General features: G+C 63.8%; 51 protein-coding genes and 1 pseudogene (2 of these 52 running past the window's edge). 26 read left to right on the top strand and 26 right to left on the bottom strand.

Going from position 1 to position 56262, the window contains the following annotated elements; all coding sequences use genetic code 11:
• A protein-coding gene (locus AC3FNH_RS14815) for a catalase (protein WP_488720561.1) crosses the window boundary here: on the top strand, nucleotides 1-270 show its 3' end. 1161 nt of this gene lie to the left of the window's left edge; only the last 270 of its 1431 coding nucleotides appear in the window; its start codon lies beyond the left edge, outside the window; the stop codon is at nucleotides 268-270.
• Nucleotides 271-628: 358 nt separating this feature from the next.
• Nucleotides 629-1021, top strand: coding sequence for a hypothetical protein (locus tag AC3FNH_RS14810; RefSeq protein ID WP_488720560.1), 393 nt, complete (start codon nucleotides 629-631; stop codon nucleotides 1019-1021).
• A 234-nt stretch (nucleotides 1022-1255) separates the two neighbouring features.
• Here the strand turns inward: AC3FNH_RS14810 and AC3FNH_RS14805 are convergent, their stop codons facing one another.
• Nucleotides 1256-3070: a LysR substrate-binding domain-containing protein gene (locus AC3FNH_RS14805; RefSeq protein WP_488720559.1), complete on the bottom strand. Its 1815-nt coding sequence runs from the start codon at nucleotides 3068-3070 to the stop codon at nucleotides 1256-1258.
• A 237-nt stretch (nucleotides 3071-3307) separates the two neighbouring features.
• Here AC3FNH_RS14805 and AC3FNH_RS14800 point away from each other — a divergent pair, with 237 nt between their 5' ends.
• The 3 genes from AC3FNH_RS14800 to AC3FNH_RS14790 all read left to right on the top strand — a co-directional run bounded on the left by AC3FNH_RS14800 (nucleotide 3308) and on the right by AC3FNH_RS14790 (nucleotide 5782).
• On the top strand, nucleotides 3308-4855 hold the full coding sequence (locus AC3FNH_RS14800) for a winged helix-turn-helix domain-containing tetratricopeptide repeat protein (RefSeq protein ID WP_488720558.1): 1548 nt from the start codon (nucleotides 3308-3310) through the stop codon (nucleotides 4853-4855).
• Nucleotides 4856-4857: 2 nt separating this feature from the next.
• The gene (locus AC3FNH_RS14795) at nucleotides 4858-5046 is read left to right on the top strand and encodes a hypothetical protein (protein ID WP_488720557.1); all 189 of its coding nucleotides are present in this window, start codon (nucleotides 4858-4860) and stop codon (nucleotides 5044-5046) included.
• A gap of 304 nt (nucleotides 5047-5350) precedes the next feature.
• On the top strand, nucleotides 5351-5782 hold the full coding sequence (locus AC3FNH_RS14790) for an immunity protein Imm33 domain-containing protein (protein WP_488720556.1): 432 nt from the start codon (nucleotides 5351-5353) through the stop codon (nucleotides 5780-5782).
• Between the two features lie 718 nt (nucleotides 5783-6500).
• Here AC3FNH_RS14790 and AC3FNH_RS14785 read toward each other — a convergent pair.
• Entirely contained in the window at nucleotides 6501-7397 is an 897-nt protein-coding gene (locus AC3FNH_RS14785) for an AraC family transcriptional regulator (protein ID WP_488720555.1), read from the bottom strand.
• A gap of 100 nt (nucleotides 7398-7497) precedes the next feature.
• Between AC3FNH_RS14785 and AC3FNH_RS14780 the strand changes: the two genes are divergently transcribed.
• On the top strand, nucleotides 7498-8241 hold the full coding sequence (locus AC3FNH_RS14780) for an SDR family oxidoreductase (RefSeq protein WP_488720554.1): 744 nt from the start codon (nucleotides 7498-7500) through the stop codon (nucleotides 8239-8241).
• 43 nt (nucleotides 8242-8284) lie between these two features.
• Nucleotides 8285-8497, top strand: coding sequence for a hypothetical protein (locus tag AC3FNH_RS14775; RefSeq protein WP_276102082.1), 213 nt, complete (start codon nucleotides 8285-8287; stop codon nucleotides 8495-8497).
• On the opposite strand, the gene AC3FNH_RS14770 is transcribed toward AC3FNH_RS14775, so the two are convergent.
• A complete protein-coding gene (locus tag AC3FNH_RS14770) occupies nucleotides 8443-8658 on the bottom strand; it encodes a transposase (protein ID WP_488720553.1) in 216 nt (71 codons plus the stop codon). The genes AC3FNH_RS14775 and AC3FNH_RS14770 overlap by 55 nt on opposite strands.
• A gap of 59 nt (nucleotides 8659-8717) precedes the next feature.
• Nucleotides 8718-9380 carry a TetR/AcrR family transcriptional regulator gene (locus AC3FNH_RS14765; protein WP_276102081.1) on the bottom strand — a complete coding sequence of 221 codons (663 nt, stop codon included), beginning with the start codon at nucleotides 9378-9380 and terminating at the stop codon, nucleotides 8718-8720.
• Between the two features lie 143 nt (nucleotides 9381-9523).
• Between AC3FNH_RS14765 and AC3FNH_RS14760 the strand changes: the two genes are divergently transcribed.
• Genes AC3FNH_RS14760 through AC3FNH_RS14745 form a run of 4 tightly spaced genes read left to right on the top strand, consistent with a single transcriptional unit; the run spans nucleotide 9524 to nucleotide 14089 of the window.
• Nucleotides 9524-10426 (top strand): alpha/beta fold hydrolase, encoded by a 903-nt coding sequence (locus AC3FNH_RS14760; RefSeq protein ID WP_488720552.1) that lies wholly within the window; start codon nucleotides 9524-9526, stop codon nucleotides 10424-10426.
• A complete protein-coding gene (locus tag AC3FNH_RS14755) occupies nucleotides 10423-11433 on the top strand; it encodes a VOC family protein (RefSeq protein WP_276102079.1) in 1011 nt (336 codons plus the stop codon). Before AC3FNH_RS14760 ends, AC3FNH_RS14755 begins: the two co-directional genes overlap by 4 nt.
• On the top strand, nucleotides 11430-13310 hold the full coding sequence (mhpA, locus tag AC3FNH_RS14750) for a bifunctional 3-(3-hydroxy-phenyl)propionate/3-hydroxycinnamic acid hydroxylase MhpA (RefSeq protein WP_488720551.1): 1881 nt from the start codon (nucleotides 11430-11432) through the stop codon (nucleotides 13308-13310). Before AC3FNH_RS14755 ends, mhpA begins: the two co-directional genes overlap by 4 nt.
• Nucleotides 13310-14089 (top strand): 2-keto-4-pentenoate hydratase, encoded by a 780-nt coding sequence (locus tag AC3FNH_RS14745; protein WP_276102077.1) that lies wholly within the window; start codon nucleotides 13310-13312, stop codon nucleotides 14087-14089. Before mhpA ends, AC3FNH_RS14745 begins: the two co-directional genes overlap by 1 nt.
• A gap of 262 nt (nucleotides 14090-14351) precedes the next feature.
• Here the strand turns inward: AC3FNH_RS14745 and AC3FNH_RS14740 are convergent, their stop codons facing one another.
• The 6 genes from AC3FNH_RS14740 to AC3FNH_RS14715 all read right to left on the bottom strand — a co-directional run bounded on the left by AC3FNH_RS14740 (nucleotide 14352) and on the right by AC3FNH_RS14715 (nucleotide 22233).
• A complete protein-coding gene (locus tag AC3FNH_RS14740; RefSeq protein ID WP_488720550.1) occupies nucleotides 14352-15440 on the bottom strand; it encodes a porin in 1089 nt (362 codons plus the stop codon).
• Nucleotides 15441-15497: 57 nt separating this feature from the next.
• The gene (locus tag AC3FNH_RS14735; protein ID WP_488720549.1) at nucleotides 15498-16475 is read right to left on the bottom strand and encodes a PDR/VanB family oxidoreductase; all 978 of its coding nucleotides are present in this window, start codon (nucleotides 16473-16475) and stop codon (nucleotides 15498-15500) included.
• Nucleotides 16476-16505: 30 nt separating this feature from the next.
• Nucleotides 16506-17954, bottom strand: a complete 1449-nt coding sequence (locus tag AC3FNH_RS14730; RefSeq protein WP_488720548.1) for an NAD-dependent succinate-semialdehyde dehydrogenase — start codon at nucleotides 17952-17954, stop codon at nucleotides 16506-16508.
• A 30-nt stretch (nucleotides 17955-17984) separates the two neighbouring features.
• Nucleotides 17985-19121 carry an aromatic ring-hydroxylating oxygenase subunit alpha gene (locus AC3FNH_RS14725; protein ID WP_488720547.1) on the bottom strand — a complete coding sequence of 379 codons (1137 nt, stop codon included), beginning with the start codon at nucleotides 19119-19121 and terminating at the stop codon, nucleotides 17985-17987.
• Between the two features lie 150 nt (nucleotides 19122-19271).
• Nucleotides 19272-20879 carry a BCCT family transporter gene (locus tag AC3FNH_RS14720; RefSeq protein ID WP_488720546.1) on the bottom strand — a complete coding sequence of 536 codons (1608 nt, stop codon included), beginning with the start codon at nucleotides 20877-20879 and terminating at the stop codon, nucleotides 19272-19274.
• 268 nt (nucleotides 20880-21147) lie between these two features.
• Nucleotides 21148-22233 (bottom strand): tartrate dehydrogenase, encoded by a 1086-nt coding sequence (locus AC3FNH_RS14715; protein ID WP_488720545.1) that lies wholly within the window; start codon nucleotides 22231-22233, stop codon nucleotides 21148-21150.
• A 101-nt stretch (nucleotides 22234-22334) separates the two neighbouring features.
• Between AC3FNH_RS14715 and AC3FNH_RS14710 the strand changes: the two genes are divergently transcribed.
• From AC3FNH_RS14710 to AC3FNH_RS14695, 4 genes are all read left to right on the top strand, one after another.
• A complete protein-coding gene (locus AC3FNH_RS14710; RefSeq protein ID WP_276102070.1) occupies nucleotides 22335-23249 on the top strand; it encodes a LysR substrate-binding domain-containing protein in 915 nt (304 codons plus the stop codon).
• Complete coding sequence (locus AC3FNH_RS14705; RefSeq protein ID WP_276102069.1) at nucleotides 23246-24232, top strand: PAS domain-containing protein; 987 nt, start codon at nucleotides 23246-23248, stop codon at nucleotides 24230-24232. The genes AC3FNH_RS14710 and AC3FNH_RS14705 overlap by 4 nt, the downstream gene beginning before the upstream one ends.
• Nucleotides 24229-24501: a helix-turn-helix transcriptional regulator gene (locus AC3FNH_RS14700; RefSeq protein ID WP_488720602.1), complete on the top strand. Its 273-nt coding sequence runs from the start codon at nucleotides 24229-24231 to the stop codon at nucleotides 24499-24501. Before AC3FNH_RS14705 ends, AC3FNH_RS14700 begins: the two co-directional genes overlap by 4 nt.
• Before the next feature lie 278 nt (nucleotides 24502-24779).
• The gene (locus tag AC3FNH_RS14695) at nucleotides 24780-26171 is read left to right on the top strand and encodes a hypothetical protein (protein ID WP_276102067.1); all 1392 of its coding nucleotides are present in this window, start codon (nucleotides 24780-24782) and stop codon (nucleotides 26169-26171) included.
• 28 nt (nucleotides 26172-26199) lie between these two features.
• Here AC3FNH_RS14695 and AC3FNH_RS14690 read toward each other — a convergent pair whose 3' ends face one another.
• The 7 genes from AC3FNH_RS14690 to AC3FNH_RS14660 form a co-directional block, all read right to left on the bottom strand.
• Complete coding sequence (locus tag AC3FNH_RS14690; RefSeq protein WP_276102066.1) at nucleotides 26200-27108, bottom strand: carbohydrate kinase family protein; 909 nt, start codon at nucleotides 27106-27108, stop codon at nucleotides 26200-26202.
• Between the two features lie 88 nt (nucleotides 27109-27196).
• Complete coding sequence (gene pgi / locus AC3FNH_RS14685; RefSeq protein ID WP_488720544.1) at nucleotides 27197-28828, bottom strand: glucose-6-phosphate isomerase; 1632 nt, start codon at nucleotides 28826-28828, stop codon at nucleotides 27197-27199.
• A gap of 47 nt (nucleotides 28829-28875) precedes the next feature.
• Nucleotides 28876-30357 carry a glucose-6-phosphate dehydrogenase gene (gene zwf, locus AC3FNH_RS14680; RefSeq protein WP_488720601.1) on the bottom strand — a complete coding sequence of 494 codons (1482 nt, stop codon included), beginning with the start codon at nucleotides 30355-30357 and terminating at the stop codon, nucleotides 28876-28878.
• Between the two features lie 45 nt (nucleotides 30358-30402).
• A complete protein-coding gene (locus AC3FNH_RS14675) occupies nucleotides 30403-31353 on the bottom strand; it encodes an ABC transporter substrate-binding protein (RefSeq protein WP_488720600.1) in 951 nt (316 codons plus the stop codon).
• 37 nt (nucleotides 31354-31390) lie between these two features.
• Nucleotides 31391-32413, bottom strand: coding sequence for an ABC transporter permease subunit (locus AC3FNH_RS14670; RefSeq protein WP_488720543.1), 1023 nt, complete (start codon nucleotides 32411-32413; stop codon nucleotides 31391-31393).
• Nucleotides 32414-32481: 68 nt separating this feature from the next.
• A complete protein-coding gene (locus AC3FNH_RS14665; RefSeq protein WP_276102063.1) occupies nucleotides 32482-34056 on the bottom strand; it encodes a sugar ABC transporter ATP-binding protein in 1575 nt (524 codons plus the stop codon).
• Nucleotides 34043-35305, bottom strand: a complete 1263-nt coding sequence (locus tag AC3FNH_RS14660) for an ROK family protein (protein WP_488720542.1) — start codon at nucleotides 35303-35305, stop codon at nucleotides 34043-34045. Before AC3FNH_RS14660 ends, AC3FNH_RS14665 begins: the two co-directional genes overlap by 14 nt.
• Nucleotides 35306-35945: 640 nt before the next feature.
• Between AC3FNH_RS14660 and AC3FNH_RS14655 the strand changes: the two genes are divergently transcribed.
• Nucleotides 35946-36320, top strand: coding sequence for a PHA-granule associated protein 4 (locus AC3FNH_RS14655; RefSeq protein ID WP_276102061.1), 375 nt, complete (start codon nucleotides 35946-35948; stop codon nucleotides 36318-36320).
• A gap of 164 nt (nucleotides 36321-36484) precedes the next feature.
• Nucleotides 36485-36688: a cold-shock protein gene (locus AC3FNH_RS14650; RefSeq protein WP_276102060.1), complete on the top strand. Its 204-nt coding sequence runs from the start codon at nucleotides 36485-36487 to the stop codon at nucleotides 36686-36688.
• Nucleotides 36689-36832: 144 nt separating this feature from the next.
• Here the strand turns inward: AC3FNH_RS14650 and AC3FNH_RS14645 are convergent, their stop codons facing one another.
• From AC3FNH_RS14645 to AC3FNH_RS14635, 3 genes are all read right to left on the bottom strand, one after another.
• Nucleotides 36833-38569 (bottom strand): bifunctional protein-serine/threonine kinase/phosphatase, encoded by a 1737-nt coding sequence (locus tag AC3FNH_RS14645; protein WP_276102059.1) that lies wholly within the window; start codon nucleotides 38567-38569, stop codon nucleotides 36833-36835.
• Between the two features lie 22 nt (nucleotides 38570-38591).
• On the bottom strand, nucleotides 38592-39404 hold the full coding sequence (locus tag AC3FNH_RS14640) for a formate/nitrite transporter family protein (protein ID WP_276102058.1): 813 nt from the start codon (nucleotides 39402-39404) through the stop codon (nucleotides 38592-38594).
• A gap of 131 nt (nucleotides 39405-39535) precedes the next feature.
• Nucleotides 39536-39775, bottom strand: coding sequence for a hypothetical protein (locus AC3FNH_RS14635; protein WP_276102057.1), 240 nt, complete (start codon nucleotides 39773-39775; stop codon nucleotides 39536-39538).
• Nucleotides 39776-40033: 258 nt separating this feature from the next.
• Here AC3FNH_RS14635 and AC3FNH_RS14630 point away from each other — a divergent pair, with 258 nt between their 5' ends.
• From AC3FNH_RS14630 to AC3FNH_RS14620, 3 genes are all read left to right on the top strand, one after another.
• Nucleotides 40034-40234, top strand: a complete 201-nt coding sequence (locus tag AC3FNH_RS14630) for a hypothetical protein (protein WP_276102056.1) — start codon at nucleotides 40034-40036, stop codon at nucleotides 40232-40234.
• Nucleotides 40235-40571: 337 nt separating this feature from the next.
• Nucleotides 40572-41999 carry an aspartate ammonia-lyase gene (aspA, locus tag AC3FNH_RS14625; RefSeq protein ID WP_276102055.1) on the top strand — a complete coding sequence of 476 codons (1428 nt, stop codon included), beginning with the start codon at nucleotides 40572-40574 and terminating at the stop codon, nucleotides 41997-41999.
• A gap of 433 nt (nucleotides 42000-42432) precedes the next feature.
• On the top strand, nucleotides 42433-43977 hold the full coding sequence (locus AC3FNH_RS14620; protein WP_488720541.1) for a methyl-accepting chemotaxis protein: 1545 nt from the start codon (nucleotides 42433-42435) through the stop codon (nucleotides 43975-43977).
• A 14-nt stretch (nucleotides 43978-43991) separates the two neighbouring features.
• On the opposite strand, the gene AC3FNH_RS14615 is transcribed toward AC3FNH_RS14620, so the two are convergent.
• Nucleotides 43992-44534, bottom strand: a complete 543-nt coding sequence (locus AC3FNH_RS14615) for an RBBP9/YdeN family alpha/beta hydrolase (RefSeq protein ID WP_488720540.1) — start codon at nucleotides 44532-44534, stop codon at nucleotides 43992-43994.
• A 271-nt stretch (nucleotides 44535-44805) separates the two neighbouring features.
• On the opposite strand from AC3FNH_RS14615, the gene AC3FNH_RS14610 reads away from it, so the two are divergent.
• Nucleotides 44806-47742 (top strand): chemotaxis protein CheB, encoded by a 2937-nt coding sequence (locus AC3FNH_RS14610; RefSeq protein ID WP_488720539.1) that lies wholly within the window; start codon nucleotides 44806-44808, stop codon nucleotides 47740-47742.
• 29 nt (nucleotides 47743-47771) lie between these two features.
• Here the strand turns inward: AC3FNH_RS14610 and AC3FNH_RS14605 are convergent.
• Nucleotides 47772-47927: pseudogene (locus tag AC3FNH_RS14605) on the bottom strand (helix-turn-helix domain-containing protein); the annotation flags it as partial.
• A 15-nt stretch (nucleotides 47928-47942) separates the two neighbouring features.
• Between AC3FNH_RS14605 and AC3FNH_RS14600 the strand changes: the two are divergent.
• The 3 genes from AC3FNH_RS14600 (at nucleotide 47943) to AC3FNH_RS14590 (ending at nucleotide 50005) form a co-directional block, all read left to right on the top strand.
• Entirely contained in the window at nucleotides 47943-48056 is a 114-nt protein-coding gene (locus AC3FNH_RS14600) for a hypothetical protein (RefSeq protein WP_488720538.1), read from the top strand.
• A gap of 359 nt (nucleotides 48057-48415) precedes the next feature.
• The gene (locus tag AC3FNH_RS14595) at nucleotides 48416-48868 is read left to right on the top strand and encodes a pyridoxamine 5'-phosphate oxidase family protein (protein ID WP_346348631.1); all 453 of its coding nucleotides are present in this window, start codon (nucleotides 48416-48418) and stop codon (nucleotides 48866-48868) included.
• Between the two features lie 69 nt (nucleotides 48869-48937).
• On the top strand, nucleotides 48938-50005 hold the full coding sequence (locus AC3FNH_RS14590) for a medium chain dehydrogenase/reductase family protein (protein ID WP_488720537.1): 1068 nt from the start codon (nucleotides 48938-48940) through the stop codon (nucleotides 50003-50005).
• Nucleotides 50006-50050: 45 nt separating this feature from the next.
• On the opposite strand, the gene AC3FNH_RS14585 is transcribed toward AC3FNH_RS14590, so the two are convergent.
• Nucleotides 50051-50737, bottom strand: coding sequence for a PIG-L deacetylase family protein (locus tag AC3FNH_RS14585; RefSeq protein WP_488720536.1), 687 nt, complete (start codon nucleotides 50735-50737; stop codon nucleotides 50051-50053).
• A 241-nt stretch (nucleotides 50738-50978) separates the two neighbouring features.
• Between AC3FNH_RS14585 and AC3FNH_RS14580 the strand changes: the two genes are divergently transcribed.
• Nucleotides 50979-51455: a GDP-mannose mannosyl hydrolase gene (locus AC3FNH_RS14580; protein WP_276102048.1), complete on the top strand. Its 477-nt coding sequence runs from the start codon at nucleotides 50979-50981 to the stop codon at nucleotides 51453-51455.
• A 229-nt stretch (nucleotides 51456-51684) separates the two neighbouring features.
• Here the strand turns inward: AC3FNH_RS14580 and galU are convergent, their stop codons facing one another.
• Nucleotides 51685-52650, bottom strand: a complete 966-nt coding sequence (gene galU / locus AC3FNH_RS14575; protein WP_488720535.1) for a UTP--glucose-1-phosphate uridylyltransferase GalU — start codon at nucleotides 52648-52650, stop codon at nucleotides 51685-51687.
• A 304-nt stretch (nucleotides 52651-52954) separates the two neighbouring features.
• Between galU and AC3FNH_RS14570 the strand changes: the two genes are divergently transcribed.
• Nucleotides 52955-55366 (top strand): hypothetical protein, encoded by a 2412-nt coding sequence (locus tag AC3FNH_RS14570; RefSeq protein WP_488720534.1) that lies wholly within the window; start codon nucleotides 52955-52957, stop codon nucleotides 55364-55366.
• A gap of 164 nt (nucleotides 55367-55530) precedes the next feature.
• Here AC3FNH_RS14570 and AC3FNH_RS14565 read toward each other — a convergent pair whose 3' ends face one another.
• Nucleotides 55531-56001, bottom strand: a complete 471-nt coding sequence (locus tag AC3FNH_RS14565) for a transposase (RefSeq protein WP_488720533.1) — start codon at nucleotides 55999-56001, stop codon at nucleotides 55531-55533.
• A 23-nt stretch (nucleotides 56002-56024) separates the two neighbouring features.
• Nucleotides 56025-56262: the end of an acyltransferase family protein gene (locus tag AC3FNH_RS14560; RefSeq protein WP_488720532.1), read on the bottom strand. The gene runs 929 nt beyond the window's last position; the window shows 238 of its 1167 coding nt (coding positions 930-1167); its start codon lies off the right edge, out of view; it ends in the stop codon at nucleotides 56025-56027.

Here is a 56262-nt window from a genome sequence, read left to right as displayed (position 1 = left end):
TGGGCCGACAGCCCGCGGCTGGCGGAGCCGCCGCTGGCGCTCTCGGGTGCAGCCGCGCACTGGGACCATCGCGCGGACGAGGACTACTACTCGCAGCCGGGGGCACTGTTCCGACTGATGTCGCCCGAGCAGAAACTGCAGCTCTTCGACAACACGGCGCGCTCGCTCGGCGGCGCGAGCGAGGAGGTGCAGCAGCGGCATATCCGAAATTGCACGATGGCCGATCGCGCCTATGGCGCAGGGGTTGCCGAGGCGCTGAAGAACCGGTAGTCAGGCGCCGGGCACGTTGGTGCAGCAAATTGCCCAAGGCGCCCATGAAAGGCGAGGCAGAGTGCGTATGTTTATGCGCATCGATGAAGAGGTTCACTTGAAAAACGCTGATCACAATGCGTTGGACTGTCCTCCCTTGGCGCGGTGCACACCGCATTCGCCCTCGGGGCCGATGTCCGCGGCTATGCAATGCTCCCGCGCTTCGGCCAACTTACCAAGCTCTTACTGCAATTTTCCAACTGACATATTGTCACGTGCCGAACGTTATCTTGATCCGCGCCACTGTCGCAGTGGCCGAACTCCAATACGTCTAAAGCGCTCGCCGTCCGTTGGACGCACCCGGCGCAAGGAGGCTTTCATGAGTGCCCCGTTCGTTGTCCGCTGCATCGTTTCCGCTCCCAGCGACGAATGCCTGTCCGACGTCGCTGCGCTTTGCCGTTCGCTATGGGCGAGCCTGCTCAATCCGTACTCACATGTTCACGACGAGCTGGTCTGCTGCGCGGGTGGCGGCGAGACTGTAGGCAAACTCGCCGACAGTCACCTGGACATCCTCCCTGTAGGCTCGGCGGCGGCGCACGGGCAGACGCTGGAGCTCGTTGCCACACCGGAGTCCGGCCGCCACGTCCCGTCGAGCCTGCTGGAAACCATCCTGTCGGCCGTACTTATGCCTCATGTCAAGGCGCTAGTGTCCTTCGATGTCTACTGGACCACTATCCAAGGGCCTACCCCCGATCCCTCTAAAGCATCGTGACTATCGCGAGGGCGGGTGCCCGCTTCCCACGCTCATGACGCATGTGGCGTTACTGGGTGACGAATCCCAGGATGCTTTCGAGCAAGGCGCAGGCAGGCTGACTTCGCGCACATGCTGGAGGAGGCGGGGCAGGCGGAAGCAGGTACAAGAAGGCAACGGGCTGTCGCTGGCCTTTATCGTGGCGCAGCCGCTCGTTGAAGCTCTCTATGAGCGTGGTCGATCGTCCTACCAAGTCTATTGACCCCGTAGGGGTACCAATGGCGCCGAGGCGACCTGTCGGTTCTCAGGCGTTGGTGAGAACGCCTCCGGGCATTGGAGGTCCAGCGCCCGAATCGCTGCCGTCATGTGGTCGACGAACACGCGGATACGCGACGGCAGATGCTGGCGGCTCAAGTAGCAGATGTAGTGGCCTCTGTCACCGGGTGCGTACTGCGGCATGGAGTGAACCAGTTTTCCCTCGCGCAGCAGATCGCAGATCAGGTACCCGTCCAACTGAGCGATGCCTTTGCCTTGGAGGACGGCCTCCAGCACTAGCCCAGCATCGTTGAACATGAGGCGCGACGGCGGCGTCAGCTTACGCGATCCTGCCTCTACCTTGAACTCCCATTCGTACACGCGGCCCGACGGCAGACGGATGTTGATGCAGTCGTGCTGCATCAACGCGTCCGGCGACTCGGGCATACCGCGCCTTGCCGCATACTCGGGCGAGGCGCACACCAGAGTCTGCATTGGGACGATCTGTTTCGCGACGATTCTAGTGTCTGCTAGACGCCCGTTGAGAAACGACACGTCGATGCGGTCCGCCGTGAAGTCACTCCCGACGCAGCTCAGGTCCAACTCGATCTCGATCTCAGGGTACTTCTCCTGGAAGCCCCACAGCAGCGGCGCAACCACCTTGCGGCCAAAGCCCACAGAAGCGGAGACCCGCAGGCGTCCTCGCGGCGGACCGTCACGCAGATCGCGCAGGTCCTCTATTGCTTGTGTGATGAGAGCGACACCGGGCTGGCAGCGGGCATGGAAGATCTCGCCTTCACGCGTGAGCGAAATGCTGCGCGTCGTCCGACTCAACAGACGCAAGCCGACCTGCGATTCCAGCTTCTGGACGCCGCGGCTGACCGCGGAGCGAGCGATTCCGAGCCGGTCAGCGGCCTTGGAAAAGCCGCCTTCGGCCACAACGGTGATGAAGGCGACGACTCCGGGATAGCTCGTCGCGAAACTCGATGCAAGCGCGCCTGAGTTGTCCGCACCGGCAGTCGCTGAAAGAGGGGACTGCGAGGCGAAGCTGGATTGAGCTTGGTAGTGACCAAGCCAGTCCTCGAACCGGATCGCGCCGAGGCGGGGGTTCTCCCCGGGTGTGAGCGTCCGATCGGAGAGGAGGCCACCGAAGTAGCGTGCGTGGACGTCCGGCACGACCTTGCGCGTATCCTTCGTCGCCCGCAGGAAGCGCCTGACCACGTCGTCCAGCGGCATTGCCTCTGGACCGGCGACTTCGACTGTGCCGTTGACCGGCGGGGCGACTGCAACCTCGGCAAGCGCCGCTGCCACGTCCGCTGACGCGATCGGCTGGATCAGCGCCGGCGACACGCGAATCTCCTTGCCTAAGGTGGCCAACTGGGCGGCCGACTGGGCAATGTTGCCGACAAACTCGTAGAACTGCGTCGTACGAACGATGGTGTACGGAATGCCGGATGCCTTGACGAGGTGCTCCTGCGCGACCTTCGCCCGGAAATAGCCGCAGTCGGGAAGCCGTTCGCCGCCAACGATCGACAGGGCCACATGGTGGCGTACGCCGGCTACAGCCCCGGCAGCCAGCAGGTTGCGGCCCGATGTCTCGAGAATCTCGAGGGCCGCCTCGTCTTCCCATACTGGCGCGTTCGCCACATCGACGACGACCTCGGCGCCGTTGAGCGCTTTGGCCAAATCCTCGCGGCTGATGTTGTTGACATCGCTGTCAGGGGCGGCTGGGAGCACGTCATGTCCGCGCTTTCGAAGATCCTTCACAAGCTGCGTTCCGATGAGGCCGGTGCACCCGATGACGACAATCTTCATGCTCTTCTCTCCGTTTCTCGACATACCGTTGCCGTCTATGTGCGTGGAGATTGCCCGCGCGGTCCGGAAAGATCCTTGCCTTCACCTTGAATTTTTCGGCAGGAGAGGTTGGTTTTTCGTCCAAGCGTTGCCTGACCGGGGATGAGATGCTCTCACCACCGCTTGCAGTATCATTATTCATGGACGGAATTCGCCAGTTGCCCCCCACTGGGAGCCGAATCGGCCAGGGGATGTCAAGTGCAATTCGTGTTTGAAGACTACGTGATCGACCCGGAACGCCGGGAGCTTTCGCATCGTACGAAAGCCGTACCTGTCGGGCCGCAGGTCTTCGATCTGCTGCTGCATCTCGTCAGGAACCGCGACCGTGTCGTCAGCAAGGACGACCTGCTGCAGGCGGTATGGCACGGCCGAATCGTCTCGGAATCGACGATCACCAGTCACATCAATGCGGTTCGCAAGGCCATTGGCGACACCGGCGGGGAACAGCGCTTGGTCAGGACTGTCGCCCGAAAGGGTTTCCGCTTTGTCGGCGAGATCGGCGAACACATCCCCAGAGAATCGAGGGAGCCGCCGTCCGCGCTCCTCCTTCCGGATAAACCCTCCATTACCGTATTGCCCTTCCAGAACCTGAGCGGAGACCCCGAACAGGAGTATTTCGCTGACGGCGTGGTGGAGGACATCATCGCTGCGCTGTCACGCATACGCTGGCTGTTCGTCATAGCGAGCGACTCAAGCTTCACCTACAAGGGCCGCGCAATCGAGGTGAAGGACGTCGGCCGCGAGCTTGGCGTGCACTACGTGCTGGAAGGCAGCTTGCGCAAGACCGGCAGCAAGGTGCGCATCACAGGGCAGCTCATCGATGCCAGGACCGGGACACATCTCTGGGCGGAGCGCTTCGAAGGCACGCTGGACGACATCTTCGAACTGCAGGACCAGATTGCGGAAAGCGTGGTCGGCGCCATCGCGCCGCAGCTCGAGCGGGCGGAAATCGAGCGTGCCAAGCGCAAGCCGACGGAGAACCTGTGCGCCTACGACTATTACCTTCGCGGCACCGCGCAGGTGCACAGCGGAACGCGCGAATTAATCGAGGCGGCGCTGCCCTTGTTCTACAAGGCCACCGAGCTCGATCCGGATTTCGCATCGGCCTATGGCATGGCGGCCTGGTGTTATATCTGGCGCAAGATGAATGGCTGGATGATCGATCAGCCCCGGGAGATTGCCGAGGGCACTCGCCTGGCGCGACTGGCGGTGGAGCTCGGCCGGGACGATGCTGTGGCGCTCACGAGAGGAGCTCATGCACTCGGGCATCTGACCGGCGACCTCGACGGCGGTATCGCGCTGTTCGACAGAGCTTTGCTGCTTAATCCAAACCACGCCCCTGCATGGTCCCTGTGTGGGTGCCTGCACGCTTGTCGCGGTGAAACAGATGCTGCGATCAAGTATTTGGCGCGTGCGGTTCGCTTGAGTCCATTGGATCCGGAAATGTTCAGGATGCAGGCTGGGATGGCGCTGGCACATTTCTTCGCAGGACGCTTCGACGCCGCTTCGGATTGGGCCGAAAGGGCCAAATGCAATCTACCGAGTTTCCTTGCCCCGGTCGGCGTTCTGGCGGCGAGTCATGCGCTCGCTGGACGCATGGACAAAGCGAAGGAGGCGATGCAGCGCCTGCGCACGCTCGATCCGTCACTCCGCGTCTCCAATCTCAAGGACTGGCTTCCGATCCGTCGCCCAGAAGACCTGACCCAGTTTGCGGAGGGGCTGCGGCTGGCCGGATTGCCCGAGTGAATATGGCACGATTGCTCCTCGCCGATGGCGCATACCGTGCCGAGCAGAGCGTGCTCTCGAACGGCCGCATAGATCGCAGGGATGAGACCGCGAAGGCCTTCCCGGCCAGCGGCGTGCCGCCTGATGCCGCCGGTGCTGCGATCATGCAGACCCATGGATGCGTCACTTCTCAATCTCACGTCAGTCATTGAGCCGAGCGAAGGCGTCGCAATTGGGCAAGGTCGAGTCCGTCCATCGAGGCCACGCAAGAGCGCGGATGCGCGCAGATGCTCGTCACCCATGATTCCGATAGGAACGTTGCGATGGGTGGACCTGGCGAGGCTCGAGTCCCATCCTCGCTTGAACGACGGTAGTTAGGCCAGCTTCGGTCATCATGAGTCTGGAGCCATCTGACTCAAACTGGCCGGTTGCGGCCGGGCTGCTCACCTCCAGGTCGCGGCCGTCCCTGAACGACCCTCAACAGCCCTTCAGATCTTCCGATAACGGCCGTTCACGATGTATAGCAACCCACACCGGGTGACTGACACATTAAGTTCCTGCTGGCGCGACCAGCCTTTGTCGAATGCGGTCAAATTCCAAATGCATCCATCAGTAGCCAATGAGCAGCGTGCTGTCTGCGCCAGATTCGGAGCCCAGTTCACCGAATGCGACATGCGTCTGAAAGTGGGCGTGTCATTGAACGTGAAAAGCGGAGTCCGTCCGTTGAACGGTATGCGAATCGAGGCAGATCCGGGTACAACAGGCTGGTTTATATGGGGTGGCGAGACATTGCTCGAAGACCCGGACTTCTTCGTCCCGCTGCATGGACAGCATCTCCAGCAATGGGCCCCACAGGTCTTGCCATACCTGGCGCTGCCAGCGGGATGGCGATTCCTGATCGCCGAGGGTTACGAGGACGTTTGGCAGGATATCCGTCTCCTCGCCTAGTAGAGGCCAGTGGCGCTCTAACGGCTGTTCCTGGCCGTCAGTCGCCATCTAAAGGGTCCGTCCAACCCGGTCGGAGTCCGCGCAAATGCTCGTCGCGCACCTTCTCCAGCGATGCCTTGTCGCCCATCTCCGCTTCGATTTCTCCGATGCATCCCCAACAATCGCCACCGCAGCTCGCCGACAATGGGTCGTCGCCTCGGTTCAGTTCACGGCCGCAAATCTGGCATCTCATGGTCAACCTCCGCGGATGGATGTAATTCCGGTATTGGCCACATTCTGCTTTGCGCTAAGCGCTCTCTACGAGAGGCCTAGCCAAAAATCTGAAGATCCATGGACGTCAGCGCGACAATCCGCTCCGTGATGTTGAGGGGTATGCCGCCCGGAAGGATCGGCCTCGGCGACCACATCTTAGGATTGTGTGCAATCAGGGCCCGTATGTCGAGCGGCAGCTTGTGGCCGGCATCCGACGACTGCAATCTTAGAGCTTCCGTCCGTACCCGCTCGAGATCTGCGGTTTTCGGCCAAGCGGAAATCGCCGATTGACGTTGAAGCCGGTGTGAGCGATCTTCGAGTTGGTAACCTGGATCGACGATACGCGCGTACAGCCGTTGGGCGCGCGCGGCTGGGACAGCAGTTCGCCGCGATGGTGCATGGTGGCGGGCGACATGGGAGATTGGACGAATGCGCGGCCCTTCCATTCCTTGATCGGCAGGCGTTCTTACACTGCGCGCGCGTAGTGGCTGGGTGGCTGCCCGACATGTCTGGTGAATGCCACGCTGAACGCACTGGTCGAGCCGTAGCCGATGCGTTCGGATATCTCCGAAACGGACAATTCATCACGACGCAGGAGTTCCTTCGCGATTTCCATACGCCACGAGAGCAGGTACTCCATCGGCGCGACCCCGACCGTCCGCGTGAATCGCTCAAAGAAGCTGGATCGCGATAACGCAGCGATCTTGGCAAGTTGGGCAACCGACCAGCTCTGGTCAATATGCGCATGCATCTGCTTCAACGCGGCCGCCAATCGCTCATCGCCCAATCCACGGAGCAGGCCTGGTGGGGCGCTTCCCGACGTGGTTGAACGCATGGCCTCGACGAGCAGCATTTCGACCAGCCGCGAGCGCATGAACTCATTGCCTGGTTTTTCATCCGCGGACTCCTCGCCCACCATCTGCACTAGCTGCGACAGCCGCGTCGAACCTTGCACGTGCACCACTTTCGGCAGCAGCGACACCAGCAGACCCGGATCGGCGCAGTCGAACAAGAACGAACCACCCAATGAGCGCATGTCGGGTTGGCCTGTCTGCTCGCCATACCGCAATTCGCCCCGCCCCTCCCGCACTTGGTTGGGGTCCATGTAGGCCGGGGGCGCTGGGGCGAAGCTGGATATCGTAAAGCCCGGCGTGGTGGGGAGCAGCACGAAATCTCCGGCGCTGAGCGTCGTTGGCTCGTGTCCATCCACGGCCAGCCGACAACTGCCTTCCAGCATGATGCAGAAGCTGGGCTTGCCGAACTCGGAGTAGCGCACCGCCCAATTGCCCTTGCCGCTGATCAGGTTGGCGAACACGGCCTGCGGATGCAGCAGTCGGACGATTTCGGAGAGAGGGTCGCTCATTTGGACGTTCGCTAAAAGAAAGCGGATTATTTGATATCGACGATCCGGCTAGAGTTCCCTATCGTTCCCTCCGAGTCAATCACCCACCTCGGAGCACGAAATGAAGACTGTACTGATCACTGGCTCTTCGTCCGGCTATGGCCTGGAAACCGCCCGTCACTTCCTCGCAAACGGCTGGAAGGTCATCGCTACCATGCGGACCCCCCGGTCGGACCTGCTTCCAGCCTCGGACAACCTGCGCGTCTTGCCGCTGGATGTCACGCAGCCCGAGAGCATCGACCGGGCCTTGGAGGCCGCTGGCCCCATCGATGTACTGGTGAACAATGCCGGCATCGGCCTGTTCGGTGCATTTGAAGCCACCCCCATGTCCACGGTGCGGGAGATCTTCGAGACCAACACGTTCGGCGTCATGGCGATGTGCCAGGCGGTGATCCCACAGTTCCGCGAACGCCGAGCCGGCACGATCGTCAATGTCACGTCCAGCGCGACGCTGGCCCCGTTCCCGTTGGTGGCCGTCTACACGGCCAGCAAGACCGCCATCGAAGGCTTCACGGCATCGCTGGAGCATGAACTCAAGGCGCTGGGCGTGCGGGTCAAGCTGGTCGAGCCAGGCTACGGACCTTCCACGAGCTTCACCGCCAATGGCCAGCAGCGCATGCAGGGCCTGATCACGAAGCCTTACGAGCCCGTCGCCCATGAAGTGTTCGCGGGATTCAGCCAGCTCTCCGCGGTGACGGCTGCGACGGATGTCGCCGAAGGCGTCTGGGATGCCGCCAACGACACCTCTGACCGGCTGCATTTCCCGGCGGGTGCCGACGCCGTTGCACTGGCGCGGGCTGCCTGACGGCGAGCGTCGCCGCGACTCGCCCACTCACGAGGATATTCTCATGATCACGCAAATCCGCTCCCGCAACTTTTCGCAATCGACGTCGATCCTCGGCCGCGTCGAGGCCATCGAGCGCGTCGGGCAGCGAGTCGGTCTCCCGCACGAACCAGGCCGCGGCTTTTGCAAGTATCTCCCTCTCCATTTCGAGCTGCCGAGTTCTCACGGCGAGGCCCTTGAGAGCTCCTGGCGCTCGGCACTGGTCAGGCCGTCATGACGTGTGCTTCCGTCACGCTCGGCCTGTGAAACCCAGTTGTAAACGGTTTGAGCCGTGGGTTCGAACTCTTTGGCCAGATCTTCGGCGCGGCGACCCGCATGGACCAAGTCAACGATTTGTTGACGGAAAACAGTGCGGTACGGTGGGTGCGTTTTCGGCATGGTGCACCCCTGTTTAATAGGCACTGTCCGAATAAGCGGGGCACCTCGAGATACGCGGATCACTTATCCAGTGTCAGCAGCGGCGGCAAATCGGAATTCGCCAGAACCTTTGCCTCGTCGCGCGCAATTCCCAAGGCTACAAGCAGCAATTCCGCCGTATCGGCGCCGATCTCTCGCCAGGTTCGGTGGCCTTCGAGCACCGGTAGCATGGCGGCGATCACCGTTCCGGCCAGCATGGCCACCGCCGAAGGCAGTTGTTCGCGTGTAATCCGGTAGCGGCCGGCTTCGATGCCCTCACTGAGATTCTGGATAGGGTCGGTCGACCACAGCGTCTGAAGTGAAGCACTACTGAATCCGAAGCGGTTCAGGAAGCGCCCCCAGTGCGGTTCCTCATGGGCGCGTCGAAGGTAATGGCGGATGCCGAGGGCCAGGCGCAAGGCGAGGTCGTCCGTGCCCGCGAGGCTTTGGGTGACCCGGATCGTCATCTCGCGCACCAACTGCGCCGCTACCTGCTCGAATAAACCCTCCGTGTCGCCCAGGTTGTTGTAGACCGTGCCGCGCGCGACGCCGGCCGCGACGGCCAGATCGCTGATGCTCACCCGGGTCATATCCATCTCTGCAAACAGCTTCATCGCCGCGCTGTGAATGCGCTTCTGGGCCGCACTGAGGGCGGGTTCGGGTGCCGGGGCGGACTCGGCTCCGCCTTGAACAAATTCGTTCATAAAAGGACAGCTCCAATAATTCCTGGACGATTATACGCTTGACAACTTTACTCACTACTGAACTATACTGAACACCAGCGTTCAATATAGAACGTCTATGTTGTGTTGCCCTATATCCACTCAGCCACCTCAGGAGACATCACATGAGCGTCATCCAAGCCGTCGATCGGAACACCGAAACCCGCGTCCTGCAGGTCGGAAACAGGCAGATCCATCTTGCCGACATGGGTGGAGGCCCGCCGGTGCTGATGCTCCACGGCGGCGGCCCGGGTGCCTCGGGCGTCTCCAACTACGCGCGGAACATTACGGCGCTGGCCGCGCATTTCCGCGTGTTGGTGCCCGACATGCCTGGCTATGGAAAGTCGAGCAAAGGCCTCAATTCGAACGACATCTGGGGCGACCTGGCCGACACTATGCTTGGCCTGCTTGACGCGCTGGACATCGCCCGCGCGCACGTGGTCGGCAATTCCGCCGGCGGCGGTTGCGCGCTGCGGATGGCGCTTGATCAGCCCGAGCGGATCGGTCGCCTGGTTCTGATGGGCCCGGGCGGCGTAGACGTTTCCAAGGCGCCGCCCACCGACGGCCTGAAGCGCCTCCTCACTTACTACACAGGCGACGGACCCACTTTCGAAAAACTGAGCCGCTTCATCACCGAGGACTTGGTGTACGACGGCAGCCAAGTCCCCAAATCAGTACTGCGCGAACGTTACGAGGCCAGCATCGCCCCGGAGGTGATCGCCAATCCGCCGCTGCGTGCGCCTGGGGATCCAGCAACGCTGGCAAAGCTGGACCTGACGCTCGACCCGCGCCTGCCAGCCCTGACCAACCCGACCCTGGTGCTCTGGGGCGTGGAGGATCGCGTCAATCCGGTAAGCGGCGGCGTGACACTGCAGAAACTCATGTCCCATTGCGATCTGTACCTCTTCAGCCGCACCGGCCACTGGGTGCAGTGGGAACGGGCCGACGAATTCAACGCGGCGGTAAGCGCCTTCTTGAAGGAGGAAGAGCCTGCCGCCAATCCGGCTATCGTCGGAGCCGCAGCATGAAGTCGAGCTCGACTCCAATCGCGACCAGCTTGTACGGCCGCATCCGCCTGGGATACGTGCTAATCGAGTCGTCCCGGCTGGATGAGTGGCAGCGATTCGCCGGGGAAGGCCTCGGCCTGCACGTCGACGCGCCTCAGGCCGGCGTGCTAGCCATGCGTATCGATGAACACCAGCGCCGGCTTATCGTTTGTCGCGGACCTGCCGAAGATGTGGCGGCTGTTGGCTGGCAACTTGAAGACGAAGCGGTGCTCGAACTCGTGTTGAGCCGCTTGCGCACTGACGGCGTGATCGTGCGGGAGAAGTCCGGCGAAGCGGCGGGCCTGCGCGGCGTCGAGCGCTACTGGTCCTTCGAGGGTCCGAAACGCATGGCCTTCGAACTCTTCGTCCGGCCGATCCTCGGCACTGCACCGCTTCAGATGAAAGCCGGCGGCTTCATCACCGGAGCGGCCGGCATGGGGCACCTCGCAATCTCGACGCGCGTGCCCGAGGCCCTGCTCGCCTTTCTCCAGCGCATTTTCGACGCGCGGATCTCCGACTTCATCGAGGAACGCGTCAACGGCGTGGTGATGGACATCACCTTCCTGCGCCTCAATGAGCGCCACCACAGCCTCGCGCTTGCCGCGACCCGCGGCAGGCGCATGGATCCGCTGCGCAATCGCATTCACCACCTCAATCTGCAGGTCGCCAGCTTCGACGACGTGGTGGGGGCCTACCGCCGGTTGCGTGAGATGGGCTTTGCCATGGCCAACGGCATCGGCCAGCACCCGAACGACCGCGAACTCTCCTTCTACGTTACGACCCCTTCCGGCTTCGCGGTCGAGTTGGGTTGGGACCCGATCGTCGTCACCGAGGAGGCCGAAGCCGGCTGGCAGACCTGTACCTACCAGGGCATCAGTCTATGGGGGCATTTCCCCGAAAGCCTGACGTTCGGCATGAAGCTGGGCCAGACGGCGCGGGCGCTGGGCTCGCTCACCCGCAAGGAATACATACCAGGGGTTGCATCATGAAGATGGATACCGCAAACCGTTCGTTCGACGACGCGCCGAGCGCGCGCCTGGGCACGCCGGCCGGCGATCGGCAGGGCAGTCGCTCCGACTCAGGAGCCGACAGGCTTCGCGCCGAATCGTGCGAGCCCCACGGCCGTCGCGCCTGGGAATATCACTACGACGTCGTTATCGTCGGCCTTGGGCCGACCGGGCTCACGCTCGCACACGTGCTCGGCCACCGCGGCCACAGAGTGCTGGTGCTGGAGCGCGAGCCGCAGTTCTACGGTAATGCGCGCGCGGTCTACACCGATGGCGAATGCATGCGCATTTTTCAGTCCTTCGGTCTGGCGGAGGCGCTCACGGCAGACATGCTGCAGTCCCCAATCGTGCAGTTCGCGATGCCAGACGGCGATGTATTCCTGCAGTTGAGTAACCCGAACCGACCTTACGCCTGGGACGCCTCCTACTTCCTATATCAGCCGCGGCTCGAAACCGCGCTTGGCGACGCGTTGGCGCGGTATCCCAACGTCACGGTGCAGCGAAGCCGGGAGCTGACCCGCTTCGAGCAGGACGATGAGGGCGTCACCGTCTTTTACACCACCACGGAGGGCGGCAACTACGGCAAGCCGGCGGCGGAAGCCAAGCTGAAACCCTCGGCGCAGGAATCTGCAGTCCGCGCGCGCTATCTGATCGGCTGCGACGGCGGCCGCAGCCTCGTGCGCACGCAGTTGGGCATCCCCATGCAGGGCAAGAGCTTTCCCGACCCATGGGTAGTGGTCGACATCAAGGAGAAAGTACGCGGCGACGGCCTGCACCATCTGCCTTATTTCAGCTTCATCTGCGACCCCGCCTGCCCGACAGTGAACTGCGTGCAACCCGATGGGCACCACCGCTTCGAGTTCATGCTGATGCCGGGCCAGAAGCGCGAATACCTCGAAGACATCCATACCGTGCGCAAACTGCTGGCGCGCCATATCGAGGTCGATAAGTTCGAGATCCTGCGCCACCTCGTCTACACCTTCAACGCTCTGATGGCCGAGCGCTGGCGCGAGCGCCGCGTCTTTCTGGCGGGCGATGCGGCGCACATGACGCCTCAGTTCGTCGGCCAGGGCATGAACGCCGGTGTACGCGACGCCTACAACCTGGGTTGGAAGCTCGATGCCGTGCTGCGTGGCCGCGCTGGCGATCGCCTGCTCGACAGCTACGAGACCGAACGCCGCCCGCATGCCGCGGCAATGACGCGCGAGGCGGTGCGCGTGAAGAGCATCGTGTCGATGACCAGCCCCCTTGGTGCGCGGCTGCGCAACATCGCGTTCAGGCTCGCATTGAGGCTGCCCGTGGTGGGCAAGTTCATGCGCGAGGGGAACTTCATTCCCTCGGCCACCTACCGTCGAGGGACTTACCACGGCCTCGCACGGAGCCGGCTGGGCGGGCCGGAAGGACGGCTGATGCCGCAGCCGAAGGTAATCGGTCCCGACGGCAGGGCGCACCGCCTCGACGACTTGATCGGCGCCGAGTATGCGCTGATCGGCGCCGGCGTGGATCCCCGCGCTCAACTTAGCGCGGAGGCACTCGCGGCCTGGCAGACGCTTGGCGCCCGCTTCGTCGTGGTCTACCCGTGGGGCCTGCGGCCGCAGGATCCGCGTCAGCGTACGCGAACCGAGGGACTCATCGAGGTCGAAGACTTCGAATCCACCTGGTTCGCCTGGCTGAAGGCCCAGGGCCACAAGCGCGGCAGCGTCGCGATCCTCCGGCCGGACAAATTCGTGTTTGCGCTAGAACGCGGCGATGGGCTGGCCCGCGCCACGCGGGTCGCGAGCGAACAACTGCAGCGGGACCGAATGGTCGCCGGCGCGTCGCGTCGTCCCGTGGGCGTCGTCACCCGGGAGGCTGCGTGATGGATAACGCCGCCAACCGCGCAGCGGCCGCGCTGCGTGAAGCGCGCCAAAGCGGTACGCCGATCCCACCGATTTCAGCGGGCTTCGCCATCGCCAGTCTGGAGGCCGCCTATGAGGTGGCCGAAATCAACACGCGGATTCGCGTGGCCGAAGGGGGGCGCATCGTCGGCAGGAAGATCGGCCTCACCTCGCGTGCCGTGCAACTGCAACTGGGCGTTGACCAACCCGACTTCGGCATGCTGTTCCAAGACATGGAATTCCAGCATGCCCAGGAAGTGCCGATGCGTCGGTTGATGCAGCCCAAGGCCGAAGCGGAGATCGCCTTCGTCGTCGGCCGCGAGCTCGACGCCGGTGTGCCGAGTTGGGCGGAGTTCCTGCGCTGCATCGCCTTTGCGCTGCCCGCCATCGAGATCGTCGACAGCGCAATCGCCGACTGGAAGATCACGCTCGCCGATACCGTGGCCGACAACGCGTCCTGCGGCCTCTACGTACTCGGTGACCAGCCCGTGGCGCTAGGAGCGCTCAACCTGGGCGAGTTGGGCATGCAGATGACGTGCAACGGCGAACTGGCCTCGGTGGGCGGCGGCGCCGCCTGTCTGGGGCACCCACTGCGCGCCGCGTTCTGGCTGGCGCGCACGATGGCTGCGCGCGGCGCGGGCCTCCAGGCAGGCGAGGTGATTCTCTCGGGCGCTCTCGGCCCGATGGTGCGGGTCGTCGCCGGCGACCATATCCACGCACAGATCGGTGCACTGGGCAGCGTCGCCTGCCGCATAGTTTAGGAGATAAGGGACGAGCGCGACCTGATGGCGTTCGTCGCCAGGCCCAGCCAAGAAAAGCGAAATCGGCCACTGACAGCGTATCGCCGGCAACGAACTCCACGGACGCAAGGCGGCGGTCCACCACCCCGGTTGCCTCTTCCCAACCCCTCGGTCAGTCGGCCGCGTCAGCAGCCGGGGTTGTCGCAATGGTGCAAGGGGATGGGTTCCGATTCGTTTTGGGTACTTGTCCTTTGACTATCGTGTCCCCGCTTGCGCGGGGAGCTCAGAACAGGTGGCGAATTCCGGCCATTACGCCCACGCGCGTCGTGCTGTGGACATCTGTCACCGGCGTCCCGCCCCAGTACTCCGTCTCCCGCCCGACCGTGCCGCCGCGCGCGAAGGTGGCGTCGGCCTCCAGGAACAGGCTGGTGCGCTTCGACAGAGCATAGTCCGCCACGGCCGATACCGCGTCGGCGTTGCCGCTGCCGAGCGGGATGGGCGTGGGCTGGAACTGCGTGTTTACGTTGCCGCTCTGGTTGTAGCGGTAGTACGCGCCCGACAGGTGCAGGGCCGGCGTGACCTGGTAGCCGAGGCCGACGAATGCGATGCCGAAGCGCGCGTCCGGGCTGGTCTCGCGGCGGCCCATGTAGCCGATGTAGCCCGTGGCGTTGCCGATGGCATAGGACGCGCCGACCGAGTAATTGTGCAGCGTGTTGTCGCCGGTGCCCGGGCGTTGCTGGTCGTAGGCCACGCCGACGGACAGCGGCCCCTGCTGGACCATCACGCCGCCGCCGAAGGTTGCCCCGCGCGCCGTGCTGCCCGGCCGTTCGCCGAAGCCGTAGTCGAGCTGGATGCTCACCGGGCCGATCGTCTTCTTGTAGACCATGCTGTTGTTGACGCGGTAGCCCTGGAAGAAGATGTCGCCGCCGGTGTAGAGCGGGTCCGACCAGAAGTTGCCCCAGCTCTGGTCGAGCGGGTCGAAGGCCCAGCCGATGTTGTTCAGGGCGTTGTACTGGCGGCCGAAGGTCAGGGCGCCCCAGTCGCCGGAGAGGCCGACGTAGGCCTGGCGGCCGAACAGGGCGTTGTAGGCGGTCTTGCCGTCGTCGGTGCCGAAGCCGTTCTCCAGCAGGAAAACGGCCTTGTTGCCGCCGCCGAGGTCTTCGTTGCCTTTCAGGCCCCAGCGGCTGCCGCCGATGCCGCTGGAGACGAGTTCGGTCTGGTCGTTATGGCGGCCGTCGATGTTGGACGTGTAGCGCACGGCGGTGCTGACGACGCCGTAGAGCATCACGTTCGACTGGGCATGCGATGTGGAAGGCAATGCGGCAGGCAGCAGCGTGCCCGCCAGCAGCCAGAGGCTGGCTGGTTTCCTCATAGGGTCTCCTCGGGAGGGATGGTGGCCGGCGTCTCGTGCGCCGGCCTTTCTTGTGATTTACAGATCGAGCACGAGCTTGCCGCCCCTGGCCCGCGACACGCAGATCATCATCGTCTTCTGCGATGCCTTCTCCTTGTCGCTCAGGTACTGGTCGAAGTGAACGGCTTCACCTTCGAGGATGCGGGTCTCGCAGGTGCCGCACACGCCTTCGCGGCACAGGCATTCGACCGGGACGGTGCTGTCGCGCTCGATGGCCTTCAGGATCGACTCGCCGGAAGCCACTTCCACCGTCTTGCCGGATTTCGCCAGCACCACGGTGAAGGCGTCGCCCGCCTGCTCCGGCGCGGCGAACTGTTCCCAGTGCACGCGCGAGGGATCGAGGCCGACGGCCTGAGCGGCCGTGCGCAGGGCATCGATCAGCGGAGCCGGGCCGCAGACATAGACATGCGCGCCGGGCTGCATGCCGCCCAGCAGGCCGGCCAGGTCGAGCTTCTGGCCCTTGCTGTCGACATAGAAGCTGACCTGGCCCCCGGAAGACGCCTGCGTGAGCGCCGACAGCTCGTCGCGGAACGCGCCGTGCTCGTCTGCGCGGAAGGCGTAGTGCAATTCGTGCGAGGCCCCACGCTTGCGCAGTTCGTGCATCTGCGACATGAACGGCGTGATGCCGATGCCGCCCGCGATCAGCACGTGGTGATGCGCACCATCGTCCAGCGCGAACAGGTTGTTCGGCGTGGTGATGGTGAGCGCGTCGCCCTCCGCCACCCTGTCGTGCAGGAACGCGGAGCCGCCTTTCGACTTCTCCTCGCGCCGCACGCCGATCTGGTAGCTGCCGAGCGCGTCGGGCGAACTCATCAGCGAGTAGGCATTGCTGTACTGGCGCTCGCCGTCGCGCATCTGCACGATGACGTGGCTGCCGCCGGTGAAGGGCGGCAGATCACGGCCGTCCATCGCTTCCATGGTGAAGCGCTTGATCAGCGGGGTCACGTGCTCGATGCGCGAAACCCGCACCTGGAGGGTTTGGTAGGTATTGCCCATGCTGCTGTCTTCCGGGTGTGCTGCCGCGCGTTACAGCGCCATGCAGAGGTATTTCATTTCGAGGTAGTCCTCGATGCCATACTTCGAGCCTTCGCGGCCCAGGCCCGACTGCTTCACGCCGCCGAACGGCGCCACCTCGTTCGAGAACAGGCCCGTGTTGATGCCGACGATGCCGTACTCCAGCTGCTCCGCCACGCGCCAGACGCGGCCGATGTCGCGGCTGAAGAAGTAGGCGGCCAGGCCGTAGATGGTGTCGTTGGCCATGCGCACGACGTCGGCTTCCGAGGTGAAGCGGACAACCGGCGAAACCGGCCCGAAGATTTCCTCGTCCAGCACGCGCATGCCCGGGGTGACATCCGCCAGCACCGTCGGCGTAAAGAACTGCGCACCGGCCTCATGCACGCCGCCGCCGATGGCGATGCGCGCGCCCTTGCTCACGGCATCCGCCACCAGTTCACCGACCTTGGCGACCGCCTTCTCCGTGATCAGCGGGCCGATCTCGCTGCCGGCCGTGAAGCCGTTGCCCACGCGCAGCGCGGCCACCTTCTTCACGTAGCGCTCGACGAACTGGTCGTACACGGCGTCGTGGATATAGAGGCGGTTGACGCAGACGCAGGTCTGGCCGGCGTTGCGGTACTTGGCCTGGATCGCGCCCTCGACCGCCGCGTCGATATCGGCATCCTCGAACACGATGAACGGCGCGTTGCCGCCCAGTTCCAGCGATACCTTCTTGACCGTGCCAGCGCACTGCTGCATCAGCAGGCGCCCGACCGGCGTGGAGCCGGTGAACGACAGCTTGCGCACCAGCGGATGGCCGGTGAACTGGCCGCCGATGGCCGCCGCGTCGCCGGTGACGATATTCAGCACGCCCGCCGGGATGCCGGCGCGCAGCGCCAGTTCGGCCAGCGCCAGCGCGCTGAACGGCGTCTCGTTGGCGGGCTTGACCACCATCGTGCAGCCTGCTGCCAGCGCGGGCGCGGCCTTGCGGGCGATCATCGCCGCCGGGAAATTCCACGGCGTGATGGCCGCGCAGACGCCGATCGGCTCGCGCACCACCACCAGCCGCTTGTCGGCGGCCGGGGAGGGAATCACGTCGCCGTAGAGGCGCTTGGCTTCCTCGCCGAACCACTCGATGAAGGACGCGGCGTAGCGCACCTCGCCGCGCGCTTCGGCCAGGGGCTTGCCCTGCTCGCGGGTCATGATGGCGGCGAGGTCATCCTCGTTCTCGATGATGAGGTCGAACCACTTGCGCAGCAGCGCGGCGCGCTCCCTGGCGGTGCGGGCTTTCCAGGCGGGCAGGGCGGCGTTGGCGGCCTCGATGGCGGCCACGGCGCCGGCATCGCGCATCAGCGGCACCGTGCCGACCTGCTCGCCCGTGGCGGGGTCGGACACGGCGACGGTGGCGGCGTCGGGGGCGTCGGTCCATTCGGCGCCGATCAGGGCCTGCTGGCGGAAGAGGGTGTTGTCCTTCAGTTGCATGGGTCTGGTCTCCGTTTCATGGGGCGGGGCTCAGGCGCCCTCGTATTCCTTCGCCACCTTGCGGTGGAAGTGCACGATGCCGTGCTCGCTGATGCCGCTGCGCTGGCGGTCGACCATGATCCGGCCCTGGCCGCGGTAGCCGCGCGACTTCAGGCCCTTCTGCACGCTTTCGACGAGGCGCAGGTCTTCCGGGCGGAACACGTCGCGATACCACTCGACCAGCTTCTTCTGGTCCTCGGTCAGTTCCTTGTTCAGGAAGTAGATCTCGTAGTGCTGCAGCGTGACTTCGGCGCTGGCCGGGAACTCGTAGATCACCGTCATGAAGTTGGCGCCCGGCGGCACGTTGAACATCGTGCAAGGCCAGGCCCAGAAGCCGCTGAAGCTCGGGTCCTTCACGGACTCGTCCAGCTTGAAGGACTTTTCCGACGACTTGGCGTGGCCGAACTGCAGCGTCCAGTTGCCATGCAGCGTGTGGGTGTACTTGTCGACCTGCACCGAGTCCGAGAAGCCGGGGTGCGCCGGGCCGCAGTGGTAGCACTCCATGTAGTTGTCGACGATGGACTTCCAGTTGGCCGGCGTCTCGGTGACGAAGCGGGCGCCGAGGTGGAGTTCGTCGATCACCGGGCAGGCAGCGCGCATGCGGGCTTCCAGGCCAGGGAGTTGGTCTTCGACGGTGCCGGCGTCCGGGTTCATGTTGACGAAGACGAAGCCGGCGTATTCCTCGACCCTCACCGGCACGAGGCTGGACTTGTCCTTGTCGAAGTTCGGCACGTTGTCGCAGTTGCGGGCCAGCGCCAGTTCGCCGTCGAGCTTGAAGGTCCAGGCGTGGTACGGGCAGGTGATGACGTTCTTCGCGCGACCGCTGCCTTGCAGCAGTTGATGGCCGCGGTGCGGGCAGACGTTGTAGAAGGCGCGCAGCACGCCTTCGCGGTCGCGCAGTACGACGATGCTTTCGCCGATGATCTCGCGGGTCACGTAGTCGTTCGACTCGGCCAGTTCGCTGCGGTGGGCCACGCAGATCCAGCTATTGGCGAAGATTTTTTCCTTCTCGTACTCGAAGACGGCTTCCTTCGTGTAATACGAGGCGGGCAGGGTCCAGGCGTTCTCGTCGTCGGCGCAGAAGTTGGCGGGCAGCTTGACAGCGGCGTTGTCCAGGGTCTTCTCCATGATTCGGTTTCCTTTGGTTAATTTGTAGTTAAGCGTTAAATCGTGTTTAACAACAAGGCGGAAGAAAAAGCCCAGGGGGCGGGCAAAGTGTGAGCAATGAGTCGGGTCAGGCCGGCGGGGCGCCGCCCTGACCATCAAACCATCGGTCCATCAGACGTTGGCGACGACGGCTTCCCGGTCGGTGGTCGCGGCGGGGCTCTCGCCGTCCGGCCGGACGTCGGACTGGGCCGCCTCGATCAGGTGAGCCGGCGTGTCGGCGTGGTCCTGGATCAGCCAGCGGAACAGGCCGAACAGTTTGATGCCGAGGATGACCAGGAATGGAATGGCAGTCAGCACCACGGCTGTCTTCATGGTCTCCAGCGACGCCTTGACGAACAGCATGGCCAGCGGCACCAGCGTCAGCATCACGCACCAGAACACGCGGCTGGTCGGCGACGGGTCCTGTCCTTCCTTCAGGTTGCGCGTGGTGGTGGCAGCCACCGCGTAGGCCACGGCGTCGACGTGGGCGGCGAGGAAGACGATCATGATCGCCAGGTACACGGCCAGGAACACCTTGCCGGCCGGTAGCGCGCTCAGCAGCATTTCCACGGCCGTTTCGCCGCCGTGCTCCTTCAGGATGCGCGGCACGTCGATGGCGCCCGACATGAACTGGTGCATGCTGTAGCTTTCCAGCGCGCCGAAGAAGAACCAGCATCCGACGCTGCCGCCCAGCAGCAGGGCGTAGATGACTTCCTTGATCTTGCGGCCCTTCGACACGCGCGCCACGAACATTGCCACGCCCGGCGAGTACGACACCCACCACAGCCAGTAGAACACCGTCCAGCCGCGGCTGAAGGCGCCGTCGCCGGTGGGGTCGGTGAACAGGCTCATGTGCACGTAGTTCTGGAGCATCAGGCCCAGGCCGTTGACGATGTTGTTGCCGGAGAACAGGGTCGGCCCGATGGCGAACACGACGGCGGCCAGCAGCAGCGCGCCCCAGCAGACCATATGGCTCAGGCGCTGCATGCCGCCGTCGATGCCGATGTAGGCGCTCGCGGAGAACAGCACCGACACGCCGACGATCACGATCAGCTGCGTGACGAAGGTATCCGGCACGCCGAACAGGCCGGACAGGCCGCGCGTGAAAGTCGACGCCGTCAGCGCGATGGAAACCGTCAGCGCCCCGAACATCGTCAGCAGGAAGATCAGGTCCACCAGCCGGCCGACCGGGCCGGTGGCGCGAAAGCCCGTGATGGCCTCGATGATGGACGCCAGGTTCAGCCCCTTGTTCTTGCGCACGTGGAAGTGGTACGCCATGGCCAGCGAGGGCAGGGCATACACCGCCCAGGCGCTCAGGCCCCAGTGGAAGAACGAGTAGCTGATGGAGTATTCCAGCGCCTCGCGCGTGCCGGTGGGCACGTTCAGGCCGGGCGACTGGTAGTAGTAGACCCACTCCATCACGCCCCAGTACATGGTCGACGAGCCCATGCCGGCGCAGATGAACATGAAGACCCACGACAGCGTGGAGTACTCGGGCTTGCCTTCGCCCAGCCGCACGTTGCCGTACTTGCTGAAGCCCAGCGCCAGGCAGGCGATGACGCAGCCGAAGACGAAGATCTGCACCAGCGATCCAAAGGAGCGCGTGGACCAGTCGAAGAGTTGGGAGGCAGTGGCGGCCGCTTCGGCGGGCCAGCGGACCATGGCGATGACGGTGACCAGCACGGCGGTGAGCGTGCAGACGGTCAGGAATCCGTCGCGGCGGGGCGTGGATGTTTTCAAGTGGATCTCCTCCGATGCGTCTTGGCGCATAGGTGCTTTGTGGTGGAACTTGTCTACCCGGCGCGGTTGGGTCCGCGTTCTTGATTTGCTTTTTGTAAACCAATGGTTTACAGTAACTATTGGTTTACGCAAACTCTATGCAAAATCCCGGGGATGCACAAGCTCCGCGCTGAAAAAAACTGCATGTGTGCCGGATGGGCCTTCTCGCGGCAGGCGGGGGGAGACGTGCCGCACGAATTCCGCGTCACGTCCTCCCGCGCATCCGGCGTCAGAGGGCGTCGGCGATGGCCTTGCCCACGTCGCTCGTCCCGGCCGTGCCGCCGGCGTCCGGTGTCAGCGGGCCTTCGCGCAGCACGGTCTCGATGGCGGCGAGGATGGCGTCATGCGCTTGCTTTCCTGCGGAACCTCCGAGGAAATCGAGCATCATCGCGCCCGACCAGATCATGCCGATGGGGTTGGCGATCTGCTTGCCGTAGATGTCCGGCGCCGAGCCGTGCACCGGCTCGAACAGCGAGGGGAATTTGCGCTCGGGGTTCAGGTTGGCCGAACCAGCCAGACCGATGGTGCCGGTACAGGCCGGGCCGAGGTCGGAGAGCAGATCGCCGAACAGGTTGGAGGCGACCACCACGTCGAAGCGCTCGGGCTGGAGCACGAAGCGGGCGCAGAGGATGTCGATGTGCTGGCTGTCCCACTTCACATCGGGGTATTGCGCGCCCAAGGCGGCGGTGCGCTCGTCCCACCAGGGCATGCTGACGGCGATGCCGTTGGACTTGGTGGCCGAAGTCAGCTTCCTGCGGGGACGCGATTGGGCCAGTTCGAAGGCGTACTTCAGGATGCGGTCGGTGCCGTGGCGGCTGAAGATCGACTGCTGCATCACGATCTCGCGCTCGGTGCCTTCGTACATGCGGCCGCCGACCGAGCTGTACTCGCCCTCGGTGTTCTCGCGGACCACGTAGAAGTCGATGTCGCCGGGCTTCCTGTTGGCCAGCGGGCAGGGCACGCCAGGCAGCAGGCGCACCGGGCGCAGGTTGACGTACTGGTCGAACTCGCGGCGGAACCTGAGCAGCGAGCCCCACAGCGAGACGTGGTCGGGCACCTTGTCGGGCCAGCCCACGGCGCCGAAGTAGATGGCGTCGAAGCCGTCGATCTGTTCCTTCCAGTCGTCCGGCATCATCTTGCCGTGGCGGAGGTAGTAGTCGCAGTTGGCCCATTCGAAGTGACGCACTTCGATGGGCAGGTTGAACTTGCGCGCGGCGGCTTCGACGACGCGCAGCCCTTCGGGGAGGACTTCATTGCCGATGCCGTCGCCGGCGATGGCAGCGATACGGAATGCATTCGGAGAAGGTTTGTTCATAGCGGTGTCTCGCTCGTGTCTGGTGGTCAGGACGCGATCGAGGATGCCGGGAAACCCCGCGCGGATCATCCGCGCAACCGTGGATACAGGAAACACGAATCGTGAACAATCTGCCCCCACTGGAAGACCTGCGGGTGTTCTGCCTGGTTGCCCAGCGCGCCAGCTTCGTCGCCGCCGCGGAGGAACTGGGCAGCTCGCCCGCCTATGTCAGCAAGCGCGTCAAGGCGCTGGAGCAGGCGATGGGCGCGCAACTGCTGCACCGGAGCACGCGCCAGGTGTCACCGACGGAAAACGGCGACCGCGTGTGCCGCTGGGCGCGCCACGTGCTCGACGAGATCGGCCAGTTGATGGACGACGTCTCCGCCGCCGGCGGCGCGCCGCGCGGGCTGGTGCGGATCGGCAGCAGCGTGGGCTTCGGCAGGCGGCATGTCGCACCGCTGATCTCCACGCTGTGCGAGCAGTACCCCGGCCTGGAAATCCGCTTCGACGTGTTCGACAAGCTGGTCGACCTCGTGGCCGAGGGGATCGACCTTGACATCCGCATCGGCAACGACATCGCCCCGCACCTGATCGCGCGCCGGCTGGCGCGCAACTGGCGGGTGCTGTGCGCGGCCCCATCCTATCTCGCGGCGCGCGGCGTGCCGCAGACGCTCGACGCGCTGACGGAGCACGACTGCCTCGTCACCAAGGAGCGCGACCATCCCTTCGGCATCTGGCGCATGACCGGGCCGGAGGGCGACCGCAACGTCAAGGTCGGCGGGCGCCTGTCGTCCAACCACGGGGAGATTGTCACGAGCTGGGCGCTGGCCGGGCATGGCGTCATGCTGCGCTCGGTGTGGGACGTCGAACCTGACCTCAAGGCCGGCCGCCTGGTGCAGGTACTGCCCGACTACCGCCAGGACGCGGATATCTGGGCGGTGTATCCTTCGCGCCTTTCCGGCTCCACACGGCTGCGCGCCTGCGTCGAGTTTTTCATGCGGCATCTCGGGGATGCCACCGGGGAATCCAGAACATGACAGAAAACAGCTTTGCATTCCGCCTCAAGGAACTGCTCGAACACAAGAAACTCACGCTGCAGGCGGTGGCGAACGCGCTCGACGTGTCGCGCCCGGCCGTCCACAAATGGACGAAGGGCGGTGAGATCGACTACGAGAAGCTGCGCAAGCTGGCGGCGTTCCTTGGCGTCAACTGGATCTGGCTGCGCTACGGCGAGCAGGCGCGGCAAGAGGCGGAAACATCGAGCGCGGTGGAAATCCCCATGACCGACATGCGCCGCCGCTACACGGCCGAGATCATGGAGAGCGAGGCGCGCATGAAGCTGGCGCAGGAGGGCGCGCGCATCGTCACGTGGGAATGGAACCTGATCACGGACGATGTTACCTACTCGTCCAACGTCGAAGCCGTGTATGGCTGGCGCATCGTCAGCAACGAGAGCTTCTGGAAGCATGTGCATGCCGATGACGTTCCCATGATGAACGCGGCCTACGAGGAATCGCTGCGCACAGGCCAGGCGCACGAGTTCGACTTCCGCCTGTACCAGCCCGACGGCGGCATCCGCTGGATTTCGTCCCGCGCCACACCGGTGCGTGAACTGGACGGGCGCATCGTCAAGATTGTCGGCATCAGCATGGACAATACCGCGCGCAAGCTCGCCGAGCAGTCGCTGCGCGACCAGCAGGCGCGGTTCCGGGCGGTGTTCGAGTTGACGTCGGAAGGCATGGCATTGCTGGACGGGGATTTGCGCTGTGAGTCGGTCAATGCGGCGCTGGTGGAGATGGTCGGCTGCGATGTCGGTGAACTGCTGGGCGGCGGGTTCGCCCGACGTTTCGCCGATGCCGGGGCGCGCCTGCGCAGGATGACGCATGCCCGGCCGCGGGTGGAGTTCGGCGCCGAGTTGCAACGGGGGGACGGAAGTGGGCTGACGGTGACGGTCCGCGCGATGCTGGAGCGCAGCGAGGACGGCGCGTCGTACTACGCGCTGGCGATGCGGGCGGCCTGACTGGCCTCGGGTCGCGGCGGGCCGCTTCCACTGCGGCGTCGACGCTGACAGAGTTGGCGGCAGAGTGCGGCCTGTCTCGCGGTTACTTTGCAAGCGCTTTTCGGCGTAGCACAGGAATTTCGGCGCACCGTTGGCCTCTGCAGCAGCGAGTCGAATTGGCCCTGTCGGCCCCGGGACCAACGCAGATTGGAAGAGACCGGAGATTATGCTTTTCACATCCCAACTGCCACGCGCTGATGCTATGGACGCCATGTGCAGTCCGATCGTGAGGCTCCTGTGCTCGACGAGGCTATAGAGCCTGTATCGCATCCAGTCATCCTCAATTTGTAAGGATGCGCCAGCATCGCCTATGCTGTCCCATGCGACAGGTGTAAATCTGCGCGAGACAGAATACCCATAAAAAACAAGAAGGGGAAAGTCCCCGAGACGGACCGGCGCCATGAAGCTGCGCGGTCCGCGCGATGGCGTTCGCCCGCGTCATGGGGCGGAGTGTTCGCAAGCGGGGTGATTGAAGTCTCGTAGGCGGGATACCCCCGCTGACAAAAGCATGGCAGATACTTTCCTGTTTAGTAGACCTTTCACATTTCTTGCCTGTCCGGGCATGGCAGAAGTCAGGGCCGGCGTCGATGCACTGGAAACCCTCCCCGGGCATTTGTTCTGGCTCGAGAACGAGGACTTCATCCGCCGGGTTCACGTGCCGGACTTCCTGGCGCAGAGCCGCGCCGCCCTTGAAGCCGTGATGCCAGGCGGGCCAGCGCTGGTTGATGCCTGGGCAGACGAGATCCGGCGCAGTACCAGCCTCCTGCCCGAGCTGCAGCGTCTGGATCCGGACGCGGCCGCCGCCGCGCACTCGTATTGCTATTGGCGCTACTCCGCGGACGTGCTCGGGCGCTCCCAGGGGATTCCCCGAAGCGTCATCGAGCGCCAGTTTGACCGCGCGGTGGCGCCGCGCGACGGTGCGCACAAGCTCCAGTGGATCTGTCCATGCTGCGACGGACAAGCCCACTACCAGGTCGATGGCTTGCTCGCGATGCAGCGGCCGGCGCGGCAGGGCGGGTTCTCTGTCGAATGCCGGCACTGCGGACATCAGGAACGGTTATACGCCGGCTTCCTGCATGCTGGTCGCCTGGAATGCCGCTGCAGTGTATGCGTGGGCTTCGTCCAGACACTGGCCGGCCAACTGGCCAGGCCAGCGCGCAAACTGGCTGCCAGTCTCGAAGAGTATGCATGGAAGCAAGCCACCGATACCGCCACGGAAATCCGCGAACTCAAGGAAGCCGCCGTGCAAATGCTGGCACGCGGCGACAGGCGGTCGGACAACGCAACGGCCTTCGCCCTGGCCCTTCAGTCCGGCCAGGACCGCCCCATCCCGGACGTTCTCAGCCAGCTGGATCCCACGCTCGAAGGCAGGCTCGACAAGAATCCACGAGCGTGGGCCCTGCTGTGCGAATTGCTGTATGAGGGCGTGCTGGACAGCGAATGCGCGATCTACGACCAGGACGGATACCAGCGCGTGGCGCTTGAGATTTCTTTATTGGAAGATGATCAGGTGTCCGCAGGGGGCACCGTGCTGGACGATCTCAACGTCTTGCTCAAGGGTTACCTTCCGACCGAGCGCGATGCATTCGTGCGCTGGCTGACAGCGCTGAAGCGGCTACGACTTTGCACCTCCAGGTTCAATGCCGCCGTTGACGTTTCCTGGAAACCCAACCTGGAGCATTACCGCATCGTTACTGCCAGACGACCAGATGGCAGGGACGTGTCGAGCCCGTATGCCAGCATCTCGCAGCTGCTCGCGCCCCGCGCGCGCCGCCCCGAACGGCCTGTGTATCTGGATGCCGAACTGGAGGCCGTGCAGTTGCTGAAAGCCCTTGGCTATATCGTCCTCAGTCCGGAGGATATCCGCTTGCAAAAAGACCATATGGAGGACATTTTTTGAGCGGCGCCGGCGTCATAGCGGGTGGCGGTCAGCCGGCCAGGCCCTCCAGTTCTTGCCGCAAGGGGGCGTATGCACCGGCATGGCTGGCAGCCACTGCCGCGGCGGCAGCGGCCTGGCGCGCCTGTGCCGCAAGGTCGGGCCGTGGCTCGGCCAGGAGCGCGGCTATCCAGCCGCCCATGGCGGCATCCCCGCAACCTACGGTGTCGGCAACGTTCACCCGGAACGCCGGCTGCTCCACCACGGTTTCGGACCGGATCAGGGTCAGGCCGTCGGCCCCGCGTGTGAGCATGATGGTGGCGTCCGGCGCCATGGCCCGCACCTGGGCGAGCGCGGCGTCCAGGGCCAGCGCCGGAAACAGGCCCGCCAGGTCTTCATCCGAGATCTTGACGTAGGCGGCCAGCCGCAGCATGTGCGCGAGCGCCTCGCCATAGCCCGGCGCATTCATCAGCTTGCGGTAGTTCGGGTCGAAGGCAATGCGCTTGCCGGCGCCGGCCGCCAGCGTGGCTTCCTTGCACAGGCACGCGGCCAGCGGCTGACGTGCCAGGCTGATGGAGCCAAAGTGAATGACTTGCGCCGCCTGGCGCCAGCCCTGCGGCAGCCGGGACGGGTCGAAATGCAGGTCGGCGCTGTCGTCACCCACGAAGAAGTACTGCGGAGGATGACGCGAAGCGACAAACGCCAGGAACGGCGAGCGTTCGACACGTTGCAGGAAGCGCATGTCCAGTCCGGCCTGCTCGCTGGCCCGGGCCAGTGCATCGCCGAACAGGTCCTGGCTGACCGCGCCGGCAAAGGCCGTGTCGATGCCCAGGCGCGCGCCGACGCGTGCCACGTTCCAGCAGGAACCGCCTGGCAGGCTGAGCCATGTTCCGTCGGCCTGGAGAACCATGTCGGTGAGAGCCTCCCCGAATACGACGTAGCGGGGCAAGGATTTGGACATCGATGACTCCTGGATCTGAGCCCGCGCGAACTGCGCGGCTGGATTGAATTGTGGAAGCGGGCGGCCGGGCTGCTGCGTCCGGCAGATATCAGTCCGGCGTCATGGCCCTGGCGCGGCACGCGCGGCGGATCAGCGCGGTTGTCGACGCGTCGTGCAACTGTCCCGGCGCACCTTCCAGTTCGCGCTCAATCGGGCGGGCCAGCATCTTGCCAAGTTCCACACCCCATTGATCGAAGGAATTGATGTTCCAGAGTGTGCCTTGCACGAATGTGCGATGTTCGGACATGGCGAGCAAGGCACCCAGGTGAAACGCATCCAGGCGCTGCAACAACAGGGTGTTGCTGGGACGGTTGCCTTCGAACACCAGGTGCGGCACCAGCGCCTCATCGATCTGCCCATCTGCGCGCACCTCGTCGGCGGTGCGTCCGCGCAACAAGGCTTCGCCTTGCGCAAAGCAGTTGGCCAGCAGCTTGGTATGGTGGCCGGGCAAGTCGCTGTGCGGTTGCAGGCAGGCGATGAAGTCCACCGGTACCAGCTGCGAGCCCTGGTGCACCATCTGGAAATAGGCATGCTGGCCGTTGGTGCCGGTGGTGCCCCATACCACCGCGGCCGAGCCAGCCTCCAGCGCGGCGCCGTCGTGCTGCACCGACTTGCCGTTGCTCTCCATTTCCAGTTGCTGCAAGAAGGCCGGGAGCAGTTCCATCGGCTCGCAATAGGGCGCCACGCAGCGGCTGCCTGCGCCCAGGAAGCTGCGGTACCAGACATCGAGCAGGCCGAGAATCATCGGCAGGTTCTGCTCGGGCGGCGCACTGGCGAAATGCCGGTCCATGGCCCTGGCGCCATCCAGCAGCAGGCGGAACCGGTCAAAGCCGATCGCCACGGCGATCGACAGGCCAACCGCCGACCATAATGAGAAGCGGCCGCCGACCCAGTCCCAGAACGGGAACATATTGACCGGGTCGATGCCGAATGCGGCCACGGCGTCGCGGTTTGTCGACACCGCCACGAAATGGCGGGCCAGGCTGGCCTGCGTGGCCCCGTGGCGCACCAGCCAGTCGCGCGCGGTGCGGGCGTTGGCCATGGTTTCCAGCGTCGTGAACGTCTTGGAACAGACGATCACCAGCGTGGTGGCCGGATCCAGGCGTGCCAGCTTGCCAGCCAGATCGCAGCCGTCCACGTTGGCGACGAAATGCATGCGCGGCGCGCATTCCGCATCCTGTACCAGGGCGCGGCACACCATGCGCGGCCCAAGGTCGGAACCGCCGATGCCGATGTTGACCACATCCGTGATGGCGCGGCCGTCAAAACCTGTCCATGCGCCGCTGCGCACTGCCTCTGCGAAGCGCTCCATCTGTGCGAGCACTGCCGACACGTCGGCTTCCACCGGCACGCCCAACGCCCTGTAGGCGTCGCCAGGGCGGGCGCGCAGCGCCATGTGAAGCGCGGCGCGGCGCTCGGTGGTGTTGACCGGCTCGCCGGCAAACATGGCGTCGCGCCGCTCGCACACGCGCGCCTGGCTGGCTAACTCGAACAGCAGGGCCAGGGTTTCCTCGGTGACGCGGTTCTTGGCGTAGTCAAGCGTCAGGCCGCAGGCCTCGGCCGTCAGGCGCTCGGAACGGACCTGCCCGTGCGGGCCCGCGAACCAGTCGCGCATATGGGTATGACGAATCCTGGCGGCGTGCTCACGCAAGGCCTGCCAGGCAGGGAGGGATGTCGACATCAGGGCTGCTCCATGCAGTGCTCGGGGTGCGGCGATCGGGAATGCGGCTACATCTCTTCGTGCCAGGCCATGCCGTCGCGTGACAGGAGGGCGCTGGATGCCGCCGGCCCCCATGTGCCGGCGGTGTACAGCTTGGGCGCCGAGTTGGTGTTCTCCCATGTCTTGAGAATGGGCGCGACCCAGCGCCAGGCCTGGACCTGTTCGTCCCTGCGCACGAACAAGCCCAGCCTGCCGCGGATGACATCCAGCAGCAGGCGCTCGTACGCGCCCATGCGGCGTACGAGCCGACCTGCCTCCGGGCGCTGCAGATCCAGCGAGGCCGGCACCAGCGCTTGCGTGTCACCGGGCTGCTTGGCCAGGAAATAGAGCCGGATGCTCTCTTCCGGCTGCAACGTGATGACCAGCCGGTTTCCCGCCGGCGTCCCCAGCGGGCGCGCGAACAGGGCGCAGGGCACATCGTGGAAGTGGATGACGATCTCGGCCACGCGCGACTGCATGCGCTTGCCTGTGCGAAGGTAGAAGGGCACGCCGGCCCAGCGCCAGTTGGCAATTTCCGCCTTGATGGCGACGAAGGTCTCGGTCCGGCTCTCGGGCGGGATGCCCGGCTCCCTGACATAGCCAGGCACCGGGTCGCCCCCGGCCGCACCGCGGCAGTACTGGCCACGCACGACTTTCTCGGCGACTTCCTCGGGCCGGATCGGCCGGAGTGCCTTCAGGATCTTCAGCTTCTCGTCGCGGATGGCGTCTTCGGACAGGCTGGTGGGAGGTTCCATGGCCACCATGCACAGCAACTGGAGCAAGTGGTTCTGCACCATGTCGCGCAGCGCGCCGATGCGGTCGTAGAAATTGCCGCGCCGCTCGACGCCCAGCTCCTCGGCAATGGTGATCTGCACTTCCTTTACCCACTCGCGCCGCCATAGCGGCTCGAACAGGACGTTGCCGAAGCGCACCGCCATCAGGTTCTGCACGGATTCCTTGCCCAGATAGTGGTCGATGCGATAGATCTGGTCCTCGGCAAAGAACTTCGCCACCGCCGCATTGATCGCCTCGGACGATTCCAGGTCATGGCCAAGCGGTTTTTCCAGCACGACGCGGCTGCGTTGGCCCGTGAGCCCTACCCGCGCCAGCTGCTCGCAGATCCTGACGAAGAGGTGTGGCGCGGTGGCGAGGTAGCACACCACCACCGGCGCGGCGCGGGCATTCACCAGCTCGGCCAATGCGTCGAAGCCCGGCTCGGTATTGGCGTCGACCTGCAGGTAGATGATGCGCTCCAGGAAGCCCGGCCAGGACGATGCCACGACGCTGCCTGCCAGCGCGGGCAGTACCTCGTCGTTGAGCATGGCAAGGTAGGCTTCGTGGTCCAGCGGCTGGCTGCCCAGCGCGAGGATGCGACCTTGCGGGTGCAGTGCGCCTGCCGCATGCGCGTCGAACAGCGCGGGCAGGAGCTTGCGGCGGGCCAGGTCGCCAGTGGCGCCGAACAGTACGAAATCGAAATCCGGGGCCGGTGCGCCGGTCTTGGTGCTATCCATCATTTCACCTGGAAAGGTCTGAAGGTGTACGGGTATGGCCGGGCGCTATCTCGGTGCCGCCCAGCCCTTGTAGTCGCGGACATTGGCGCGCGTGACCAGCGTCGAGGGCAGCAGCACCACCGGCTTGGCAGGCCGCTGGCCGTTCATCATGCCGACGCCGAGCTGCACCGCGGTGCGGGCAATGGCCCACGGATCCTGGCTGGCCGAGGCCTGCACCAGCGTGTCTGCCTTCAGCGCCGCCTCGATGTCGGGCGCGCCGTCGACGGATGCGATCAGGATGCCGCGCCGGTTGAGCTGCCGGGCGGCCAGGTCGGCCCCGACCGCCTGCGGGTCATTGATGGTGAAGACCGCATCCACCTTGGGAAAGCGCGTCAGGTAGAGCTGCATCACGTTGAGCCCGCCTTCGCGCGATCCCTTGGCGTCCTGGTCGTCGGACAGGATGCGGATGTCCGGATGTTTTGCCAGCACCGCCTTGCAGCCCCTGACGCGGTCCAGCACGGCCGACACCGGCGGCCCGTTCTGGATGATGAGGTTGCCGCGGCCCTTGAGCTGTTCGGCCAGGAAGCCGCAGGCCAGCTCGCCGGCCTGGAGGTTGTCGGTTTGCACGGTGGCGTCCGCGCCCGCCGCGGCCACGTCCACCGCCACCACCACGATGCCCGCCTTCTTCGCCTTGCGCACGGCCGGTTCGATGGCGCGCGCGTCGGCGGCATTGATCAGAATCAGATCCACGCCGGCGACGATAAAGCTGTCGATGTGCGAGAACTGCTTGTTGAGGTCATAGTCGGCCGACAGCACGGTGACCTTGGCCTGCGGGTTGACCTGCTTCGCCGCGGCTTCGGCGCCTCGGGCCAGTGCCACGAAGTAGGGGTTGCCGAGCGAGCCGAGCGTGACGCCTACCTTCTTCAATTGCCGTGGCGCGGCAGCCGCGACGGTCCCAGTGGCCGGGGCTTGTGCCATGGCGCCGGCTATGCTGCACGCGCCAAGCGCGACTACCATCAGGAATTGCTTGATCACTTCCGTCTCCTGCGCGTGCTCAAGTGCGGGCCGAGCCCTTCTGGCGATAGCGGTCCAGTGCGACCGCGCCGATAATCACCAGGCCCTTGATGATGTACTGCCAGATGTCCGACACGCCCAGCAGCACCAGGCCGTTGGAGAGTGCCGCGATGATCAGCGCGCCGATCAGCGTGCCGCCGATGGAGCCGACGCCGCCGACAAAGCTGGTGCCGCCCAGGATCACTGCGGCGATTGCATCCAGCTCATAGGATTGCCCCAGCTGCAGGCCGTTGGCCGCGTACAGGCGCGAGGCGGACATCACGCCGCCAAGCCCTGCCAGCAGGCCGGACACCGCATAGACGAACAGCAGTACCCCCCACACCTTGATGCCCGACAACCGCGCCGCCTCGGCGTTGCCGCCCACGGCGTAGATCTGCAGCCCCAGCACCGTCCGGCGCAGCACGAACCAGGACACCGCGACCACGGCACCGGCAATGATCACCAGCCAGGGCACGCCCAGCACGTCACCATTGCCGATGAAGGCAAAACCGATGTCGGGGTTGTAAAGCGTGCTGTCATGTCCGGCCAGCCGCGCCAGCCCGCGCACCGCGGTCAGGCTGCCCAGCGTGACGATGAAGGGCGGCAGCTTCATGAAGGCGATCAGCGTTCCGTTCACCAACCCGAACAACAGGCCGCACAGCAGGGCGGCGGGCACGCCGAGCGCGGACAGTTGCGGCGTCAGCGAAGTCAGCATCGCCGCCACGGCCGAGATCGAGAGGATGGAGCCGACCGACAGGTCGATGCCGCCGGTCAGGATGACGAAGGTCATGCCGGCCGCCAGCACCAGGTTGATCGACGCCTGCTGCGCGATGATCGACAGGTTCTGCAGGCTGGCGAAGTTGTCGGTCAGCAGCGTGAAGCCGGCACACAGCAGCACCAGCACAGGCAGCATGCCCAGCGCCCGCAGGCGCTCCTGCGTGGTGGCGCCGCGGCGGCTGGCCAGCGTGCGCGCCGCGCCGTGTGAAGAAACTGCGTGTGCCGTCGGGTGGATCGAATTGCGCATGGTGTCTCCTGAATCTGTGTGGCGGTGCTTGCCGCCGGCCGTCTGTGCGGTCTCGGGGGATGGTCGGTTCAGTGCAGCGCGGTGGCTGGCGTTGGCTCGGCAGCACCGGTGGCGAGGGCGATGATGCGTTCCTGCGTGGCGGCGGCATCCGGGCAGGCGCGTACCTCGCCAACCAGCCGGCTTTCGCGCATCACCAGCACGCGATCGCACAGGCCTACCACCTCCGGCAGTTCGCTGGAAATCAGCAGGACGGCGACGCCGGAGCGGGCCAGCTCGTCGATGAGGCGGTAAATCTCGGCCTTGGCGCCGATGTCGACGCCACGTGTGGGCTCGTCCAGGATCAGCACACGCGGCTTCGTTTCCAGCAGGCGCGACAGCATCACCTTCTGCTGGTTTCCGCCCGACAATGAGCCGACATTGACGCGGGGATGCGCCACGCGAATGCCCAGCGAGCGGATGGCGTCGGCCGTGCGCCGGCGCGCGCTGGCACGATTGAGCCGGCCGCCGTGCAGCGCATCCCGTGCGGCGACGATCAGGTTGATGTTCTCGTGCACGCTCTGGTCAAGGAAAAGGCCCTGCAGCTTACGGTCTTCGGTCAGGTAGGCAATGCCGGCGTCGATGGCCTGGCGCGGATGGTGAATGACCATTGGCGAGCCAGCGAGGTACACCGCGCCGCTGGTGGGCGTGTCGGCGCCAAAGACCAGCCGCGCTAGTTCCGTGCGGCCCGCCCCGACCAGGCCGGCCAGGCCAAGGACCTCTCCGGCACGCAGGTCGAAGCTGCAATCCCGCACGCGCCGCCCGTCAGACATATTGCGCACGGACAGCACAATGTCGCCCGCTTGCGTTTCGCCATGCGTCTTGGTGTAGAAGCCCGACAGGTCGCGGCCGACCATCATCTTGACCAGCGCCGCCTGGGTCAGCCCGGCCTTTTCCAGGGTGCCGACGTAGCAGCCGTCACGCAGCACGGTGACGCGGTCGGCCAGTTCGTCGATCTCGGCCATGCGGTGGCTGATGTAGATGATGGCCATACCGTCGGCCCGCAACTGGCGGATCAGCGCGAACAGGCGGTCGGTCTCGCGGGTAGACAGCGGAGTGGTGGGTTCATCCATCACCAGGATGCGGTTCTCGAAATGCACCGCGCGGGCGATTTCCACCAACTGGCGCTGGGCGATCGACAGGCGCTCGACCAGGGTCTGCGGCGTGAAGTCCGCGCCGAGCCGGGCCAGCGTGGCCTCGCAGGCCCGTGCCATGGCGGCGCGATCCACCATGCCGTGGCGGTGCAGGTGGCGTCCCAGGTAGATGTTCTCGGCCACGCTCAGGTTGGGCGCCAGGCTCAGTTCCTGGTAAATCACCGCGACGCCGTGGGCGCGGGCCGCGAGCGGGCCGTCGATGACGACCGGATGGCTGGCAATGCGGCACTCGGCACCATCGTCGGCGATATAGGCGCCCGCGAGGATCTTCATCAGCGTCGACTTGCCGGCGCCGTTCTCGCCCATCAGCGCGTGGACCTCGCCGGGATAGATCGTCAGCTGGACATTGCTGAGCGCCTTGACGCCGGGGAAGGTCTTGGAGATGTTGCGCATCTCCAGCAGCGGCGCCGCAGCGGCGTGCCGTGGGGCGGTGATCGTGTCAGACAGTGGCATGGCTGGCCTCCGGAACCATGGCGGACGCGCCCTTGAGCAGTTCCGCACGCGGCGAGAAGTTCATGAACATCGGCAGGGATGCAGCCCCGACTGCGCCGGCGTTGGCCCCGAAGCAGCCGCGTACGATGCGCGCGGCTGGGCGTGCCTCCGGGGCGCTGTCGTTCAGCACCTGCTGCAGGCGCTCGATCAGCGTAGCCATCAGGCCGCCGTCGATATCGGCATCGAAGATCACCAGCGGCACGTCCAGCACGGCCAGCGCGGATTGCAGCGCAGGGGCCAGCGCGTCCACGCAGTCATCCACCCATTCCGCCACGGCCGGGTGCTTCAGTTCCACCTGCCGTTGCAGGTCGGCATGGCCGTGCACCGTCACACCGTGGTGGCGCAGGTGGCGCGTCAGCGCGTTGAGCGAGGCGCGCGAGATCAGGATGTCCCGCCGGCGGCCCGGCACTGCCGGGGCGGACGCCAGCGTGCTGGGCGGCACCGGCATCATCGCGATGTCGCCGGCATTGCCCGAGACCCCGCGCACGCAGTCGCCGTTGAGCACCACGCCTGCGCCGATGGCCGGGCCAAGGAAGACGTAGAGAAAGTGCTGGGCATGGTGACGGCCGTAGAAGAGTTCGGCCACCGCGGCCGCAGTGCCGTCGTTCTCGCCGAACACCGGCAGTCCGGTGGCCGCCGCCAGCATGGCGGGGAAATCCGCCTCGTCCCAGGCGCGAAAAGTAGCCTGGAAGGCTTCGCCCTGCACGTCGAGTTCACGCAGCCACGCGCCCAGGTTGTAGGGTTGCGCAACGCCAATGCCAAGCAGGCGCTTCTGCTCGGCCGGGGTGAGCAGGGCGCGCATTTCGTCGATGTCGCGGCGCACCAGCTCAAGCGCCTGGTCGGGGTGGGGCAGCACCATCTGGTGCGCGCGGCTGGCCAGTATGTGGCCGGCAAAGTCGACCATGACGGCCTCCATGCTGCCGCGGTCAAGCCGCACGCCAATGCCGAAGGCCCCCTTGGGCTGCAGGCGGATCAGGCTGGCAGGCTGTCCGCGCTGGCCTTCCACGCGCCGCCCCGAAAGCTGGACCAGGCCCTCGTCGGTCAGTGTCTGCACGATGCTGCCGACGGCGGTATTGGTGAGCTGCGCCATGCGGGCCAGGTCTGCCTTGGATGCTTCCCCGGCGCGGCGCAGGGCCAGCAGCAAGGCCCGCTCGTTGTAAAGGCGCAGGCTGGCGGAGTTGACGCCACGGCCTGCCTTGGATGCGTTCATCTTGTCTCCGGTCCGGTGTGCTCCAGGTCTGTGCTCCTGGGCATCATTAATTAATTCATGTTGAATTAAAGAACAGAGCAAGGAAGAACTCAACTACGGGGAAACCCTCGGGGCCGCTTTTGAGGCTGCCAAAACGGGGTGGATTCGGGGTTACTCGCACTCTTCGCGAAATCGGGCGGTGTTGGCGGTTGAGGCGGTCCAGCGCCGCGCAGCGTAGTGTGTCCAAAGCGCGGATGGCGGCCGACATAGAAGGCGACGATACCGATTACGCTCTCCAGCCCGAGAGGCCAATTTCGCAGCTCCCACGTGCCATGAGAGATGGCAATGGATCAGTCTGCTCGGATCGGGTTGTAGCACCCAGCCTTTCAGAAATTCGGGAAGTTGAGCCGATTCGCCACGCTTCTACTAAGCTGATTCAGTGCCTATACCCTATTGACTTAGATTTTTCTTACGTCAGAATTAAGGAAAGCTTTGGTCAGGGAATCAAAGAGACGCTGAACAGTTCCCTGTGGTTTCAAGCGCGGTGATCCGAGGCATGGACAGGAAGATGCCTCTTAGTCATTGGAAAAGTGAACAGAACATCATCATCCAATGGGGCATACGGCGGTTCGTACGCGAGTGTTTTTGAACGGGGGCAGAAATGACGACGGCACGGGCTGGAACCAAAGGGGAGGCCATCAGACTCCTCGAAGCGGCGGGCGTAGGACTCATCGACCTCGATTATGAGACTGGTTGGCAAGACGCTTCTGAACTTAGTCATCTGGGCGAGAAATCCGGCGTCCGCGTAGAGTACCGCGGCCATGAGAGTATCGCCGTCAGCTCGCCGGCGGCACTTGTTGCCGGCTTGAAGCGTCCTAAGCTAACGTTCCGTCAACGCAATCTCTATTGCCAGTTTGTGTTGAGCGAATTGACTGCGAATGAACTGGCAGCCCTGGAAGCGAAAGCCATGAGGCTGGGCGACTACATCCTTGCCGGGCACCTGCTGCGGGACGCCGATACGTTCTGGGTCGAGTAACCCCGACGCAAAAGTAATCCCTCAGGCCCCGAAGGCTTGGCATCAGCACACCTCTTTGGCTATGCTGCAAGTTCGCGACGTCATGCTGCAATGGGCAGTTGCGACAAATCCAACGATGGAAGCAGTCCCAGCACAATCTGTGCGGATCAAATTTTGAGGACGAGATGGCAACTGGCACTGTAAAGTGGTTCAACAGCGAAAAGGGCTACGGATTCATCACGCCGGACGATGGCGGCAAGGACTTGTTTGCTCATCACAGCGAAATCCAAGGTACTGGATTCAAGGCACTGGAGGAAGGCGCGAAGGTAGAGTTTGAAGTCACGCAAGGCCAGAAAGGCCCACAGGCTTCAAATATCCGCAAGCTATGACCACCTGAGTACGCTGAGCGGCCCGAACGGCAAAAAAGCCCTTCTCTAATTGCGAAGGGCTTTTTGTCTGTGGGTGCGGGACAAAGATTGGGAAGACCGGAGGAAGCGGCGCGCGTGCCGGTCCGGAACCTGGCCCTGAGATTGTCACCGGCCGGTAATCAGCAGCCCAAGCAAGACCACCACCGAGAGGCCGAGCACGAATGTCAGCGCCTGCCAGAAGCGCAATGGATTTCTCTCCATCAGTGGTGGAGTCGCGCGCTGCCAGAGTGGCTGGGCAGGGATGTGCAATGCCTGAATAAACTCGGACATCGTTTCATGCCGTTTCAGTGGATTGGGATGCAGTGCCTTTCGCACAGCTTCATCGACCCACACTGGCAGATCGGGGCGTAGCTCGCGCAGCGAAAGGTAGCGCAAGCGCCGAAAGTTCGAGCGATCGCGCACCTGCGTCACCTGCAATCCATACGGCAGTTTTCCGGTCAGCATCTGATAGGTCAGTGTCGCCAGCGAGAACAGATCGGATGCCACAGTGCCACCGTCTCCAATCAAGTATTCAGGAGCGGCGTACTGCAGTGTGCCGACTGGTTTATCGGGGCGTGGATTCCGCGTGCCTTCGGCCAGCCCTGCCACGTGTACAGTCCCAAAATCCATGATCCTGACCGTGCCGGACCGATCGATCATGGCATTCTCCGGACGCAGGTCCTGATGCAGCATCTCGCGTCGATGAAAGGCCTGCAACCCGACTGCCAACTGGGCGACGATCGCGCGTACCGCGTCCAGGTCCGGTGATGGATGATCGATCATCCATTGCCCGAGGGTCTGGCCGTCGACATACTCCATCGCCACGTACAGGTGCTTGCGCTGCCGGTCTGCAATGTGTGGCCTGACCACGTGCTGGTTGTCAACGCGTCTGGCCACCCATTCCTCTAGCAGGAACCCGTCGAGATGCGCCGCATCTTCGTATCGGTCCACGGCTGGGATCTTCAATGCGACAAACTGGCCGCTATCATCGTCCACTGCCAGATGCACATGGCTGCGGGCACTGGCATGAAGCTGCCGAACGATCGTGTAGCCCTCGAACTTCATGCGGGGCGCAAGAGGCGGCGGCAGGGCGAGGCGTTCGGCTTGCATGCGCGCGCTCGCCGCATCGAGTTCCGGCAAGGCATCGACGCGCGCGATTTGCACCGTCACGTTGTCCTGGCTGCCTCTTTCGATCGCAACCGCGGCCAGGGCTTGCGCGGCGCGCTGCAGATCGCCGGCACTGGCGGCCAGCGCCCGGTGGACATCCGCGGCGTCCAGATGCTCGTAGGCGCCGTCGGTGGCAAGCAGATAGACTTCGCCGGCTTCCAAGTCCCAGGCGCGATAGTCAATCTCAACGGACGGACCCGTCCCCAGGGCACGACCCAAGTAAGCTTCCGACGCTGAAACGCATATCCGATGATCGTTGGTCAGCTGCTCCAGCGTATGGCGGTGCAACCGATAGACGCGGGTATCGCCAACGTGCACCAGGTGAGCCTCCCGCGCCTTGAAAATGAGCGCGCTGAAGGTGCATACGTACCCCCGGTCGCTGTCGAAGCGGGCATCGCTGCGCCGGGTCTGCGCGTGCAGCCACGAGTTGATGGCTGCCAGCACGCGCTGTGCTGATCGCCGCACTGTCCAGGCTTCGGATGTGCAATAGTAATCCTCAAGAAAGGTTCGCACGGCAGCGGCGCTAGCCACCTGGCTCACCGCGCTTGTACTGATGCCGTCCGCCAGTGCCAGCGCGATTCCCTTCGTGACGCGCTGGTAGCCGGCCGGTTGTGTCACGCCATGAAAGTCCTGGTTGACTGGTTTCCGGCCCGCCTCAGAGTGCTGGCCAACGCTGACGCAGAGTTGCCCGTGCATTCGCTTCGACCAATGTCACCGATCAGCCGAGAACGCGTTTTGCCGCCGTCTTGTAGTGCGTGCTGTATAGCGTGGCGCCGACGAACGTCAAGCCGCCTACAAGATTGCCCAGGACAGTCGGAATCTCGTTCCAGATCAGATAGTCCATGATGGTGAAGTTGCCGCCCAGCATGAGTCCAGACGGGAACAGAAACATGTTGACGATGGAGTGTTCGAACCCCATGTAGAAGAACACGAGGATGGGCATCCACATGCCGATCACCTTTCCCGATACCGAGGTCGACATCATTGCAGCCACCACGCCCGTCGAGACCATCCAGTTGCACATCACAGCCCGGATAAAGAGAGTCAGCATGCCAGCGGCACCGTGTGCGGCATAGCCAATGGTGCGGCCTTCGCCGATGTGACCAATCTTCTGCCCGATCGCGTTGGGTGCCTCGGAAAAGCCGAAGGTAAAGATGATGGCCATGAATACAGCCACGGTGAAAGCGCCGGCGAAGTTGCCGCAGAACACAAGGCCCCAGTTCCTCATCACGCCCTGCCAGGTAGCACCCGGGCGCCGATCCAGGACAGCCAGCGGTGCCAGCGTGAATACGCCGGTCAACAGATCAAAGCCGAGCAGGTAGAGCATACAAAAGCCCACGGGGAAGAGCAGGGCGCCAACCAGGGCATTGCCGGTATTGACGGTAATCGTGACTGCGAATGCGGCAGCCAGCGCAAGGATGGCGCCAGCCATATAGGCCCGGATCAGCGTGTCGCGCGATGACATCAACAGTTTGGATTCTCCGGCGTCGACCATCTTGGTCACGAATTCGGTGGGGGCGAGATAGGCCATTGGGTATTCCTCTCCGTTGCTTCGTTGGCGCACAAAAGACAAACGGCGTCTTTCCCACGCCATACACAGTCAGCGGGGAAAGGACGCCGTTGTCCTCGGTTTCTACAGGGGTTCGAAAGGGTACGAACTATTTACCGCTTGCCAGCGCGGCGCTTCAGCGACGCTGGCAGCAGGCCGTCATCGGCCTGCTGCCGGATCCAGTCGCATGTTCCATGCCAGCGAAGCGGAGCAGCTTCGGAAGATCGCCTTGCGTTGGTGGTGCAGAGGCGGCCCGCTTTTGGTGCGCCCTGTGGATCGAATGCAATCGTGGTGCAGGAAAGCCTGGCGGCGGCGCAGGGCTTGTGGCAGTGCACCTCGCCTTCAATCATCATGTTCGTGCCTGCGATGCTATTCTGAGTGATGCTTGGAGCACTCGTGTTCCAAGCATCACTCAGCGAGCAGTACGCTGCCTCAACACGTGGAGCTTGATTCCAGCGCCGGGAGCGATTAGTCTCAATGCTCGGTGTGCGCCCACCCAGCGCGTCCTCGCACCGATTTCACGCATTGCCGTTTCCCTCTTCGTCCGTGGAACTCTCTCCACGGGGCAGCAGTCGTAGTTCCTTTTTCCGACCCCGACAAAGGAGGCCGACATGCTTAGTCCGCATGAAATCGCCGCGCTGTTACTGCTTGGCGATGCACAAGACATCGATGATCTCGAACCAGAACAACTGGATGGGTTGCTGGTTCATAAGCTCGTGACGATGGAGCATGGCCATGGCGGCGCTAATGCCCACCCTCGCTTGACAAGTCAAGGGTATTCCGTGCTCGAAGCCATGCGTCGTATGCAGTAACTTGGCGACAATCGGAGACCGGGCATTTCGGTCGAGTCGTGGGGCTGCTGACTTGGGCAGCGCACGACCTCTTTCGAGCGGTCCCGCATGGCTCACCACACAAGGGCGGCGATTGCATGCGCTGTCGGCTTGGCGGATACTGACTTTGGGGAACTCTCTATGGTTACCCGATTTCTTCCTGGACGTTCCGCGGCTCTTTCCCATCCGGACGAGGGCTGTTCTTCGAAGGTGTCGGTGTAGGTCGGATACGTCCGGTATGGCGACGACCGTCTCTTATTCCTGATGGTCTGCCAGCTTCGCCTGCATTGCTGAATTGATCCACGTGAGGAGTGTGACCATGACAGCCGGACTCGTCAGAACCGAGCATGACCTTCTGGGCGATCGTGAAGTTCCTGTCCAGGCCTACTATGGCGTACATACGTTGCGGGCAGTCGAGAACTTCCCGATCACGGGTACCCCGATCTCCATCTACCCTGAACTGATCAAGGCGCTGGCCGCGATCAAGCAGGCCGCGGCGCAGGCCAACCATGAACTCGGATTGCTCGATCAGGCACGCTGCGATGCCATCGTCGGCGCCTGTCAGGAGTTGATTGCCGGAAAGCTGCATGATCAGTTCGTCGTCGACGTGATTCAGGGAGGCGCCGGCACCTCGACCAACATGAACGCCAACGAGGTAATCGCCAACCGGGCGCTCGAACTGCTCGGGCACCAGAAGGGCGAGTACCAGTACCTGCATCCAAACGAGCATGTGAACATCGGCCAGAGCACCAACGACGTCTACCCGAGCGCGCTGAAGGTCGCTACGTGGTTCGGCATCGTCGGCCTTGTGGACGCCATGGCGGTGCTGCGGCGGGCCTTCGAGGACAAGGCGGAAGCGTTCGCCCACATCATCAAGATGGGCCGCACCCAGTTGCAGGATGCCGTGCCAATGACACTCGGCCAGGAATTCAGCACCTACGCCGTGATGCTTGGGGAAGACGAGTCGCGCCTGCGCGAAGCCGCGATGCTGATCTGCGAGATCAACCTCGGTGCCACCGCGATCGGCACCGGCATTACTGCGCATCCGTCGTATGCACCGGTGGTGCTGCGGCGCCTGCGTGAAATCACCGGCATCCCGCTGCAGACCGCCCCCAATCTGATCGAGGCCACACAGGACTGCGGTGCCTTCGTGCAGCTTTCCGGCGTGCTGAAACGCGTCGCCGTGAAGCTTTCCAAGACGTGCAACGACCTGAGGCTGTTGTCCAGCGGACCGCGCGCCGGACTGGGCGAGATCAATCTGCCGCCGATGCAGGCCGGTTCCAGCATCATGCCCGGCAAGGTGAATCCAGTCATTCCCGAAGTCGTGAATCAGATCGCCTTTGAGGTCATCGGCAATGACGTCACCGTCAGCTTTGCCGCGGAGGCCGGCCAACTCCAGCTCAATGCGTTCGAGCCGATTATCGCGCACAGCCTGTTCAAGAGCGTCAGCCATTTGCGCAACGGCTGCCTGACGCTCGCCGAGCGCTGCGTCAAAGGCATCACTGCGAATGCTGACCGGCTGCGGGCCACTGTCGAGAACTCGATCGGTGTCGTGACGGCGCTCAACCCGTACATCGGCTATGCGAACGCGACGGCCGTTGCGCAGGAAGCGCACGCCACAGGCGGCAGCGTGTATGAAATCGTCTTGCGCAAGGGCTTGCTGTCCAAAGAGGAACTAGACCGCATCCTGCGCCCCGAGACGCTGACCCAGCCGGTGCCACTGGACTTGCACGGGAAGTCGCACTGAGCAAGATGTCCGTGTTGGCAGCTGCCGACCCATCTCAGGCATCTTGACCGCAGTATCCAGAACCTGATCCTCACACCCACCGGTCAGTGGCACGAGCACGAGCACGCTGCCCAGAACCCGTGATCTGGCTCGATGTGCCGCCGCCGACGCGGCTCACACGCTCCCAGCGCAGGCCTCGAGCGTGCTGCAATTGCTGAATTAACCCGTCTGAGTGCATTTCATTCAATCCCTCCTGAAGTGGGGCATTGTTAAGACAATCTGGCGCCGATAGTGCACCACAGTGGAGCGCGAGCCGGAAGCGAACCTGTCTGCGGGCGATTGCGGTATCGCTCGGCGGGGCGCTTCGTGGCCCGTCCGGTACGCGCACGAGCCGTTTCAATCTCCGGCAAGCACAGCGAACACCATTCGTAGACCAGAAGAAAAGAGGAGTGCCATGCGCAACAACCAGCCTGTCACGCAGCGGGAGTTCGAGTTTCCCGAGAACGCCACACTGATGTCCACCACGGACACGCAGAGCTACGTCACTTACGCCAACGCCGCGTTCGTCGAAGTCAGCGGCTTCACGCGCGAGGAGATCCAGGGGCAGCCGCACAACCTCGTTCGCCACCCCGACATGCCAGGCGAGGCATTCGCCGACATGTGGGCCACGCTCAAGGGCGGCGAACCGTGGACCGCACTGGTCAAGAACCGCCGCAAGAATGGCGACCACTACTGGGTGCGCGCCAATGCCACGCCGGTCGTGCGACATGGACGTCCGGTCGGCTATATGTCCGTGCGTACCAAGGCATCACGCGAGGAGATCGCCGCCGCCGAGGCCCTGTACCGCGAATTCCGCGAGGGCCGCGCGGGCAAGCGCCGGTTCCACAAAGGACTGATCGTCAGGACAGGATTCATGGGCTGGACCTCGATGTTCCAGACCATGCCGGTGCGCTGGCGCGTGAGGCTGGCATTGCTGGCGCTGGTTCCGGCCTGCACTGCCGGCGCCTGGTGCATGGGCCTTTCCGGCATGGCACTGGGCGGCTTTGCCGGCATCATGGCGCTGGTTTCGATGCTGGCCTCCTGGTGGCTGCAGGTGCAGATCAGCAGGCCGCTGGAAGAAGTTCTGCAGCAGGCCCTGCGCGTGGCATCGGGCGAGAGCCAGCAAGCGGTCCATATGAACCGCGTGGATGAAATCGGCATGACGCTGCGTACGATCAGCCAGCTCGGCCTGATGTTCCGGTGGCTGATCGACGATGTCAGCGAGCAGGTGATCAACGTCCAGACCGCCAGCAACGAGATCGCGCGCGGCAACTCCGACCTGAGCGCACGCACCGAGCAGGCGGCGAGCAACGTGCAGGAAACGTCGTCCTCGATGACGCAGATGACGGCAACCGTCAAGAGCAATGCAGAGACCGCGGCACAGGCCAACACCTTGTCGGGTTCGGCCAGCGATGCTGCGGAACGCGGCGGCCGGGCGGTGTCCCAGGTGGTCAGCACCATGGACGAGATTACCGAAAGCTCAAAGCGCATCGCGGACATCATCAGCGTGATCGACGGCATTGCCTTCCAGACCAACATCCTTGCTCTCAATGCGGCGGTGGAAGCCGCACGCGCTGGCGAGCAGGGGCGCGGCTTCGCGGTGGTTGCCGGCGAAGTGCGCAGCCTGGCCCAGCGCAGTGCCAACGCAGCCAAGGAAATCAAGGGGCTGATCGACGTAAGCGTGCACAACGTGGCGTCCGGCGCCAGGCTCGTGGACGATGCCGGCAAGACCATGGACGACATCGTGGCGCAGGTGCGGCGCGTGTCCGACCTGATTGCCGAAATCAGCGCCGCTACCGCGGAACAGAGCAGCGGCATTACACAGGTGGGCGGCGCAGTCAGCGACCTGGACCATATCACCCAGCAGAATGCCGCCCTGGTCGAGCAGAGCGCCGCGGCGGCAGAGAGCCTGAAGCAGCAAACAACGCGACTCGTGGAGGCGGTCAGCGTGTTTCGTTGAAAGACGCCTTAAGATCAAGGGGCATTCACCAATTCCCGGAGCAGTGATTTTCCCACGGCCCACTCGTCGAGACCGGAGTCCTCGTTGATATGACCTGCCCCGTCAATCACGATGAGGCGACTGCCCCATGACCTGGCAAACATCTCGGCGCGCTCGAGTCCCACACGCGGGTCGTTATCGCTCGCAACAACAATGCTCGGGAACGACAAGGGGCCGAGGGGCATTGGACTGAATCCGCGCACCGCATCGGGTGTGCGGGTTGGTGAGTCGACGTCCGAAGGCGATACCAGAAGCGCGGATTTCACCCCATGTCCGTGCGTCCTGGACCAATGGGCTACCAAAGCGCATCCGAGACTATGGGCAACCACAACGGGAGCGATATTGCAGGCGAGAACGGCTTGTTGCAGCGTCTCAATCCAATCAGCGAGGCAGGGATTCTCCCAGTCTTGCTGAGTCACACGATGACAGGCAGGATCGGACGCCTCCCAGAGGCTTTGCCAATGCCGGGGTCCGGAGCCTCTGTAGCCAGGGATGATGAGAATGGGGGTATTGGTCATGGCGTGGCGAACGTGAAACTGTTTGGGACGGCTTACGCCTTCAGCAAATGATATTTAATCCGGTGGTCATGAAGCGGTTTCAAAACTAAAGAATATGGCGGAGCCAAGATCACTCGTATCGGTCCACACTAGGCTCGACATTTTTACAGCCCCGCGCCTTGCATGCCCATGATGGCCTGCTAGCGTAGAGGTACCGCACAAGTCTTTAGGTGCGCGGCAGTCGATCCTCCCGCTGCTATAGCGCCGAAAGCGCCCCATGAGGTGATCCATCATGCCGACATCTATCGGTGCTCACCCTCACGCCGATGATCTGCCTATTGTGGCGGTGGGCGCATCTGCCGGCGGTATTAGTGCCTTGCGGAGATTGCTCGAGTCGCTGACGGGAGACGTTCCCTATGCGATGGTTGTGCTGCAGCACTTGCCCCCCAATCACCCGAGCCAGTTGGCTGACCTCCTTCGCAAATGGACACACCTGCCCGTGGTGGATGCCAAGGAAGGATTACAACCTGAACCGGGTCACATCTATGTACCGTCACCCGACAGTATCCTCATGCTTGAGGCGGGGGTTTTCAGCACGCGACCGGCCGCGGGCGGCGCGAGGCGCCCTGGGATCGATACGATCGATGCGTTCTTTGAAAGCGTTGCGGCTCGGGGTAGCCCGCGCGCCGTCGCGGTGGTGCTGTCGGGAACGGGCATGGACGGGACGGCCGGCGCGGTGAGCATCCGCCAAGCTGGCGGTGTCGTCATTGTTCAAGATCCGCTGACTGCGCAGCATGACAGCATGCCGACATCCGTGATTCAGCGAGGCATCCACGATCATGTGCTGCCAGTTAGCGCGATCGGGCGACAACTGCTTGCCTGCTTTGACGAGGGTTATACGAGACCGGCAGCGTCCCAAGACTGGGAGTCCACCGTTTCCGCAACGCTTGATCGCATCTTGTCCCTGATCCGCCGGGAGGCTGGCTTCGATTTAAGCGGGTATAGGCCATCGCCGTTGCTATGGCGTATCCAGCAGCGCATGGACGTGCGGCGCGTCCGTTCCTTTGAAGACTACGCGTGGCTGATCGAGGATGAACCCGTCGAACTCGAAGCGTTGGTGCGTGGTCTGCCCATACACGTCACTGAGTTCTTCCGCGATGGCGTCGCATGGACCGCCTTTAAGAACGAGGTCCTTGAACCGTTGGTATATGAAAACAATGGCACGCCGCTGCGCATCTGGACCCCCGCTTGCGCTACTGGCGAAGAGGCATACTCGGTGGCGATCCTGCTGGACGAAATTGTCCATGAGAGCGGTCGCAGCCTCGATTATCAGATTTTTGCGACGGACGCCGCACCCGAGGCCGTGGTGCGAGCGAGTCGGGGCTGCTACAGGGCTGAAACCTGCTCCACGATGGACCCGACGCGGTTGTCACGTTACTTTTATACAGCCGACGGCCGGTGTCGCATCAAACGCTTCCTGCGCGAACGAATGGTATTCGCGGTACAGGACGTCATATCGGACCCTCCCATCTCATCGGTCAATGTGGTGACCTGCCGCAATCTCTTGATCTATCTGGAACCCGAAACCATCAAGAAGGTTCTCCACACGCTCAATAGTGCCTTGTGTATGGGCGGCTCGCTGTTCCTGGGAGCCAGCGAAGCCTATGCGGCGGATAAATTTGGCTTCGCAGCCGTCTCAAGAAAGTGGAATATCCACAGGAAAGTGGCGAGGCTGGGAGCGCTCAATCGGAATCCCGCGCCGAGCAGGGGGACCGTTCTGGCCTCGTCGGTTCGGGCGGCAGCGGAGCGGAATCGTGTCCCCACCGTGCTAATTGACGAGGAATGCAATCTTCTTCGATTGTATGGAGATACGAGGGGAATTCTTAATCTTCCTGCCGGAGAGCCCACCCTCAATCTTCTTCGGCTTGTCGATGGCACCTGGGTCGGCCAGCTCAAAGCTGCGGTAAGGCAGGCGCTTGGCTCTGCAGAAGCGTGCACTTTCGACCGTAGTGTGGCGCGCGACGGCCAGATTTCACACGTCACAGTGAGCGTAACGCCCCTGGAACCAGCAACGGATGGAGACCTTAACCGAGTACTCGTGTCGTTTAACACCCTCGATGATACGGCTGAGAGTCCGTCCCTGGCCAACCTCAGCGATGCAGGCGTTTACGAAGACCAGAGGCCATGGACCGAGTGGGAGGATGATCTGCGCATCTCGCGCGAAGAGTTGGACGCCTCACGGGAAGAATTACACGCGCTTAACGAAGAACTCAAGGCTGCGAACGCCGACTTGAATGCGAGCAACCAGGAGCTTAACGAAGCAAACTTCGATCTCAAAGAGAAGATTGCCGAGATCAAGATGCAAAGCGATGTGTTGTCTTCCGGTGCGGTCATGACCTTGTTTTTGGACAGGGACCAGAAGATACGCTGGTTCACACCATCGATCTCACAGGCCATCCCCATTCAGCGGGAGGATGTTGGACGATGCGTCTCCGACCTGTCCCCCTCCTTTCACGATCCACTCTTTGCGTCGGATATACACGCCGTCCTGGCTACCGGCGCTCAAAGCGATGCAGTTGTCAGCCGCAGTGAAGATCGCTGGCTACTGCGGCGCATCTACCCGCATCGCTCTTCCGAAGGTGTCATGCTCGGGGTCGCCATCACATTTGCTGATGTGACAGACCGAACCCGGGCCGAGCATGGCCTTCAGCGGAGCAAGATTTGGCTCTCTGCCCAAAAAGAAGCGTTCCAGTCGGCCATGAACGGCGACTCACTGCAAACCTCGCTCGGCTTCCTGCTGCAGAGCTTGCTGGACCAAGCCAAGGACGACCGTCGATGCGCGTTCTACATTGCTCAGGGTAAGACGTTGCACCACGTAGTGGGCATGCCTGAAGAATATGCGAAATACGTGGACGGATTCGTAATCTCGCCGGAATCGCTAGCATGCGGTCTCGCTGTAGCTACTGGGGTGCCTGTAATAACCCCGGATGTGCTCAAGGAACCCAGGTGGAAGCCGTGGACTTGGCTGGCGCTCCAGTTCAACTATCGCGGTTGCTGGTCGTTCCCCGTGGAGACTTCCGCAGGCAATCTCGTTGGATCATTGGCGATGTACTTTGAACGACCGCGCGAACCGACGGGGCTGGACATCGAGCTGGCCGCGGCCTTTACCCACACAGCAGGCATCATCATCTCGCAGCATAACCGCGCCGAACCCGCCGCAGTGATTTGATGCAGCACGCCAGAAAACGACGTGGACGCCTATCGGGCGGGGCCCTTATGGCCTTCCTCAGTGCCGCCACGAAAATCCGACGGACTGACGCCATTGGCACGGCGAAAGGCCCTGCTGAAATTGGCGACGTCGGTGAATCCGAGGCGGTAGGCGATCTGCGAAATCGGAAGCATCCCCTCAAGCATGCCGAATCCAACTGGTTGCCCACACCAGCGGCAGGCGGCTTTTCGATGAACCTCCGCCTGTACCTGCCCAGGCCCGAGGCCCTGGATGGTACCTGGAAGCCGCCTGTGATCAGACGCATAGCAGGCTGATATCGGAATGCCCGCGCGCCGGGTCCTGAGAACTTGGCGCTACATCGCGGTTGTGTAATGCCGAACCAACTCCACCAGTGGCACCTGTGGACGGTCGCCGGAAGCGAATCCCGGCCTCGCGGAGCCTTGGACCGATGCAGAACTTGATTGATGCAAGTCAACAAGCAAGGATCTGCCGCTTCTATTCTTAAGCAGGGATCAAGGCTGTGGCGTCACGCAACTGCAGCCTTCCGGTTCATTGACCGGTGCTATCGGACTGGCGGCCCTGCCTGACTTGCCTCTTCCCATCCCTGCAATCGAGGCGTCTCCGAAGCACTCGCAAGCGGTATCCCATTACCCGACTGCAAGGGGGAGTCATGATGGATGACGAGATCAGGAAGAAGATCCTCGCGCTACTGGAACAACATCGGATCATGACGATCGCCACGATCCGGCCGGATGGCTGGCCGCAGGCGACGACTGTGGGCTACGTCAGCAAAGGCCTTGTCCTCTACTTCCTTTGTGGCCTGGAAAGCCAGAAAGCAGCCAATCTGGCTCAGGACGATCGGGTATCCCTAACCATTGATGACGATCCCTCTGACCTGATGGCGATCACGGGACTGTCCATGGCAGCGCGCGCGAAGCTCGTACTCGACCCCATCGAGGCGGACGAGGTCCTGCACATGCTTCCTCTGAAGTATCCGCAGCAAACCAAGTTGCCAGTACCAATGCCTACCCGGAACGAGGTGAGGATTTTCCGAGTGACGCCCACTGTCATTTCTGTCCTTGACTACTCGAAAGGTTTCGGACACGCGGACCTGGTCGTGTGCTAACACTTGCGTCAGACAACATAGACGTCAGCAATCCGCCACGCAGTCCTGCTACCGAGACGATTCCGTCAAATGAGAAACACCCGCGTCATAGTTACTCATTACGGCGGGCCTGATTCGCTTCAAGTGATAGATGAAGCGTGCCCTGAGCCAAAGTACGGCGAGGTGCGGGTAAGGGTGCTGGCAGCGGGAGTGTGCCAGCCCGATCTGATGATGCGCGAAGGCTTTCATCCCGAAACGCCTCCTCTGCCTTTCACACCGGGATGGGACCTGGTGGGACGGGTGGATCGACTTGGCGACGGCGTTACCGAAGTCCATTCAGGTCAGTTGGTCGCTGCGCTAACCATCACCGGCGCGTATTCCGAGTTCGTCTGTCTGCCGCAGCGTGAACTGGTTCCGGTGCCTTTCGGATTGGATGCCGCCGAGGCCGTCAGCCTCGTGCTGAACTATGTCACGGCCTATCAGATGTTACATCGGTCCGCGAAAGTCACGGCGGGCCAACGCGTGTTGATTCATGGCGCGACAGGTGGAGTCGGGTCAGCATTGATGCAACTTGGACGCCTTGCCGGGCTCGAGATGTACGGTACTTGCTCATCGCAACATACGCCTGTGATTTCTGCCCTGGGCGGGATCCCGGTGGATTACAAAGAGGTTGACTTTGTAAAGGAAATTCACCGCCTCACGGGAACCGGTGTGGACGTCGTTTTTGATGGTATTGGCGGCGCCCATATTTGGCGTTCCCGCGAGGCCCTGCGTCCCGGCGGGACGGTAGTGGCTTATGGACTCTCTGCTGCGCTACGTGGAGGGCGATTGGCGTCTGGGCGCTCAGGCCGCAGGAATCGCTTCCAGCGACTCGCCATTTTCGGTTTGTTCATTGCCGCCGGCTACGTTCTCCCGGGCCGGAAGCGCGTCGTCCCCTATAGCATTCAGTGGCTTAAGCGGATGCGGCCAGCATTGTTTCGCCAGGATCTGATCGCCTTGTTCGATTTGCTTGAACAGAAGAGAATCAAGCCGCTGATCGCGGAAAGGTTTCCTCTGGCCGAGGCAAGACAGGCGCATGAGTTGCTTGGAGAGCAGGGTGTTACAGGCAAAGTCGTTTTGGTGGCAAAAGGCGATGACGCGATTGCAAACCATCGATGATGGCTGGCTCTGAAAGTTCGTCCCGGATCGCTTTGTGTGCTCGAATCATGACCAGCGCTGGCGCAACACATGCAACAGTTCAGCCTTGGCGAATCCTGCTTCCACCCCCCTAAGTTGAGCCAGTGCGGTCGCCCCCTCGATGCCAATCAGGCGACCCGGGTCTTCGAGCATCTGCGACTGGTGCCGGCGTAAAGCGTCCAGCTTGCGCGTCCAGGTCTGGGTAATATCGATATACAGCCCACCGCCAAATCCCTTATGCAAGGCGCCCTCACCCCAGAAGGTGGCGGGATATTCATAGGCAGCGACCAGCCTCGGTACATGCTTGGTGTGGTTGGGACGGGTGGAGGCAACGCCGACCTCCCAGCAATAGCGGTGGTCCTGATGCGAGGAAGGCAGCGGAATCAATACCTCGTCGGGCTCGAACATATTCTGCAAGCGATCGAGGCGCCCGATCATCTCGACGGCTGGATAGCTCGAAAGCGCGCCGTCCAGCCCCTCGGTCAGGACTTCCACGGATTGCACACCCAGCACCGCCATCGATTCGCGGGACTCACTCAAGCGCTCCTCCTTGCCAATCTCGCGCCGCAGGCAAATCGAAGTGCTCGCGCCCACCGTGCCCAGCGCTACCATAACTTCCCCACCGGCGTCGATCACGCGGGCAAGGTAGCCGCCCACCCCCAGTTCCGCATCGTCGGCATGCGGACTCAGTACAAAGACGCGCTTACACTCCATGTCTCCTCCGTTTGCTTCAATAGCTATTCTTGTTCATGAGATCGAAACTACCTTGACATTAGGACGAGGCTCCCCGCGGCACGGCGCCAAGATTTCGCATCCAGTCGCCAAGTTGCAGGGCGTCATGCGGGCGCCAAATGCCGCTGACGGCGGCCGGCGTGCGCAGACAGGACTTTGTCCGTGATTGTCGCCCGCTGACCGTTTACACTGCGGATCCCGGCACACATCATGAGAACGACCGATGCTCAGCACTGAGGATTTCCTTTCGGTGGTGCGGCTGGCGCCGCTGGTCGCCATCGACCTGATCCTGACGGCCCCCAACGGCGCGGTGCTGGTCGGCCGTCGCCGCAACCGGCCCGCGCGCGACAGCTGGTTCGTGCCGGGGGGACGAATTCGCAAGGGCGAAAGCCTGGATGAAGCTTTCCGCCGCATAGTGACGGAAGAGCTCGGGGACCACGCAGGCATCGTTGCAGGCATTTCCGGGCAGCGCGCGGATGCCACGCTGATCGGCGTCTACGAACACTTCTACGACGACAATTTCGCCGGCGCAGAGGGCATTGGCACGCACTACGTTGTGTTCGGCTACCGGGTGATGGCGGGTGAGGCCGTATTGCCACGGCAGCAGGCGCAGCACAGCGGGTACCGGTGGATGCAGCCGGCCGAGCTGCTGGCCGACGATGCGGTTCACGACAATACCAAGGCCTATATCTCCGTATAGCGTGTGCAGGGAACCGAACTGGTTTGCCTGGCCGCGCCGGCCAAGCAAGACGACCCCAATCGTCGATACAAGCAAAGCCCTGCTCCCGCAGATAGGCTATCAAACAGAAAAAACGGCCCGCCGCAGCGGGCCAAGGGCCAGCACCACCGCCGCGAACGGGGATCCCGCGGCAATTGGCGCGAGGTGGTCAAGAGAGGGAGAGTGCGGCGCACGCCCACTGCGGAAGACCTTACGCGGCTACTGCGTTGTCAGGCTCTTCTGCGCCGCCGCCGCGGTCATCCGGCAGCGCGCTGGTGGCCAGGTCCCCGGGCAGGGCGGCCGGGAAGGCGGCGTATTCTGTGCGCAGGAATTCGCGGAACGCAGTGCCGGTCTCCGTGTGTCGAAGCGCGAACTCCACCGTCGCCATCACGTAGCCAAGCTTGCTGCCGCAGTCATAACGGCGGCCGTGGTAGCGGTAGGCAAGCGCCTGCTCCTCGGCGAGCAAGGCCTGAATGGCGTCGGTGAGCTGCAGCTCGCCCCCGGCGCCGGGCCGGATCGTGTGCAGGTGGTCGAAGATGCGGGGCATCAGCACGTAACGTCCCACCACGCCGAGGTTGGACGGTGCGTCTTCGGGTGCGGGCTTCTCGACGATGCCGGTCATTTTGACCACCCGGTGGTCCCACGCCTTGCCTGCGACCACGCCATACGAGCGCGATTCGTGCGGTGCGATCTCTTCCACACCGACCACGGAGCTGTGGTAGTGGTCGAATACGTCGATCATCTGTTTGAGCACCGGCGTCGGTGCGTCAAGCAGGTCATCGGCAAGGATCACGGCGAACGGCTCATCGCCCACTAGCTTGGCCGCGCACCGCACGGCATGGCCAAGCCCGAGTGGCTCGGTCTGGCGCACGTAGAAGCATTCCACATGAGGAGGCTTGATGCCCCGCACGAGATCCAGCAACTGCTGCTTGCCCCGTGCCTGGAGCTCGGCCTCGATCTCGCACGACTTGTCGAAGTGGTCTTCGATGGCGCGTTTGCCGCGGCCGGTCACAAAGATCAGCTCGGTAATGCCGGCAGCTACGGCCTCTTCTACCGCGTACTGGATCAGCGGCTTGTCCACCACTGGCAGCATTTCTTTCGGACTGGCCTTGGTGGCCGGCAGGAACCGCGTGCCGAGCCCCGCCACCGGGAATACCGCTTTCTTGACTTTCAGCATGACTAACCCCATCGTCTGGAAATGAGCGTCTGGGAATGAGACTAAGGCGACCGGTGCGCGGCCCGGTGAATCGAGCGTATTCCGCGGCACGGGCGCCCGTCTGCCAACACTTCGCCATATTCGGCCACGTGTCGGGGTTGCTCCCACGCTCGTCGGGAGGACGCTGGCTTTTGGCCGACCGATCCGTGCGGCCGGACATAAAGTGCCCCTACCGGCCGGACTTCGCCGGATTGCCGGGCACACGCGGGCAGGCACGGCCGCGGACATGTGCTGACGACCACGTGTGGATAACGATGGAGAAGCCATGAAGATCCCGATGATTCCAGACCAAGGCCAGGCCATCTTCATGCGTGCACGTTCATGGCTGGCGCGCGCGTGCGTCCTTGGCCTGGTGCTGTTTGCCTTAAGCGGCTGCGGTGGCGAACGCAGCGCCGGATCCGGCGGCACGGCGCTCAAGGTGGAGACGGCGGAAGGCTGGACCCTGTGCGCAACGGAGTACAACACCTGCACGTTCACCGGCACGCACCAGGTCAAGTACGGGACCGAGACGCAATACGTGATCCGCACCTTCACCAACAGCGTGGGCTGCGACAATGGCGTGTTCGGCGATCCCGCGCCGGGATCGGCCAAAAGCTGCTGGTATGACGCGGGCACAGCGGGCGCCCCCGCCGGCACGGTCACCGCTGACGGCAACTGGACCGTCTGTGCCAGCGAGAATGCGTTCTGCACCTTCAGCGGCACGCGCCAGGTCCGTTATGGCACCTCCACCCTGTTCGTCACCAAGACCTTCAGCAATGGCGTGAATTGCGACAACGGTGTCTTCGGCGACCCCGCACCGGGTTCGGCCAAGGCCTGCTGGGTCGCCAGCCCGGCTACCGCCGGCAGTGGCAGCATCGGCAGCCCAAGTACCGCGGCCCTGCAATGCACGCCGCCCGCAACGAGCACCGACGTGGCGGGCTCGGGGGATGCCATCGAGGCCGACCTCGCCGGCGGGGATGGCACGCGCATGGTGGCGGCCGGTACGCCGTTCCAGATCGGCGTGACGACGCGTACCAGCGCCAATGACACCGTGAGCTGGCAGATCGCCGATGCGTGGGGCACCGTACGCGCGAATGGTACCTTCCCCGTGGCGGCGGGCGGGCGTGCCGCCACGCTGCAGTGCGTGTCGTCGCTGGCCGGATACTTTGCGCTGTCGGCCTCGCTGAGTTCAGGCAGCGTGCTGCGCACGCGCGGCACGCGGCCAGACGGCATTGCCACATTCGGCGTGCTGCCCGACGTCTCGCAGGTGCTGCCGGCCGTCACTTATGCCCGTCAGGACCAGCACCGCTTCGGTGGCCAGGGCGCGGCCTACCTGCTGCCCGGGCAGGCGTGCTGCAGCGGCGACGGCTACCGGCCGCTCTATACCGCGCTCGGCCTGAGCTGGGTCAATGACAACCGCAGCTGGGCCAGGATGGAGCCGGACGGTCCCAATACCTTCAACCCGCAGGCCGACAATCTCGCCCCGTATCTCAAGGCGGGCGACCTGATGCGCCTGATCCAGCTAGATGGCATTCCCGGGTGGGCCAGTCCCACCGGAACCGCCACGCACAGCTACGCGCCCAAGTCGCTCGCGGCGTTCCAGGACTACGCGAGCCGCGTGGGGCAGGAGGCCGACCTCGTCCGCCGGCGTTACTTTCCCGCGCAGACGGGCAACTACTACCAGGTCACCTGGGAGCCGGACTACAACGGCGGCCTGCCGTGGCTCGACACCGACGCCAATTTCATCGCCATGTACCGCGCGGTCTGGCTGGGCGTACACGCGACCGACCCGGCCGCCGTCGTCATGGGCACCACCAACGCGATGGTGAGTGAGAACACCAACTGGCTGAACCGGCTGGTGCCGCAGGGGCTGGGCCAGTACCTCGACGGCGTGACCGCCCATGGCTACTACGACGCTGGCACGTCACCCTCGCATCCGCCCGAGCGGCTGGTGGGCAATACTGACGCCGCCACGGCGGCCAATTCGCTGCCAGCCGCCATGCGCGGGCTGCGCCACGCAGTGGCGTCGCAGCTCAAGCGTGGCGCCCGACTGTTCGTCACCGAGACCGGCATCAGCTATGACCTTGGTACGAGCTATGGCCCCGCCTACCCGACACCCAACGTCCTCTACGCGCATGGCGCCGTGGTGGTGCGCACGCACCTGATCCTGCTCGGCGAGGGGGCTGACGTCACGTACATGTTCTACTCGAACGACTTCCCGACGCAGGCCGGCTATGGCCTCTTCTTCGATCTCCAGTCCCCGCAGGGCAGCTATGGGCCGGGCCTGGTCAGCCCGAAGCCGGCGGCGCTCGGCGTGGCGGCGATGACGCGCCTGGTCGATGGCACCAATACGCTCGGCCCACTCAAGAACCTGCCGTCCGGCGTGTACGGCTACGCCTTCCAGCGGCTCGGTCGCGGCAAGGTGGTGACCGCGCTGTGGACGCATGACAACGCGAGCTGGAGCGCTGCCACGGGCTTTGACGCCAATCGTTCGGTGGACTATGCACTGCGCATCGATGCCGCCGGCACGAGCGGCCAGGTTTCGGTGATCGACATGATGGGCAACGTCACCAGCCAGGCCTACAGCGATGGCGTGGTCACGCTGCACCTGACGGCCACGCCCCTGTACGTGATCTCGAGCGACGCCTCGATCATGCAGGCTAACGCGACGGTGCCGGAGGGGTACGTCGCGCAATAGGGCGCCGGCCGGGGCATCGGCAAAGCAACGGGGGCGGACCGCGCGCGCATAACAACGGGGGAGGGCAGCGCACGCGCTCGCTCCGACAGCCCTTCCCATACCGCCTGACTTTCTCCGATTCATCACCCTATCCGTCCCAATCAACGCGTTGACTCACCGTGCGCTCAGCCTGCGTCCGGCTCATGCCGCAGCACCGGCTTGCCAGGCAGCACCAGCAGCGTCGCCGCCTCGGCCAGCGCCTGTTCCTTGCGCCGCAGCTCGCGCTCCAGTTCGCGTATGCGCCGCTGATCGCGCTCGTGCCGGCTGTCGAACGGCTGGCCCCCGCCATCCGCCGCGAGGGCCGCGGCCGCGAGCCGGCGCCAGTGGTCGAGCGCGGCCGGCTCCACGCCGTTGCCGAGGCACCATGCCAGCCGCTCCTGTTCGTCCAGCCCGCCGACCGCCACCAGCATGTCGAGGCGCGCCGCGCCCGAGCCCGACGGGTCGCCCGCAGATGCGTGCAGGGCAGAAGCCCGCCATCGCTCCAGTGCCGCCGGCGAAATGCCGGTTTCCGCCGCCACCTGCTCCACGCTGGCACTCTCGGGCGGCAGCATGCGTGCGACGGCACGGTCCTTGAACGCTTGCCGGTATCTCGCCACGCGCCTCCTCCGCGACCTTCGGATCAGGCGGCCGGACGCTCGTTGGGCAGCGTCGGCGCCACGGGTGCCTGCAACTTGCGCTGTGCGGGGAACAGCGCCTCGCGCAGCCGCAGGAACGGGAATTCGATCGCCCGCGTGGTGAGGTAGCCAGCACCGATGGCAATGACGAACTGAATGGCCAGCGCCGCCGCCCACGTCACCGCGACTGGCAGCCCAATTCCGGTGGCCTTGCGGATGAACAGCTCGCCCGGCGCGAGCGCT

This window comes from Cupriavidus sp. 22TCCZM01-5, assembly GCF_057798915.1.
The sequence above is the reverse complement of the archived record's forward strand: the minus strand, read 5'-3'. Positions and strand labels throughout refer to the sequence as shown.

What these genes read in the sequence shown, in the direction of transcription:
- AC3FNH_RS14810 (WP_488720560.1), top strand. Translation starts at nt 629, where the DNA reads ATGAGTGCCCCGTTCGTTGTCCGCTGCATCGTTTCCGCTCCCAGCGAC.
- AC3FNH_RS14805 (WP_488720559.1), bottom strand. Translation starts at nt 3,070, where the DNA reads ATGAAGATTGTCGTCATCGGGTGCACCGGCCTCATCGGAACGCAGCTT.
- AC3FNH_RS14795 (WP_488720557.1), top strand. Translation starts at nt 4,858, where the DNA reads ATGGCACGATTGCTCCTCGCCGATGGCGCATACCGTGCCGAGCAGAGC.
- AC3FNH_RS14790 (WP_488720556.1), top strand. Translation starts at nt 5,351, where the DNA reads ATGTATAGCAACCCACACCGGGTGACTGACACATTAAGTTCCTGCTGG.
- AC3FNH_RS14785 (WP_488720555.1), bottom strand. Translation starts at nt 7,397, where the DNA reads ATGAGCGACCCTCTCTCCGAAATCGTCCGACTGCTGCATCCGCAGGCC.
- AC3FNH_RS14780 (WP_488720554.1), top strand. Translation starts at nt 7,498, where the DNA reads ATGAAGACTGTACTGATCACTGGCTCTTCGTCCGGCTATGGCCTGGAA.
- AC3FNH_RS14775 (WP_276102082.1), top strand. Translation starts at nt 8,285, where the DNA reads ATGATCACGCAAATCCGCTCCCGCAACTTTTCGCAATCGACGTCGATC.
- AC3FNH_RS14770 (WP_488720553.1), bottom strand. Translation starts at nt 8,658, where the DNA reads ATGCCGAAAACGCACCCACCGTACCGCACTGTTTTCCGTCAACAAATC.
- AC3FNH_RS14765 (WP_276102081.1), bottom strand. Translation starts at nt 9,380, where the DNA reads ATGAACGAATTTGTTCAAGGCGGAGCCGAGTCCGCCCCGGCACCCGAA.
- AC3FNH_RS14760 (WP_488720552.1), top strand. Translation starts at nt 9,524, where the DNA reads ATGAGCGTCATCCAAGCCGTCGATCGGAACACCGAAACCCGCGTCCTG.
- AC3FNH_RS14755 (WP_276102079.1), top strand. Translation starts at nt 10,423, where the DNA reads ATGAAGTCGAGCTCGACTCCAATCGCGACCAGCTTGTACGGCCGCATC.
- mhpA (WP_488720551.1), top strand. Translation starts at nt 11,430, where the DNA reads ATGAAGATGGATACCGCAAACCGTTCGTTCGACGACGCGCCGAGCGCG.
- AC3FNH_RS14745 (WP_276102077.1), top strand. Translation starts at nt 13,310, where the DNA reads ATGGATAACGCCGCCAACCGCGCAGCGGCCGCGCTGCGTGAAGCGCGC.
- AC3FNH_RS14740 (WP_488720550.1), bottom strand. Translation starts at nt 15,440, where the DNA reads ATGAGGAAACCAGCCAGCCTCTGGCTGCTGGCGGGCACGCTGCTGCCT.
- AC3FNH_RS14735 (WP_488720549.1), bottom strand. Translation starts at nt 16,475, where the DNA reads ATGGGCAATACCTACCAAACCCTCCAGGTGCGGGTTTCGCGCATCGAG.
- AC3FNH_RS14730 (WP_488720548.1), bottom strand. Translation starts at nt 17,954, where the DNA reads ATGCAACTGAAGGACAACACCCTCTTCCGCCAGCAGGCCCTGATCGGC.
- AC3FNH_RS14725 (WP_488720547.1), bottom strand. Translation starts at nt 19,121, where the DNA reads ATGGAGAAGACCCTGGACAACGCCGCTGTCAAGCTGCCCGCCAACTTC.
- AC3FNH_RS14715 (WP_488720545.1), bottom strand. Translation starts at nt 22,233, where the DNA reads ATGAACAAACCTTCTCCGAATGCATTCCGTATCGCTGCCATCGCCGGC.
- AC3FNH_RS14705 (WP_276102069.1), top strand. Translation starts at nt 23,246, where the DNA reads ATGACAGAAAACAGCTTTGCATTCCGCCTCAAGGAACTGCTCGAACAC.
- AC3FNH_RS14695 (WP_276102067.1), top strand. Translation starts at nt 24,780, where the DNA reads ATGGCAGATACTTTCCTGTTTAGTAGACCTTTCACATTTCTTGCCTGT.
- AC3FNH_RS14690 (WP_276102066.1), bottom strand. Translation starts at nt 27,108, where the DNA reads ATGTCCAAATCCTTGCCCCGCTACGTCGTATTCGGGGAGGCTCTCACC.
- pgi (WP_488720544.1), bottom strand. Translation starts at nt 28,828, where the DNA reads ATGTCGACATCCCTCCCTGCCTGGCAGGCCTTGCGTGAGCACGCCGCC.
- zwf (WP_488720601.1), bottom strand. Translation starts at nt 30,357, where the DNA reads ATGGATAGCACCAAGACCGGCGCACCGGCCCCGGATTTCGATTTCGTA.
- AC3FNH_RS14675 (WP_488720600.1), bottom strand. Translation starts at nt 31,353, where the DNA reads ATGGTAGTCGCGCTTGGCGCGTGCAGCATAGCCGGCGCCATGGCACAA.
- AC3FNH_RS14670 (WP_488720543.1), bottom strand. Translation starts at nt 32,413, where the DNA reads ATGCGCAATTCGATCCACCCGACGGCACACGCAGTTTCTTCACACGGC.
- AC3FNH_RS14665 (WP_276102063.1), bottom strand. Translation starts at nt 34,056, where the DNA reads ATGCCACTGTCTGACACGATCACCGCCCCACGGCACGCCGCTGCGGCG.
- AC3FNH_RS14660 (WP_488720542.1), bottom strand. Translation starts at nt 35,305, where the DNA reads ATGAACGCATCCAAGGCAGGCCGTGGCGTCAACTCCGCCAGCCTGCGC.
- AC3FNH_RS14655 (WP_276102061.1), top strand. Translation starts at nt 35,946, where the DNA reads ATGACGACGGCACGGGCTGGAACCAAAGGGGAGGCCATCAGACTCCTC.
- AC3FNH_RS14650 (WP_276102060.1), top strand. Translation starts at nt 36,485, where the DNA reads ATGGCAACTGGCACTGTAAAGTGGTTCAACAGCGAAAAGGGCTACGGA.
- AC3FNH_RS14645 (WP_276102059.1), bottom strand. Translation starts at nt 38,569, where the DNA reads ATGCACGGGCAACTCTGCGTCAGCGTTGGCCAGCACTCTGAGGCGGGC.
- AC3FNH_RS14640 (WP_276102058.1), bottom strand. Translation starts at nt 39,404, where the DNA reads ATGGCCTATCTCGCCCCCACCGAATTCGTGACCAAGATGGTCGACGCC.
- AC3FNH_RS14635 (WP_276102057.1), bottom strand. Translation starts at nt 39,775, where the DNA reads ATGATGATTGAAGGCGAGGTGCACTGCCACAAGCCCTGCGCCGCCGCC.
- AC3FNH_RS14630 (WP_276102056.1), top strand. Translation starts at nt 40,034, where the DNA reads ATGCTTAGTCCGCATGAAATCGCCGCGCTGTTACTGCTTGGCGATGCA.
- aspA (WP_276102055.1), top strand. Translation starts at nt 40,572, where the DNA reads ATGACAGCCGGACTCGTCAGAACCGAGCATGACCTTCTGGGCGATCGT.
- AC3FNH_RS14620 (WP_488720541.1), top strand. Translation starts at nt 42,433, where the DNA reads ATGCGCAACAACCAGCCTGTCACGCAGCGGGAGTTCGAGTTTCCCGAG.
- AC3FNH_RS14615 (WP_488720540.1), bottom strand. Translation starts at nt 44,534, where the DNA reads ATGACCAATACCCCCATTCTCATCATCCCTGGCTACAGAGGCTCCGGA.
- AC3FNH_RS14610 (WP_488720539.1), top strand. Translation starts at nt 44,806, where the DNA reads ATGCCGACATCTATCGGTGCTCACCCTCACGCCGATGATCTGCCTATT.
- AC3FNH_RS14595 (WP_346348631.1), top strand. Translation starts at nt 48,416, where the DNA reads ATGGATGACGAGATCAGGAAGAAGATCCTCGCGCTACTGGAACAACAT.
- AC3FNH_RS14590 (WP_488720537.1), top strand. Translation starts at nt 48,938, where the DNA reads ATGAGAAACACCCGCGTCATAGTTACTCATTACGGCGGGCCTGATTCG.
- AC3FNH_RS14585 (WP_488720536.1), bottom strand. Translation starts at nt 50,737, where the DNA reads ATGGAGTGTAAGCGCGTCTTTGTACTGAGTCCGCATGCCGACGATGCG.
- AC3FNH_RS14580 (WP_276102048.1), top strand. Translation starts at nt 50,979, where the DNA reads ATGCTCAGCACTGAGGATTTCCTTTCGGTGGTGCGGCTGGCGCCGCTG.
- galU (WP_488720535.1), bottom strand. Translation starts at nt 52,650, where the DNA reads ATGCTGAAAGTCAAGAAAGCGGTATTCCCGGTGGCGGGGCTCGGCACG.
- AC3FNH_RS14570 (WP_488720534.1), top strand. Translation starts at nt 52,955, where the DNA reads ATGAAGATCCCGATGATTCCAGACCAAGGCCAGGCCATCTTCATGCGT.